57 protein-coding genes (2 of these 57 only partly in view) are annotated in these 54,867 nt (G+C 69.5%); 30 read left to right on the forward strand and 27 right to left on the reverse strand.

Features of this window, described 5'->3' with window-relative positions:
• The 7 genes from JJB11_RS26425 to JJB11_RS19740 form a co-directional block, all read right to left on the reverse strand.
• On the reverse strand, positions 1-1,186 hold the 5' portion of the coding sequence (locus tag JJB11_RS26425) for a methyl-accepting chemotaxis protein (RefSeq protein ID WP_277988857.1). 530 nt of this gene lie to the left of the window's left edge; the window shows 1,186 of its 1,716 coding nt (coding positions 1-1,186); the start codon lies at positions 1,184-1,186; its stop codon lies beyond the left edge, outside the window.
• A gap of 273 nt (positions 1,187-1,459) precedes the next feature.
• Positions 1,460-1,972 carry a chemotaxis protein CheW gene (locus JJB11_RS19715; protein WP_201175438.1) on the reverse strand — a complete coding sequence of 171 codons (513 nt, stop codon included), beginning with the start codon at positions 1,970-1,972 and terminating at the stop codon, positions 1,460-1,462.
• Positions 1,973-2,007: 35 nt separating this feature from the next.
• On the reverse strand, positions 2,008-4,056 hold the full coding sequence (locus tag JJB11_RS19720; RefSeq protein WP_201175440.1) for a chemotaxis protein CheW: 2,049 nt from the start codon (positions 4,054-4,056) through the stop codon (positions 2,008-2,010).
• Positions 4,057-4,072: 16 nt separating this feature from the next.
• Complete coding sequence (locus JJB11_RS19725; protein WP_201175442.1) at positions 4,073-4,435, reverse strand: response regulator; 363 nt, start codon at positions 4,433-4,435, stop codon at positions 4,073-4,075.
• Positions 4,432-5,307, reverse strand: coding sequence for a response regulator (locus tag JJB11_RS19730; protein WP_201175444.1), 876 nt, complete (start codon positions 5,305-5,307; stop codon positions 4,432-4,434). Before JJB11_RS19730 ends, JJB11_RS19725 begins: the two co-directional genes overlap by 4 nt.
• Position 5,308: 1 nt before the next feature.
• Positions 5,309-6,148 (reverse strand): serine/threonine-protein kinase, encoded by an 840-nt coding sequence (locus JJB11_RS19735; protein ID WP_201175446.1) that lies wholly within the window; start codon positions 6,146-6,148, stop codon positions 5,309-5,311.
• A 2-nt stretch (positions 6,149-6,150) separates the two neighbouring features.
• Positions 6,151-7,785 (reverse strand): protein kinase domain-containing protein, encoded by a 1,635-nt coding sequence (locus JJB11_RS19740; RefSeq protein WP_201175452.1) that lies wholly within the window; start codon positions 7,783-7,785, stop codon positions 6,151-6,153.
• Between the two features lie 215 nt (positions 7,786-8,000).
• Here JJB11_RS19740 and JJB11_RS19745 point away from each other — a divergent pair, with 215 nt between their 5' ends.
• The 4 genes from JJB11_RS19745 (at position 8,001) to JJB11_RS19760 (ending at position 15,616) form a co-directional block, all read left to right on the forward strand.
• Positions 8,001-11,480, forward strand: coding sequence for a transglutaminase family protein (locus JJB11_RS19745; protein WP_201175454.1), 3,480 nt, complete (start codon positions 8,001-8,003; stop codon positions 11,478-11,480).
• A 65-nt stretch (positions 11,481-11,545) separates the two neighbouring features.
• Complete coding sequence (locus JJB11_RS19750) at positions 11,546-14,164, forward strand: circularly permuted type 2 ATP-grasp protein (RefSeq protein WP_201175456.1); 2,619 nt, start codon at positions 11,546-11,548, stop codon at positions 14,162-14,164.
• Positions 14,161-15,090 (forward strand): transglutaminase family protein, encoded by a 930-nt coding sequence (locus tag JJB11_RS19755; protein WP_201964961.1) that lies wholly within the window; start codon positions 14,161-14,163, stop codon positions 15,088-15,090. The genes JJB11_RS19750 and JJB11_RS19755 overlap by 4 nt, the downstream gene beginning before the upstream one ends.
• A gap of 73 nt (positions 15,091-15,163) precedes the next feature.
• Entirely contained in the window at positions 15,164-15,616 is a 453-nt protein-coding gene (locus JJB11_RS19760) for a RidA family protein (protein ID WP_201175458.1), read from the forward strand.
• Between the two features lie 40 nt (positions 15,617-15,656).
• Here the strand turns inward: JJB11_RS19760 and JJB11_RS19765 are convergent, their stop codons facing one another.
• From JJB11_RS19765 to JJB11_RS19790, 6 genes are read right to left on the reverse strand one after another with little or no spacing between them, the layout of a single operon-like run.
• Positions 15,657-15,860 carry a hypothetical protein gene (locus tag JJB11_RS19765; protein ID WP_201175460.1) on the reverse strand — a complete coding sequence of 68 codons (204 nt, stop codon included), beginning with the start codon at positions 15,858-15,860 and terminating at the stop codon, positions 15,657-15,659.
• Entirely contained in the window at positions 15,857-18,208 is a 2,352-nt protein-coding gene (gene parC / locus JJB11_RS19770) for a DNA topoisomerase IV subunit A (protein ID WP_201175462.1), read from the reverse strand. Before parC ends, JJB11_RS19765 begins: the two co-directional genes overlap by 4 nt.
• A gap of 15 nt (positions 18,209-18,223) precedes the next feature.
• Positions 18,224-19,387, reverse strand: a complete 1,164-nt coding sequence (locus tag JJB11_RS19775; protein ID WP_201175470.1) for a diguanylate cyclase domain-containing protein — start codon at positions 19,385-19,387, stop codon at positions 18,224-18,226.
• A 53-nt stretch (positions 19,388-19,440) separates the two neighbouring features.
• The gene (locus JJB11_RS19780) at positions 19,441-20,268 is read right to left on the reverse strand and encodes a lytic transglycosylase domain-containing protein (protein WP_201175473.1); all 828 of its coding nucleotides are present in this window, start codon (positions 20,266-20,268) and stop codon (positions 19,441-19,443) included.
• On the reverse strand, positions 20,265-20,819 hold the full coding sequence (locus tag JJB11_RS19785) for a GNAT family N-acetyltransferase (protein WP_201175476.1): 555 nt from the start codon (positions 20,817-20,819) through the stop codon (positions 20,265-20,267). The genes JJB11_RS19780 and JJB11_RS19785 overlap by 4 nt, the downstream gene beginning before the upstream one ends.
• A gap of 1 nt (position 20,820) precedes the next feature.
• Entirely contained in the window at positions 20,821-22,788 is a 1,968-nt protein-coding gene (locus tag JJB11_RS19790; protein ID WP_201175478.1) for a DNA topoisomerase IV subunit B, read from the reverse strand.
• Positions 22,789-22,946: 158 nt separating this feature from the next.
• Between JJB11_RS19790 and JJB11_RS19795 the strand changes: the two genes are divergently transcribed.
• The 7 genes from JJB11_RS19795 to JJB11_RS19820 are packed head-to-tail and all read left to right on the forward strand — an operon-like array spanning position 22,947 to position 28,594.
• On the forward strand, positions 22,947-24,170 hold the full coding sequence (locus tag JJB11_RS19795) for an MFS transporter (protein ID WP_201175479.1): 1,224 nt from the start codon (positions 22,947-22,949) through the stop codon (positions 24,168-24,170).
• Between the two features lies 1 nt (position 24,171).
• Entirely contained in the window at positions 24,172-24,300 is a 129-nt protein-coding gene (locus tag JJB11_RS26435) for a hypothetical protein (protein WP_277988858.1), read from the forward strand.
• Positions 24,301-24,346: 46 nt separating this feature from the next.
• Complete coding sequence (locus JJB11_RS19800; RefSeq protein ID WP_201175481.1) at positions 24,347-25,159, forward strand: SDR family oxidoreductase; 813 nt, start codon at positions 24,347-24,349, stop codon at positions 25,157-25,159.
• A 46-nt stretch (positions 25,160-25,205) separates the two neighbouring features.
• Positions 25,206-25,742 carry a class I SAM-dependent methyltransferase gene (locus tag JJB11_RS19805; protein WP_201175483.1) on the forward strand — a complete coding sequence of 179 codons (537 nt, stop codon included), beginning with the start codon at positions 25,206-25,208 and terminating at the stop codon, positions 25,740-25,742.
• Positions 25,743-25,771: 29 nt separating this feature from the next.
• The gene (gene dapA, locus JJB11_RS19810) at positions 25,772-26,659 is read left to right on the forward strand and encodes a 4-hydroxy-tetrahydrodipicolinate synthase (protein WP_201175485.1); all 888 of its coding nucleotides are present in this window, start codon (positions 25,772-25,774) and stop codon (positions 26,657-26,659) included.
• Between the two features lie 27 nt (positions 26,660-26,686).
• Positions 26,687-27,766, forward strand: a complete 1,080-nt coding sequence (gene bamC, locus JJB11_RS19815) for an outer membrane protein assembly factor BamC (protein WP_201175487.1) — start codon at positions 26,687-26,689, stop codon at positions 27,764-27,766.
• A gap of 51 nt (positions 27,767-27,817) precedes the next feature.
• Positions 27,818-28,594, forward strand: a complete 777-nt coding sequence (locus JJB11_RS19820) for an MBL fold metallo-hydrolase (protein WP_201175489.1) — start codon at positions 27,818-27,820, stop codon at positions 28,592-28,594.
• Positions 28,595-29,066: 472 nt separating this feature from the next.
• On the opposite strand, the gene JJB11_RS19825 is transcribed toward JJB11_RS19820, so the two are convergent.
• On the reverse strand, positions 29,067-29,564 hold the full coding sequence (locus tag JJB11_RS19825; protein ID WP_201175492.1) for a hypothetical protein: 498 nt from the start codon (positions 29,562-29,564) through the stop codon (positions 29,067-29,069).
• The gene (locus JJB11_RS19830; protein ID WP_201175494.1) at positions 29,561-30,694 is read right to left on the reverse strand and encodes a cupin domain-containing protein; all 1,134 of its coding nucleotides are present in this window, start codon (positions 30,692-30,694) and stop codon (positions 29,561-29,563) included. The genes JJB11_RS19825 and JJB11_RS19830 overlap by 4 nt, the downstream gene beginning before the upstream one ends.
• 29 nt (positions 30,695-30,723) lie before the next feature.
• Here JJB11_RS19830 and JJB11_RS19835 point away from each other — a divergent pair, with 29 nt between their 5' ends.
• Positions 30,724-31,218 carry an FKBP-type peptidyl-prolyl cis-trans isomerase gene (locus JJB11_RS19835; RefSeq protein ID WP_201175497.1) on the forward strand — a complete coding sequence of 165 codons (495 nt, stop codon included), beginning with the start codon at positions 30,724-30,726 and terminating at the stop codon, positions 31,216-31,218.
• An 82-nt stretch (positions 31,219-31,300) separates the two neighbouring features.
• Here JJB11_RS19835 and JJB11_RS19840 read toward each other — a convergent pair whose 3' ends face one another.
• From JJB11_RS19840 to coaBC, 3 genes are all read right to left on the reverse strand, one after another.
• Positions 31,301-31,795 (reverse strand): outer membrane lipoprotein, encoded by a 495-nt coding sequence (locus JJB11_RS19840; RefSeq protein ID WP_201175499.1) that lies wholly within the window; start codon positions 31,793-31,795, stop codon positions 31,301-31,303.
• Between the two features lie 166 nt (positions 31,796-31,961).
• Positions 31,962-32,408 (reverse strand): dUTP diphosphatase, encoded by a 447-nt coding sequence (gene dut / locus JJB11_RS19845; RefSeq protein WP_201175501.1) that lies wholly within the window; start codon positions 32,406-32,408, stop codon positions 31,962-31,964.
• An 8-nt stretch (positions 32,409-32,416) separates the two neighbouring features.
• Positions 32,417-33,640: a bifunctional phosphopantothenoylcysteine decarboxylase/phosphopantothenate--cysteine ligase CoaBC gene (coaBC, locus tag JJB11_RS19850; protein WP_201175503.1), complete on the reverse strand. Its 1,224-nt coding sequence runs from the start codon at positions 33,638-33,640 to the stop codon at positions 32,417-32,419.
• 312 nt (positions 33,641-33,952) lie between these two features.
• Between coaBC and JJB11_RS19855 the strand changes: the two genes are divergently transcribed.
• The 6 genes from JJB11_RS19855 to JJB11_RS19880 all read left to right on the forward strand — a co-directional run bounded on the left by JJB11_RS19855 (position 33,953) and on the right by JJB11_RS19880 (position 38,932).
• Positions 33,953-35,638 carry a CTP synthase gene (locus tag JJB11_RS19855; RefSeq protein WP_201175505.1) on the forward strand — a complete coding sequence of 562 codons (1,686 nt, stop codon included), beginning with the start codon at positions 33,953-33,955 and terminating at the stop codon, positions 35,636-35,638.
• Positions 35,638-36,492 (forward strand): 3-deoxy-8-phosphooctulonate synthase, encoded by an 855-nt coding sequence (gene kdsA / locus JJB11_RS19860; protein ID WP_201175513.1) that lies wholly within the window; start codon positions 35,638-35,640, stop codon positions 36,490-36,492. Before JJB11_RS19855 ends, kdsA begins: the two co-directional genes overlap by 1 nt.
• Positions 36,485-36,775, forward strand: coding sequence for a DUF1330 domain-containing protein (locus JJB11_RS19865; protein ID WP_201175515.1), 291 nt, complete (start codon positions 36,485-36,487; stop codon positions 36,773-36,775). Before kdsA ends, JJB11_RS19865 begins: the two co-directional genes overlap by 8 nt.
• A gap of 161 nt (positions 36,776-36,936) precedes the next feature.
• Positions 36,937-38,229: a phosphopyruvate hydratase gene (gene eno / locus JJB11_RS19870; protein ID WP_201175516.1), complete on the forward strand. Its 1,293-nt coding sequence runs from the start codon at positions 36,937-36,939 to the stop codon at positions 38,227-38,229.
• Between the two features lie 2 nt (positions 38,230-38,231).
• Positions 38,232-38,507 carry a septum formation initiator family protein gene (locus JJB11_RS19875; protein WP_201175518.1) on the forward strand — a complete coding sequence of 92 codons (276 nt, stop codon included), beginning with the start codon at positions 38,232-38,234 and terminating at the stop codon, positions 38,505-38,507.
• Positions 38,504-38,932: a P-loop NTPase family protein gene (locus JJB11_RS19880; protein WP_201175520.1), complete on the forward strand. Its 429-nt coding sequence runs from the start codon at positions 38,504-38,506 to the stop codon at positions 38,930-38,932. Before JJB11_RS19875 ends, JJB11_RS19880 begins: the two co-directional genes overlap by 4 nt.
• A 25-nt stretch (positions 38,933-38,957) precedes the next feature.
• Here the strand turns inward: JJB11_RS19880 and JJB11_RS19885 are convergent, their stop codons facing one another.
• The 4 genes from JJB11_RS19885 to JJB11_RS19900 all read right to left on the reverse strand — a co-directional run bounded on the left by JJB11_RS19885 (position 38,958) and on the right by JJB11_RS19900 (position 41,787).
• Positions 38,958-39,194 (reverse strand): hypothetical protein, encoded by a 237-nt coding sequence (locus tag JJB11_RS19885; protein ID WP_201175522.1) that lies wholly within the window; start codon positions 39,192-39,194, stop codon positions 38,958-38,960.
• 107 nt (positions 39,195-39,301) lie between these two features.
• Positions 39,302-40,231, reverse strand: coding sequence for a MerR family transcriptional regulator (locus tag JJB11_RS19890; protein ID WP_201175524.1), 930 nt, complete (start codon positions 40,229-40,231; stop codon positions 39,302-39,304).
• Positions 40,232-40,294: 63 nt separating this feature from the next.
• Positions 40,295-41,263 (reverse strand): Hsp33 family molecular chaperone HslO, encoded by a 969-nt coding sequence (hslO, locus tag JJB11_RS19895; RefSeq protein ID WP_201175526.1) that lies wholly within the window; start codon positions 41,261-41,263, stop codon positions 40,295-40,297.
• The gene (locus tag JJB11_RS19900) at positions 41,263-41,787 is read right to left on the reverse strand and encodes a gamma carbonic anhydrase family protein (protein ID WP_201175528.1); all 525 of its coding nucleotides are present in this window, start codon (positions 41,785-41,787) and stop codon (positions 41,263-41,265) included. The genes hslO and JJB11_RS19900 overlap by 1 nt, the downstream gene beginning before the upstream one ends.
• Positions 41,788-41,824: 37 nt before the next feature.
• Here JJB11_RS19900 and JJB11_RS19905 point away from each other — a divergent pair, with 37 nt between their 5' ends.
• On the forward strand, positions 41,825-42,619 hold the full coding sequence (locus tag JJB11_RS19905; protein WP_201175530.1) for a ferritin-like domain-containing protein: 795 nt from the start codon (positions 41,825-41,827) through the stop codon (positions 42,617-42,619).
• A 210-nt stretch (positions 42,620-42,829) separates the two neighbouring features.
• Here the strand turns inward: JJB11_RS19905 and JJB11_RS19910 are convergent, their stop codons facing one another.
• Together JJB11_RS19910 and JJB11_RS19915 are read right to left on the reverse strand one after the other, a co-directional pair.
• A complete protein-coding gene (locus JJB11_RS19910) occupies positions 42,830-43,210 on the reverse strand; it encodes a hypothetical protein (RefSeq protein WP_201175533.1) in 381 nt (126 codons plus the stop codon).
• Between the two features lie 666 nt (positions 43,211-43,876).
• On the reverse strand, positions 43,877-44,365 hold the full coding sequence (locus tag JJB11_RS19915; protein WP_201175535.1) for a GAF domain-containing protein: 489 nt from the start codon (positions 44,363-44,365) through the stop codon (positions 43,877-43,879).
• A 179-nt stretch (positions 44,366-44,544) separates the two neighbouring features.
• Here JJB11_RS19915 and JJB11_RS19920 point away from each other — a divergent pair, with 179 nt between their 5' ends.
• The 4 genes from JJB11_RS19920 to JJB11_RS19935 are packed head-to-tail and all read left to right on the forward strand — an operon-like array spanning position 44,545 to position 46,054.
• Positions 44,545-44,733 (forward strand): hypothetical protein, encoded by a 189-nt coding sequence (locus tag JJB11_RS19920; protein ID WP_201175542.1) that lies wholly within the window; start codon positions 44,545-44,547, stop codon positions 44,731-44,733.
• Positions 44,734-45,003, forward strand: a complete 270-nt coding sequence (locus tag JJB11_RS19925) for a DUF2158 domain-containing protein (protein WP_207190079.1) — start codon at positions 44,734-44,736, stop codon at positions 45,001-45,003.
• A 49-nt stretch (positions 45,004-45,052) separates the two neighbouring features.
• Positions 45,053-45,646, forward strand: coding sequence for a DUF6134 family protein (locus tag JJB11_RS19930; RefSeq protein WP_201175546.1), 594 nt, complete (start codon positions 45,053-45,055; stop codon positions 45,644-45,646).
• 9 nt (positions 45,647-45,655) lie between these two features.
• Complete coding sequence (locus JJB11_RS19935) at positions 45,656-46,054, forward strand: DUF2177 family protein (RefSeq protein WP_201175548.1); 399 nt, start codon at positions 45,656-45,658, stop codon at positions 46,052-46,054.
• Here the strand turns inward: JJB11_RS19935 and JJB11_RS19940 are convergent.
• Both JJB11_RS19940 and JJB11_RS19945 read right to left on the reverse strand, forming a co-directional pair.
• Positions 46,029-46,694, reverse strand: coding sequence for a ChrR family anti-sigma-E factor (locus JJB11_RS19940; protein WP_201964962.1), 666 nt, complete (start codon positions 46,692-46,694; stop codon positions 46,029-46,031). The genes JJB11_RS19935 and JJB11_RS19940 overlap by 26 nt on opposite strands.
• Positions 46,691-47,257, reverse strand: a complete 567-nt coding sequence (locus tag JJB11_RS19945) for a sigma-70 family RNA polymerase sigma factor (protein WP_201964963.1) — start codon at positions 47,255-47,257, stop codon at positions 46,691-46,693. The genes JJB11_RS19940 and JJB11_RS19945 overlap by 4 nt, the downstream gene beginning before the upstream one ends.
• A 443-nt stretch (positions 47,258-47,700) precedes the next feature.
• On the opposite strand from JJB11_RS19945, the gene JJB11_RS19950 reads away from it, so the two are divergent.
• The 7 genes from JJB11_RS19950 to JJB11_RS19980 are packed head-to-tail and all read left to right on the forward strand — an operon-like array spanning position 47,701 to position 54,290.
• Positions 47,701-48,744, forward strand: coding sequence for a class I SAM-dependent methyltransferase (locus JJB11_RS19950; protein WP_201964964.1), 1,044 nt, complete (start codon positions 47,701-47,703; stop codon positions 48,742-48,744).
• Positions 48,741-49,298 carry a DUF2878 family protein gene (locus JJB11_RS19955; RefSeq protein ID WP_201175555.1) on the forward strand — a complete coding sequence of 186 codons (558 nt, stop codon included), beginning with the start codon at positions 48,741-48,743 and terminating at the stop codon, positions 49,296-49,298. The genes JJB11_RS19950 and JJB11_RS19955 overlap by 4 nt, the downstream gene beginning before the upstream one ends.
• Positions 49,295-50,074 carry a DUF1295 domain-containing protein gene (locus JJB11_RS19960; protein WP_201175557.1) on the forward strand — a complete coding sequence of 260 codons (780 nt, stop codon included), beginning with the start codon at positions 49,295-49,297 and terminating at the stop codon, positions 50,072-50,074. Before JJB11_RS19955 ends, JJB11_RS19960 begins: the two co-directional genes overlap by 4 nt.
• Positions 50,071-50,973, forward strand: coding sequence for an acyl-CoA desaturase (locus JJB11_RS19965; RefSeq protein WP_201175559.1), 903 nt, complete (start codon positions 50,071-50,073; stop codon positions 50,971-50,973). The genes JJB11_RS19960 and JJB11_RS19965 overlap by 4 nt, the downstream gene beginning before the upstream one ends.
• A complete protein-coding gene (locus tag JJB11_RS19970; RefSeq protein ID WP_201175574.1) occupies positions 50,970-52,247 on the forward strand; it encodes an NAD(P)/FAD-dependent oxidoreductase in 1,278 nt (425 codons plus the stop codon). Before JJB11_RS19965 ends, JJB11_RS19970 begins: the two co-directional genes overlap by 4 nt.
• Positions 52,216-52,995, forward strand: a complete 780-nt coding sequence (locus tag JJB11_RS19975) for a DUF1365 domain-containing protein (protein ID WP_201175576.1) — start codon at positions 52,216-52,218, stop codon at positions 52,993-52,995. The genes JJB11_RS19970 and JJB11_RS19975 overlap by 32 nt, the downstream gene beginning before the upstream one ends.
• Positions 52,992-54,290 carry an SAM-dependent methyltransferase gene (locus tag JJB11_RS19980; protein WP_201175577.1) on the forward strand — a complete coding sequence of 433 codons (1,299 nt, stop codon included), beginning with the start codon at positions 52,992-52,994 and terminating at the stop codon, positions 54,288-54,290. Before JJB11_RS19975 ends, JJB11_RS19980 begins: the two co-directional genes overlap by 4 nt.
• A gap of 177 nt (positions 54,291-54,467) precedes the next feature.
• Here JJB11_RS19980 and JJB11_RS19985 read toward each other — a convergent pair whose 3' ends face one another.
• Positions 54,468-54,867, reverse strand: partial view of a Bug family tripartite tricarboxylate transporter substrate binding protein gene (locus JJB11_RS19985; RefSeq protein WP_201175579.1) — the end only. The gene runs 581 nt beyond the window's last position; only the last 400 of its 981 coding nucleotides appear in the window; its start codon lies off the right edge, out of view; the stop codon is at positions 54,468-54,470.

The raw sequence follows: 54,867 nt of genomic DNA on the forward strand, positions 1-54,867 counted from the left end.
CTTCGGCAGCCACGACGGCGAAGCCGCGGCCCTGCTCGCCCGCGCGCGCGGCCTCGACGGCCGCATTGAGCGCGAGGATGTTGGTCTGGAACGCGATGCCGTCGATGACGCCGATGATGTCGCCTATCCTGCGCGAGGACTCGGAGATCCCGGCCATCGTGCTGACCACCTGGGCCACGACCCGGCCACCCTGGCGGGCCAGTTCGGAGGCGCCCATCGCGACCTGGCTCGCCTGCCGCGCGTTCTGGGCGTTGAGCGAGACGGTGGAAGTCAGTTCCTGCATGGAGCTGGCCGTCTGCTCCAGCGTGCTCGCCTGCTCCTCGGTGCGTTGCGAGAGGTCCTGGTTGCCCTGCGCGATCTGCGCGCTCGTGTCGGCCACCATGTGCGCGCCGCCGGCCACTTCCCCCAGCAGCTCGCGCAGGCTGTGCGTCATTTCGGCGAGCGCGCGCAGCAGTTCGCCCGTCTCGTCCTTGCCGCGCACCTGCACGTCCTGCGCAAGGTTGCCGGCGGCGATGCGCTGTGCGGAGCCGATCGCCACCTGCAGCGGCCGCACGATGGCGCGGCTCATGAGCAACGCCGCGGCCAGTGCTGCGGCGGTTGCGAGCACCAGGATGCTTACGAGCAGGACGGGCGCGCTGGCCGCGGCGGCGGACGCCTTCTCGTATTCCTGCTGCGCGAGCTTCTTGTGCAGCGCGGCCACTTCGTCGAGGTTGCGCGCCACTTGTGCGTAGTGCCCGTCGGCGGCCTGCATCAGCGCCGCCCCGCCGGCCACGTCGGTGCCACTGAGGTCCAGGGCGGCCTGCGCCGCCTTGCCGTAGCTCGCGAGCAGGAGCGGCGCGGCGTCGAGCAGCCTGCGCTCGGCCGCGGTCAGGTGCGGCTGGCCGCCGAGTTTCGCGAGCACGGTGCCGACGCCCTCCAGTTTCACGCGCTGGTCCGCTCGGGCTTTCCGGATGCCGGTCTCGTCGGCCCGGCCGATCCAGGTGAAGGTGCGGTACACGTCGGAGTGGAGTTCCGCGAGCGCGGTCTTCGCGTCCATCACCATGGCCACGCCCTCGAGCCGCGTCTTCTCGAGGTCGTCGAGGGCCTGGGTCTGCTGGCGCACCACCCCGAAGGCGATCGCCCCGAAGCCGAGCAAAAACAGGATGGCGAGGATGGGAGCGATCAGGAGCTTGTGCCAGATTCTCATGGTGCTTGCCGCGGTAGGCGCAGCGCTTGGTCGCTGCGGCCGGTCAGATGAGGAAACGCAGGGGGCGGCTGCGCCGCCCGCCGGGTCACGCGCCCGGCTCGACGTCCTCCTGCAGGCAGGTGCTGGCCTGGACTCCCATCGACGTTCTCCGATGCCCAATTGTGTCAATAAGTATTCAAGGAGCGCAGCCCACCCACAAGGCCGTTGAGGACAGGGGAACGGCCGCTCGTCCAGCACCGCGGCCCGATGCGCAGGCGCGCGAAGGTGCAGCGCTCATTGCGCCGGGCCGTCCACCAGCGCCATGTCCGCGCTCGTCATCAGCCGTTCGATGTCGAGCAGGATGATCATCTGTTCGTCCACCGTGCCGAGCCCGGTGATGTACTTCGTGTCCACCGCCGCGGAGGCGAACTCCGGCGTCGGGCGGATCGCAGCGGCGGGCAGCGTCAGCACGTCGGAGACAGAGTCCACGACGACACCGACCACGCGGCCGGCCACGTTCAGGATGATCACGACCGTGAATTCGTCGTAGCGCGCCTCGCCCAGCCCGAAGCGGATGCGCAGGTCGAGGATGGGAACGATCACGCCGCGCAGGTTGATCACGCCCTTGATGAACGCAGGCGCGTTGGCGATGGCCGTCGGCGTTTCGTGGCTGCGGATTTCCTGCACCTTCAGGATGTCGATCCCGTAGCTCTCGGCGCCGAGCCGGAAGGTGAGGAACTCGCTTGCCGCCGCGTCGTCGGGCGCAGGCGCCTTGCTCGGGGCTATGGGCGTGGCGGATGGCGTCATGGTCTGCTCCTGGTCCCTGGCCGATGGTGTGGCAGTCACTGCGGCATCGCCCGTTCGCGGCCGGACCGCCGCACGAGGTGGCCGACATCCAGGATCAGCGCCACCGCGCCGTCTCCCATCACGGTGGCGCCGGACAGTCCCGGCACCTTGCGGAAATTGGCCTCGAGGCTCTTGACCACCACCTGCTGCTGGCCCACGAGTTCGTCGACCAGCAGGGCCGCCTTCGCACCCTCCGCCTCCACGATCACCGCGATGGCGGCCGCGTGCTCGCGCGGCTTGCGCGGGGGAAACAGCCTGGCCAGGTGCAGCACCGGCAGGTACTCGTCGCGCACGCGCAGGGTTTCGCCGTCTCCCGGCAGGGTGTGCAATTCGCCCGGCGCGACACTCAGCGACTCGACGACGCCCGCCAGCGGCAGCACGTAGGTCTCGCTGCCGATGGCGATCGTCATCGCCTCCATGATCGCGAGCGTGAGCGGCACGCTCACCGTCACCCGGGTGCCCTGCGCTGCGACCGAGACGAGGTCCACCTTGCCGCCGAGGGCCCGGATGTTGCGCTTCACGACATCCATGCCCACACCGCGGCCGGACAGCTCGGTCACCCGTTCCGCCGTGGAGAAGCCGGCCTCGAACACCAGCCGGAACACCTCGGCGTCCGGCGCGTCCGGCGCGATCGGCATGCCGCGTTCCGCTGCGCACTGCAGGATGCGTTCGCGGTCCAGGCCGCGTCCGTCGTCGGCCACCTCGATGACGATGTGGCCCCCGCGCTGGGCGGCACGCAGCGTCACCGTGCCCACGGGCGGCTTGCCGCAGGCGACGCGCACGTCCGGCGGCTCCAGCCCATGGTCGATCGCATTGCGAACGAGATGCGTGAGCGGGTCGGAGATCTGCTCGATGAGGCCCCGATCGAGTTCCGTGGCCTCGCCGGACAGCTTCAGCTCGGCGCGCTTGCCCAGCCGCGCCGACAACTCGTGCACCAGGCGCGGGAAGCGCTGGAACACGTTGGCGATCGGCAGCATGCGGATGGCGAGCACCGCCTCCTGCAGCTTGCGCGTGTGGCGCGAGAGATCGGCCAGCGCGCTGCTCCCTGCGTAGTGGCCGTCGCCGCCGGCCTGCGCCAGCGCGCCGGTGCGCGCCAGCATGGTCTCGGTGATCACCAGTTCGCCCACCAGGTTCACCAGCAGGTCGATCTTCGCCGTGGCCACGCGGATGAACGTGGTCTCGTGCGCCGGCTCGGGCGCGTGCTCCTGCGCGGCGAACTCCGCCGCTTGCGGATCCGCTGCACGCGCGCGGCTGCGGCGGAACTCCACCGGGTCCACGAAGAATTCGTCCAGGCCGCCGGAGGCGGTGAGCGCACGCGCGACCTGGCGCTGCGGCGCTGCCTGCGCGGCGCCAGCCTGCGGCTGCACCGCGTCCACCATCTCCATGGCGATCTGCTCCGGCGCGACGAGCAGCGACAGCACACCCCGCAGCTCCGCGGCTGCGCCCTGCAGCCGCACGTCGAAGCGCACGTCGCCGCCGGCGCGGTTGTCGATCTCCGTGTTGCTCACCGCGCCCATCCCGGCCAGGCCCGTGAGCATCATGTCGAGCTCCAGGGCATCGATCGCCTGCACCAGGGGCCCGAGCCGCACACGGAAGCTGCGCGTGACGGGCCCGTGCTGTCCGGGGCCCGCATCCGACGCCGGCTGCTCCACCCGCTCCCGCAACCAGGCCTCGACGGCGGACGCGTCCGGCGCCTGGGGCAGCAAGCCGCGTCGGTGCTGGACCTGCAGGCGCAGCACGTCGCCGGCCTGCAGCATCGCGTTCACGTCGTCCTGGGCGATGGGGCGCTCGTCCTTGCGCAGCAGGTCCAGCAGGTTCTCCTGCAGGTGCGTGAGCGCGGCGATCTCGCTGCATCCCAGCATGGCGGCGCTGCCCTTGATCGAGTGCACGGCGCGGAAGATCGCATGCACGTCGTCCCGCTGCGGCGCATCCAGGTCCATGCGCAGCAGGATGGCCTCGACGTTCGCCAGGTGCTCCTGCGCCTCCTCGAAGAAGATGGTGCGGAAGGCGACCGGGTCGCTGAAGCTGTTCGCGGGCTCGAACACGCGCTCTCCCGTGGATTCAGATGAACTGGCCGACGATCTCCAGCATGCGCTGGGGATCGAAGGGCTTGGCCATCCAGCCGGTCGCACCGGCTTCGCGGCCTTTCTGTTTCAGCTCGGGACTGGATTCGGTGGACAGCACGATGAGGGCCACGGGGTCGTAGTCCCGCAGCATGCGCAGCTCGCGCACCAGCGTCACGCCGTCCATGCGCGGCATGTTGTGGTCGGTCACGACCAGGTCGAACAGGCGCTGGCGCGCGAGTTCCAGGGCCTCCACGCCGTCGCGCGCCTGCGCCACTTCGTAGCCCGCACCCTGCAGCACGGCCGACACCATCGCGCGCATGGAGCGGGTGTCGTCCACCACGAGGATGGATTTGCTCATGGCTGCCTGCTCCCGGACTTGTGGCGCTTCCTGCGGCTGGAGGGGAGGAACTGGGCGATCACCTCCAGCAGCCGGTCTTCGTCGAGCGGCTTGGTGAGGTACTCGTCGCAGCCGGCGAGCGAGCCGCGCAGCTTGTCGAACGGCGAACTGCGGCTGGTGAGCATCACCACGGCCGTCTTCTTCATCGCCTGCCGGTTCGCCTTCACCAGCTTGCAGACGTGGTAGCCGTCGATGCCGGGCAGCACCACGTCCAGGAACACGCAGGTGTACTCGCGCGAGCCGGTGAGGGCCACGGCTTCCTCGCCGGTCTCGGCAAAGTCGACCTCGAAGTGGAACGGCGCCAGCTTGGCCTTCATGAACATGCGCACCGAGGCGTTGTCGTCGACGACGAGCACGGTGTCGCCGAGCGCGCGCTTCTTGGCGACCGGGTCGTCCAGCGCCGGCGGGTTGGCCGTGCCGCCGTGCGCGCGGCCGGCCCCCGTGGCCGTGAGCGACTTCGACGCCGACAGCGGCATGCTGTCGTCCTCGCGCGTGGCGCCGCCGCCGGCCTTCGCGACCGTCTCCTCGAGGGCCTGCAGCAGCCGGGCCCATTGCAGCGGGCGCGGCAGCAGCACGAAGCCCTCCGCGGCGGAGCCGACCATGACCGCGGGCAGGCTGGAGCGCTTGGACAGGGTCCTGAACTCCTCCATCGCCTCGGGACTGTCGGCGTCCACGAGATAGAGGTCCGCCGACCCGCTGACGGTCGTCGCGGGGTCGTACTGCAGGAAGCCGGGATCGCGGCGGGCCGCGAGCGCGAAGATGCTGGAAAGCATCGACCGCTCCACCGGGTTGAAGCCGATCACATCGACCAGGTATTGTTCGTTCAAGGTCACGTCAGGTCCTTGGGCCCAGCAGGCCAAGCACGGCATCCGCATCCGCAAGCCGCCCGCGCGGGTCCTTGCACAGCATGCGATCCAGCAGCGGCTGCACGGCCGCGGCGGACGCGGGCAGGCGCGCGGGTTCGGCGATCAGCTGCTGCGCGAGCAGCTCGGTCAGGGTTTCGCCGGCGAACGCAGGCCGGCCGCACAGCATTTCGTGCAGCAGCAATCCGAGGCTGTACACATCCGCACTGGGCGCGGCGGGCGCGCCTTGCAGCTGCTCCGGGGCGATGTAGCGCGCCGTGCCGAGCAGCGTGCCTGGCGTCGCGCCCGCGGAGCCGGCCTGCGTGACCAGCCCGAAGTCGGTGAGCACCAGGCTGCCGTCGGCGCGCAGCAGGAAGTTGGCGGGCTTCACGTCGCGATGCACGAGGCCGAGCCGGTGCAGTTGCGCCAGGCCTTCGGCAGCCTGGGCCAGCAGCGACATGGCGCGGGTTGGCAGCATGGGCTGACCCAGCTGCGCCGCCAGGTCGCCGCCGGCGACGTGCTCCATCGCCAGGTAGTTCCATTCGGCGGTGTGGCCCTGGCCGAGCACCCGCACCAGGTGCGGGCCTTGCACGCGCGCAGCCACCGCACCATCGTGCAGCACGGAGGCGCCGGGCGCGGCTTCGAGCTTCAGCACCACGTGGGCGCGCCGGTTCAGGTCGAACACGAGCCAGGCGCAGGTCCGGCGTCCCCGCCCGATGGCGCGCAGGAAGCGGTAGCCCGGCACGCGCGGCGGCGCGTCGAAGCCGCCGGCGTCGCGCGCGAACGGACGCGGCGGCGACCCGGCCAGGCTGGTGTGAAGAGGATGCGCCATCGTCAGAATCCCCTTTGCGCGAGGTCGTCCAGGAGCGCCCGGGCCGAGGGGTAGCGCTGCTCCCTGTCCTTGGCCATCATGCGCTCGACCACGGGCTGCAGCCGCGCGTGTTCCGCCGGCAGCATGGGCACGGCGTCGCTCACGTGCATGCGCAGCAGCTCCTGCGCGGAGCTCGCGTGATAGGGCTTGCGGCCGGCGAGCAGCTCGAAGGCGAGCACGCCGAGGCTGTAGATGTCGCAGCGCGCGTCCACGCCCTGCCCCAGCGCCTGCTCCGGACTGAGGTAGTAGGGCGTGCCGACGATGTCGCCGTCGCCGGTGTCGGTGATCTTCATGGCGGTCTGCTTGGCCACGCCGAAGTCCGCCAGCGCCAGGCTGCCGTCCTGCCGCAGCATCAGGTTCTCCGGCTTCAGGTCACGGTGCACGATGCCGACGTCGTGCGTCGCCTGCAGGCCGGCGGCCGCCTGCTTGAGGTAGGACAGGGCGGTCCCGGGCGGGACCGGTCCGGCCTTCATCCGTGCGCGCAGGTCGCCTTGCGGGAAGTACTCCATCGCGATGTAGGCATGGGCAACGGAGAAGTCCTGGCGGAAGATGCGCGCGACGTTCGGGTGCTGGATCTGCGCGACCAGCGCGTATTCCTGGATGAAGCGCTGCAGCCCGTCGGCTTCGACCGCGCGATCGAGCTGCATCACCTTCAGCACCTGCGGCGGGCCGCCTTCGGCGGCTTGCGCGAGGAAGATGGACGCCATGCCGCCCTCCCCGATCTTGCGCAGGATGCGGTAGCCCTCCACCAGGAACTGCGCGGCGGCCACGGGCACGCCGGCCGCGACGGCGGCGGGCAGGCTGCGCTTGCGGCCATGGCTGTTCGCGAGCAGCGACTCGCGCAGCATGTCGAACACGCGCTGCGGCGTCCGGGAACCCTGGCGCGGGGTGAGGCCCGTGATTTCGACGATGTCGATGAAGCTGCTGTCCGGCAGGCCCACGGAGCCGATGCGCCCGGCCTCGGCGCGACCCGACGCCGCGAGGCGCGTGCCCGCCGAAGTGGCGACGCTCCAGTTCAGGTCGGTCGCCGCGACTTCGAGCAGGCGCGCAACTTCGACGGCGTCGCCCAGCGCCCGCACCCTGCTCTTGCCGCCCTCGTCGCGGCGCGAGAGTTCGGCTTCCCCAAGGTGCACGCCCGCGGACAACACCAGCGGCGGCAAGTGCGCGAGCTGCGGCCGCGTGGCCACGATCTGCGCCAGGTGCACGGCTTCGTGCACCGCGAGGATGGCCGCGTGCACGCCGCGTTGCGCATGGTTGGGCCTGCGCTCGTCCGGCGGGTTGCTGAACACCGCGAGGATGGAGTCCCTGCGGCGCTGGGCGATCTCGCCTCCCAGCCTCAGCACCGGGTCGGTCAGCATGCGGCGCACTTCGTGGACGAAGGCAGCCGCCTCGTCCGCTCCCAGTGCATTCGCGACTGCGGCGAAGTTGTGCAGCCGGGCATACAGGAAGGTGGCGACCGTCAGGCCTTCGACACCGCCGTCCGGCGGCAGCGTTTCACCAGGCTGCGTGTCAACTGGCTGCGAGTCGCCGGCGAACTCCCCCGTCCGCGGCGCCTGGGGCACTTCGGCGGGCGATCGGGCTTCGAGCGGTTGTCGCATTTGGTTACATGCTAGTACTTTGTACATCCTGTCACAAGACGCGCGCGCCGCAGTTTGACTCGCGCTCGCAACGAAACCGGCGCGCACCAGCGCACACTGCGCCGCACTGTTACAGGCACGCCGAAGAACGGTCGGCGGGTGCCGCCAGCCGGTCGCTCGCGCCGACGCAGCCGCTGCGCGCATTCCTGGCGCGCTCGTTGCTACGATGGTCAGATATGTCCATCCACGCTGCGCTGAACCACGTCACCCACTACCGCTACGACCGCGCAGTGAACCTGGGACCGCAGATGGTGCGGCTGCGCCCGGCCCCGCACTGCCGCAGCAAGGTGGTCTCGTACTCGCTGCGGGTCGAGCCGGCGACCCACTTCATCAACTGGCAGCAGGACCCGTTCGCCAACTTCCAGGCGCGGCTCGTGTTCCCCGAGCCGACGACGGAGTTCCGCGTGACCGTCGACCTCGTGGTCGAGATGGCGGTCTACAACCCCTTCGACTTCTTCCTGGAGCCCAGCGCCGAGAAGTTCCCGTTCCGGTACGCGCCCGAACTCGCCGAGGAACTCGTGCCCTACCTCGCGTGCGAGCCGCTGACGCCGCTGGTGGCCGATTACCTGGAACGGACCGATCGCAAGCCGCGCGCGACCATCGACTTCCTCGTGGAGCTGAACCAGCGGCTGCACCGCGACGTGCGCTACCTCATTCGCATGGAGCCCGGCGTGCAGTCGCCCGAGGACACGCTGCGCCTGGCGAGCGGCTCCTGCCGTGACAGCGGCTGGCTGCTGGTGCAACTGCTGCGCCGGCTCGGTCTGGCCGCGCGCTTCGTGTCGGGCTACCTCATCCAGCTCGCGCCCGACGTGAAGTCCCTCGACGGGCCCAGCGGAACGGAGGTCGACTTCACCGACCTGCACGCGTGGTGCGAGGTCTACCTGCCCGGCGCCGGCTGGATCGGGCTGGACCCGACCTCGGGACTGCTCGCGGGCGAAGGCCACATCCCGCTCGCCTGCACGCCGCAGCCTTCCGGGGCCGCCCCCATCGAAGGCGTCGTCGACGAGAGCGAAGTCGCGTTCAGCCACCACATGCAGGTCACGCGCATCCACGAGTCGCCGCGGGTGACCAAGCCCTACACCGAGGAGCAATGGGCCGAGGTGCTCGCGCTCGGGGCCGATGTCGATCGTGCACTGCAGGCCGGCGACGTGCGCCTCACCATGGGCGGCGAGCCGACCTTCGTGGCCGTGAACGACCGCGATGCGCCGGAGTGGAACACCGATGCGCTCGGCCCGACGAAGCGCGGCCTCGCGACGGAGCTGGTGCACAAGCTGCGCTCGGAGTACGGCCAGGGCGGCTTCCTGCATTTCGGCCAGGGCAAGTGGTACCCCGGGGAACAGTTGCCGCGCTGGGCCCTCTCCATCTGCTGGCGTGCCGACGGCCAGGCCTGCTGGAAGAATCCCGCGCTGTTCGCCGACGAGCGCAACCCGAAGCGCCATACGAGCGCGGATGCGGAGCGCTTCATCCGCGCGGTCACCAGGCGGCTGGGCATCACGGACCAATACGTCAGGGCCGCGTACGAGGACGCCTACTATTACCTCTGGCGCGAGCGCAAGCTGCCGGTCAACGTCGATCCCTTCGACTCCCGCCTCGACGACGAACTGGAGCGCGCGCGCCTGCGCCGCGTATTCGAGCAGAAGCTCGACGCCGTGGTGGGCTACGTGGTGCCGCTGCAGGCGAAGGACGAAGAGCCGCAGCGCGCCGCAACGACGTGGCAGACCGGGCCCTGGTTCCTGCGCGACGACCGCCTGTACCTGCTGCCCGGCGATTCGCCCATGGGCTATCGCCTGCCGCTGGACTCGCTGCCCTGGGTGCGGCGCGCGGACTATCCGCACCTGGTCCCGCGCGATCCCTTCGAGCAGGCGGCGCCGCTGCCCGTGGCCGCGCCATGGCGCACGCAACTGCCCGAGAATGCGCGCCTCGCCGAAGGCGGCATCGTCGCTCGCGCGGAGCGGCTGGCGCCACGCCCCCTGGACGACGCGGAACTGGCCAACCTGCGCGGCGAGGCGGAGCCCTCGCACGCGCGCACCGTGGATGCGCGCACGCCGGGCCGGCACGAGTCGGCGCACTGGATCACGCGCACGGCCCTGTGCGTGGAAGTGCGCGATCCGCAGCGCGCCAACGGCCCGAAGGCAGAGCGCGAGCACGGCGGCAAGGGCGGCGTGCTCTACGTGTTCATGCCGCCGCTCGCCCGCCTGGAGGACTACCTCGAACTGGTGGCCGCGATCGAGGCGACCACCGAGGAGCTGGGCCTGCAGGTCGTGCTGGAGGGCTACCCGCCGCCGCGCGATCCGCGCCTGAAGCTGCTGCAGGTGACGCCCGACCCTGGCGTCATCGAGGTGAACATCCACCCCGCGCACGACTGGAACGAGCTGGTGCAGCACACCGAGTTCCTGTACCAGGCCGCTTTCGAGTGCCGGCTCTCGGCCGAGAAGTTCATGACCGATGGCCGCCATACCGGCACGGGCGGCGGCAACCACTTCGTGCTGGGCGGCGCGACGCCTGCCGACTCGCCGTTCCTGCGCAAGCCGGAGCTGCTGGCGAGCCTGCTGCTGTTCTGGCACAACCACCCGAGCCTCAGCTACCTGTTCAGCGGGCTCTTCATCGGGCCGACCAGCCAGGCGCCCCGCGTGGACGAAGCGCGCAACGACCAGCTCTACGAACTGGAGATCGCGCTGCGCGAGATCGAGCGCAACCGGCAACTGCACGGCGAGGCGATGCCGCCCTGGATGGTGGACCGCACCCTGCGCAACATCCTGGTCGACGTCACGGGCAACACGCACCGCAGCGAGTTCTGCATCGACAAGATGTACTCGCCCGACGGCCCGACGGGGCGGCTCGGCCTGCTGGAGCTGCGCGCCTTCGAGATGCCGCCGCACGCGCGCATGAGCGTGGTGCAGCAGTTGCTGATCCGCGCGCTGGTGGCGCGCTTCTGGCGCGAGCCCTATCGCGCCCCGCTCACGCGCTGGGGCACCGAACTGCACGACCGCTGGCTGCTGCCCACCTTCATCTGGATGGACCTGCTGGATGTGCTCGAGGAGATGAAGGAAGCGGGCTACGCGTTCGACGCGTCCTGGTTCGCGCCGCACTTCGAGTTCCGCTTCCCGGTCGCCGGCGACCTGCAGGCCCTGGGCATGCAGCTCACGCTGCGCAATGCGCTGGAGCCCTGGCACGTGATGGGCGAGGAAGGCGCGGCCGGCGGCACGGTGCGCTACGTGGACTCGTCGCTCGAGCGCATCGAGGTGAAGGTGACGGGCCTGAACGCCAGCCGGCACGTGGTGACCGTGAACGGCCGCGCCCTGCCCCTGCAGCCGACGGGCACCGTGGGCGAGTTCGTGGCGGGCGTGCGCTATCGAGCCTGGCAGGCGCATTCGGCCCTGCACCCCACGATCGGCGTGCACGCGCCGCTCACCTTCGACATCGTGGACACCTGGATGAACCGCGCCATCGCGGGTTGCCAGTACCACGTCGCGCATCCGGGCGGCCGCAACTACGTGAGCTTCCCGGTGAACGCCTATGAGGCCGAGAGCCGGCGGCTCGCGCGCTTCTTCCGCATGGGCCACACGCCCGGTCGCCTCGAGGTTCCCCCCGCCACGATAGACGTGCCGGCGAGCCGCGAGTTTCCCTGGACGCTCGACCTGCGCCGCCCGGCCTAGGAGCGTCGGGCGATCACAACAAGCCGGTGGCCCGCACCCGGGCCGGATGGGAGAATCCCGGCGAAGTGGACTCCACCATCGACTCGCTGTTCGGTGCGCAGGCCGGCGAGACGCCGGCCGCGCTTGCCGCTGCACTGGCGCCGCCCGCCGCGCCGGGCCACTACGACGAACTGCGCGGCGGCGTCGCCGTGGCCGCGGGCCTCGCGCAGGACGGCAAGGGCATCGTCGGCGCCGACGCCCCCCCGGTCGCGCCCTGGGCGGGCTTCTTCGACCACCTCGGCACCGAAGGCTTCGCCGACCTGAACCGGCGCACCGCCGACCTGCAGCGCCAGGTGCGCGACAACGGCATCACCTACAACGTCTATGCCGACACCGGCGGCCCGCAGCGTCCGTGGTCGCTGGACCTGTTCCCGCTGATCCTCACGCCGCAAAGCTGGCAGCAGGTCGAACGCGGCGTGCTGCAGCGCGTGCGCCTGCTCGAGCGCATCCTCGAGGACGTGTACGGTCCGCAGCAGCTGCTCGCCCGCAACCTGCTGCCGCCCGCGCTGGTGCAGGGCCATCCCGGCTACCTGCGCGCCCTGCACGGCGCGTCGCCGGCCGGCGGCCGCAGGCTGCACATCGCGGCCTTCGATCTGGCGCGCGACCCGTCCGGGGCGTGGTGGGTGCTGGGCCAGCGCACGCAGGCGCCGTCCGGCCTGGGCTACCTGCTGGAGAACCGGCTGATCATCTCGCGGCTGTTCCCCGAGGCCTTCAGTGAACTGAAGGTGCAGCGGCTCGCGGCCACCTACCGCTCGCTGCTGGAAAGCCTCATCGCCCTGTGCCCTGCGCGTGGCGAGGAGCCGCGCATCGTGCTGCTCACGCCCGGCCCGTACAACGAGACCTACTTCGAGCACGCCTATCTCGCGCGCTACCTGGGCCTGACGCTGGTCGAGGGCAGCGACCTCACCGTGCGCAACGAGCGCCTGTACCTCAAGACGCTCAACGGCCTGGAGCCGGTGCACGGCGTGCTGCGCCGGCTCGACGACGAGTTCCTGGATCCGCTGGAGCTGCGCGCCGATTCGCACCTGGGCGTGCCCGGCCTGCTGCAGGCGATCCGCGCCGGCAACGTGCTGGTCGCCAACAGCCCGGGCTCGGGCTTCCTCGAATCCACCGCCCTGCTCGGCTTCCTGCCCGCGCTCGCGCGCGAACTGCTGGGCGAGGAGTTGCAACTGCCCTCGCTCGCGACGTGGTGGTGCGGCGAGCGCGCGGCCATGCTGTCGGTGCTGCCGCAACTTGCCAGCAGCGTGATCAAGCCCACCTACGGCGGTCCCGGGCCGGGCACGGTCGTAGGCCGCCACCTCTCGCGCGCCCGCGTGGACGAGTGGGCCGGCCGCATCATGCGGCACCCCGAGCAGTACACCGTGCAGGCCTACCTGCCGCTGTCGCAGATGCCCACCTGGAACAGCGGTCCGTCGGGCGACCGCATCCGCCCGCTGTCGCTGGTGCTGCGCGTGTTCGCGGTCTCCGACGGCGCGCAGGGCTGGCGCGTGCTGCCCGGTGGCCTGACGCGGATCGCGTCGCGCGACTTCGAGATCACGTCCATGCAGCGCGGCGGCAGCAGCGCCGACACCTGGGTGCTCACCGAAGGCGAGGTGGACCGCACCAGCCTGCTGCGGCACGCGCACCCGGCGGCCGACACGCCGCACCGCAGCCGCACCGTGACCAGCCGCGCGGCGGAGAACCTGTTCTGGCTGGGCCGCTACACCGAGCGCACGGAGAACACCTCGCGGCTGGCCCGCCTGGCGATCCAGGCGCTCACGGGCGAGGACCAGTCCTCGCTGCCGCTGCTGGCGTGGATGAGCGAGGCTGCGGTCGCCAACGGCCTGGTGCTGCCGGCCGTGCCGACGGCGACCCAGGCGCGGCGGGTTTTCGAGCGCTCGCTGGTCGCGGGCCTGAGCGCAACGCCCAAGGTCGCGAGCGTGGGCTACAACCTCGCCGCGCTGCGCGATGCCGCCGCCGCCGTGCGCGAGCGGCTGTCGCAGGAGCAGTGGAACCTGATCGTGCGGGCGGAACAGGAGTTCCGGCTCGCCTGCGCCTCCTGCACCGGCGAGGGTGACTACTCGCCGGTCGAAGCCGTGCGCGTGCTGGAGATGCTCTCGAGCCACACCGCGGCGATGACCGGCGCGCAGACCGACCGCATGACGCGCGACGACGGCTGGCGGCTGCTCTCGATCGGCCGCCACCTGGAGCGCCTGGGCTTCCTCGCGCAGGCGCTGGCGAGCGCCGTGCAGACGGGCGCCGTCTACGACGAGGCCGGCTACGAAGCCGTGGTGGCGCTGTTCGACAGCACCATCACTTTTCACGCGCAATACCAGCAGCGCCATGACATGCCGGCGCTGGTCGACCTGCTGGTGCTCGATCGCGACAACCCGCGCTCGCTGGGCTGGGTGGCGCAAACGCTGCGCGGCCGGCTGGCGCGCCAGGCCAACTCTCCGGCGGGCGTCGTGCCGGTACTGGCGATGACGGTACCCGACCCGCAGCACTGGAGCCTCGAGTCGCTGTGCGAGCGCGACGAGGACGGCCGGCATGCGCGCCTGCTGGAGTTGCTGCAGCACTGCGTCGACGCCTCGTTCCGGCTGTCCGACGACCTGAGCGCGCGCTACTTCGCGCATTCGTCGGACGCGCGCTACTCCGTGGGTGCATGACCATGCTGCTGCGCGTGGAGCACGAAACCAGCTACGAGTACGTACCCATGGTGCGCACGGCGCAGCACATGGCGCACCTGAAGCCGGCCGACCGCGACGGGCAGAAGCTGCTGCGGCACGAACTCGCGATCGCGCCGGAGCCCGCGCAGTGCACGGAGTCGATCGACGTCTTCGGCAACACGCGCAGTTTCTTCAGCCTCGAGTACGCGCACGACTTCCTGCAGGTCCGCGCCGAAAGCCTGGTGGCGACCGCCGCACGGGCGCAGCCGGCCGACAGCCTGCCCTGGGAGGACGCGGCAGAGAGCATGCGGTACCACCGCACCGCGCTCTACGATCCGGCCGCCGAATTCGCCTTCGCCTCGCCCTACGTGCCGCGCGACGATGCGTTCGCCGAATACGCGCGGGCCAGTTTCGCACCCGGGCGGCCGCTGCTGGATGCCGCGCGCGCGCTGATGCATCGCATCCACGCGGACTTCGAGTACGAGACCACCGCCACCGACGTCAACACGCCCGCGCTCGAGGCGCTCGCGCTGCGCAAGGGCGTGTGCCAGGACCTGGCGCACGTGATGCTGGGCTGCCTGCGCAGCCTGGGCCTGCCCGCGCGCTACGTCAGCGGCTACCTGCTGACGGAGCCGGCGCCCGGCCGGCCGCGGCTGCTCGGCTCCGACGCCTCGCATGCCTGGGTGGGCGTGTACCTTCCCACGCCGCAGGGCCGCGGCAGCTGGGTCGACCTGGATCCGACCAACGAGCGGCTCGCCGGGGAAGACTACGTGACGCTGGCGATCGGGCGCGACTACTCGGACGTCTCGCCCATGCGCGGCGTGATCCACGGCGGCGCCAACCACTCGCTGCGCGTCGCCGTCACGGTCGCGCCTGCCGAGCAGGTCGCGGCCCCTGGCACGCCGCGGAAGACCCGCGACGAATGACACAATGCTTCGTCATCGGCGAAGCGTGTCATGGCGCGCGTCGCCCGGGATCCTTCGTCACCAGGAGCAGAACATGAGCGTCTACGACAAGCTGAAAGAACTGAACATCACCCTGCCGCCGGTAGCGACACCGGCCGCGGCCTACGTGCCCTTCGTGCGCACCGGCAACCTGGTGTTCCTGTCCGGGCACATCGCGAAGAAGGACGGCAAGGCCTGGGTCGGCCAGCTGGGCCGCAACCTGCAGACCGAGGAAGGCAAGCAGGCAGCCCGCGCGATCGCGATCGACCTGATGGGCACGCTGCATGCGGCCGTCGGCGACCTGGACAAGGTCAAGCGCATCGTGAAGGTCATGAGCCTGGTGAACTCCACGCCGGACTTCACCGAGCAGCACCTGGTCACCAACGGCGCGAGCGAGCTGTTCGCGCAGGTCTTCGGCGACAAGGGCTCGCACGCGCGCAGCGCCTTCGGCGTCGCGCAGATCCCCATGGGCGCCTGCGTGGAGATCGAGCTGATCGCGGAAGTCTGACCGTCCTGCTCCCTCCCCCGGAGGGGAGGGAATGGGGCAACTACTCGTCCAGCAGCCCGCCGCGATAGAAGCTGTACGCCGTGCCGTCGTGCAGGTAGAAGAAACCGTCGGCGCAGCCGTCCTTGCCGGGGAAGAACTCGCGGTACTTCTTCGGCACGAGCCGTTCCAGTTCCTCGTCCGACAGCTCGTCGAACTCCTGTGGCGTGATCGGCCGGCCGGCCCGCAGGGAGCGGCGCTCCATCATTCGACGCGAATCACCGCCAGCGGCTTGAAGCCGAGGTCCGCGACCTTGCCCTTGCGGCCGCGCGGGCCCTTCGCGTTGTTCAGCGAGCGGATCTCCAGCACTTCCTCGCGCTCCTTGTCGCCGCGACCCAGGCCTACGATGCGGACGGAGCGCGTGTAGGCGGCCGCTCCCGCGAGTTCCTCCTTCGGCTCCAGGTCCATCAGCATGAGGCCGCGGCCGCCGTTCGTCATCGGCTTGAGCTCGGAGATCTCGAAGGTGAGGATGCGCTTGCCCGTGGATGCGCAGCACACGTGCGTGGCGAAGGCCGCCGTGCCGGTCGCGCCCGCCGCACCCGCCGGCGGGACACCCACCAGCGAGGGGCGGCACACGGTCTCGCCGGCCCCCAACGAGATGAACGACTTGCCGCCCTTCTGGCGCGACACCATGTTGTCCACCGCGGCGACGAAACCGTAGCCGCCCGAGTTGGACAGCAGCAGCCAGACGTTGCCGGCCCCGGCGAAGTAGTGCACGAGCTGCGTGCCCGCGTCCAGCTCGATGAAGGTCGTGAGCGGCTGGCCGTCGCCGCGCGCGCCCGGCAGCAGCGCCACCGGCACCGAGTACACGCGGCCGTTGCTGCCGAACGCGAGCAAGGTATCCACCGTGCGGCATTCGAAGGTGGAGTAGAGGCCGTCGCCCGCCTTGAAGGCGAAGCTTGCCGCGTCGTGCCCATGGCCCTGGCGCGCACGCACCCAGCCCTTCTGCGACACGACCACCGTCACCGGTTCGTCCACCACCTTCACTTCAGCCACGGCCTTCTTCTCGGCCTGGATCAGCGTGCGGCGGGCATCGCCGAAGGTCTTGGTGTCGGCCTCGATCTCCTTGATCATCAGGCGGCGCAGCGCCGCGGGCGAGCCGAGGATCTCCTCCAGCTTGCCCTGCTCGGTGCGCAGTTCCTTCAGCTCCTGCTCGATCTTGATCGCCTCCAGCCGCGCGAGCTGGCGCAGCCGGATTTCCAGGATGTCCTCCGCCTGCCGCTCGCTCAGGTTGAAGCGCGCGATCAGCGCCTGCTTCGGCTCGTCGGCGTTGCGGATGATGCGGATCACCTCGTCGATGTTCAGCAGCACGAGCTGCCGGCCCTCGAGGATGTGGATGCGATCGAGCACCTTGCCGAGGCGATGCCGCGAGCGGCGCTCGATGGTGCGCTGGCGGAACTCGATCCACTCCATCAGCATCTGGCGCATGGACTTCTGCACCGGCCTGCCGTCCAGCCCCACCATCGTGAGGTTGATCGGCGCCGAGGTCTCCAGCGAGGTGTGCGCCAGCAGCGTGGTGGTGAGTTCCTGCTGGGCTATCTTGCTGGTCTTGGGCTCGAACACCAGGCGCACCGCCGCGTCCTTGCTGGACTCGTCGCGCACCGCGTCCAGCACCGACAGCACGGTCTGCTTCAGCTGCACCTGGTCCTGCGACAAGGCCTTCTTGCCGGCCTTCACCTTCGGATTGGTGAGCTCCTCGATCTCCTCCAGCACCCTCTGCGAGCTCACGCCGGGCGGCAGCTCCGTCACCACCAGCTGCCACTGGCCGCGCGCGAGCTCCTCGATCTTCCAGCGCGCCCGCACCTTCAGCGAGCCACGCCCGGTGGAATAGGCCTCGGCGATGTCGGCCGCACCGGAGATGATCTGGCCGCCGCCCGGATAGTCCGGACCGGGCAGCAGCGCGAACAGGTCCTCGTCGGACAGCTTCGGGTTCTTCACCAGCGCGACGCAGGCCTCCGCCACTTCGCGCAGGTTGTGCGACGGGATTTCCGTCGCCAGCCCCACGGCGATGCCGCTGGCGCCATTGAGCAGGGCGAAGGGCAGGCGCGCGGGCAGCACCACCGGCTCCTGCGTGCTGCCGTCGTAATTGAGGACGAACTCCACCGTGCCTTCGTCGATCTCGTCGAGCAGCAGGTTGGAGATCTTCGCCAGCCGCGCTTCCGTGTAGCGCATCGCCGCCGCGCCGTCGCCGTCGCGGCTGCCGAAGTTGCCCTGGCCGTCGATCAGCGGATAGCGCTGCGCGAAGTCCTGCGCCATGCGCACCAGCGCGTCGTACGCGGCCTGGTCACCGTGCGGGTGGAAGCGGCCCAGCACGTCGCCGACCACGCGCGCGCTCTTGACGGGCTTGGCGCCGGCGCCGCCGCCGAAGCCCAGTCCCATGCGCCACATCGAGTAGAGGATGCGGCGCTGCACCGGCTTCTGGCCGTCGGCCACGTCGGGCAGCGCGCGGCCCTTGACGACGCTCAGCGCGTATTCGAGATAGGCGCGCTGCGCGTAGGTCGCCAGGTCGAGTCCGGTGTCGTCGTCGCCGGCGAGGGTGATGAGGTCCTGCTCCATGGTCTGTCGTCGTTCTCAGGGGGTCGGGTTCAATAGGTCGGGTACCGTCGGGAGTTCGTCCTGGGCCACGGTGACGATGCGCCGCTCGGACCCGGCGCGCAGCTCCTGGTCCATGCGCAGGTTCAGCTTGTACAGCAACTCCCTGGGCGGGGTGTCGTCCACGGGGATGGTGCCCAGCACGATGCGAAAGCGCAGGTACTCCGCGCGCGCCGCTTCCAGCGGCTCCTTCAGGCCGGCCACGAGGATGCGCGTCGCCACCGTCGCCGCCGCCTCGCCGGGCGCGGCGCCCTCGGCGAGCACGCCGATGCGCGAGTGCGCCAGGCGCGCGGCGACGTCGCCGTCGCGCATCAGCGACTCGCGCACGCGGCTCGCCGCCGCCAGCACGGCGGACTCCGCCGCCTCGAGGCCGAACTCCGTGGCGATGGCGGGCAGGTTCTCGATGTGCACCACCATCAGCACGCTGGGATGGCCGTAGCGGCGCGTGAGGTAGCGCGCGGCCAGCATGCGCTGCGCCAGCACCAGCGGCGTCGCCAGCCCCGTGAGCGGGTCCACCGTGTTGCTGCCCTGCACCCGCGCACGCGTCTCGCCGAAGATGCGCCCGCGCCAGCCGGTGCCGACGTAGGTGCACGTCGCCCAGACGGTGAGCAGCGCCGCCAGCCGCACTGCGTCGTCGATGTCGTACGGCGGCTTGTCGACGACGACCGCGAGGCCGGCGAGCGCCAGCGCGGCGAGGCCGGGCAGCAGCCACCACACCCACGGCTGGCTTTGGCGCCACGCGCGCAGCAGCACCAGGATCACGAGCGCGATCCACAGCACCATGCCGCCCGCCAGCGCCCACGGGCTGTACACCGCCCCGATGGCCAGCAACGGCAGCACCAGCGCGCTCACGGCGAGCAGCCAGCGCCGCAACTGCCGCAGGCCGCCGCCGTGGCTCACCAGGTCCATGAGCTGCAGGCCCGCGAGCGCGGGAACCAGCAGCAGCACGGCCGGCGGCAGCAGCGGATGGTTGCCGATCACCGCCTGGACGGCCACGACGGCCATCAGCGTCGCCGCCGCGTGCAGCAGCAGCGCGCGCTCGCGGTGGACGTTGGCGTTGATCACGCACAGCACCACGAGCAGCACCTGCGCACCGACGCAGGCGCCCAGCCAGAGCTGCTCGGGATCGATGCGGTCGGTCATGGGCGCCACGGAACGTCCCGGCCGGGCGCGGTCGGGGTCTGCACGTCCATCGCTCAGTTTTCGAGCACGGGCTGCGCGTCGCCGGCTGCTATCGGGGCGACAGCAGCGGCGGGCATGCCGGCCGGGACGTTGCGGCGGGCGGCGGGGCCCGGGATCTCCATCTGCACCCGCTGCGGCGCGTGGCCGCCGGCCTCCATCGCAGGCGGCTTGAGCATCGCGTACAGCTGCATCACGGTCTTCACGTAGTTCTGCGTCTCGCGGAAGTTCGGGACGCGGTTGCCTGCCCGCTGCACGGCGCCCTCGCCGGCGTTGTACGCCGCCACCGCGAGCTCCAGCCGGCCGGGGAACATGCGGATCAGGTCGCGCAGGTAGCGCGCGCCCGCGCGGATGTTGGTGCGCGGGTCGGTGAGCTTCGTGGCGATCGAGTTCTTGCGGTCGCCCGTCACGCCGTACCGTTCCGCCGTGGCCGGCATCACCTGCATCAGGCCTACCGCGCCCTTGGGCGAAACGGCCAGCGGGTCGAAGCCGGACTCGGTGGCGATCAGCGCCTGCAGGAGTTCCATGTCGATGCCCTGCTCGCGCGAAGCCTCGCGCAGGTGGTGCTTCACCTGCTTGTAGCCCGGGGAGATGTCGAAGAACGCGAGCAGCTTGCTCGTGGACGTGGTGGGCACGCCGACCGCGCGCGGCGTCTGAACGCCATCGCGCGTATCGAAGCTTTCGCCGCCGCGGAAGAACAGCTGGTAGCGTTCGTCGAGCTGCTCCGCGGCGAAGTGCGCCACGCCGTGGTCGTCCACGTAGCCCCAGATGGCCGCGTGCGCCGGCGCGAGCCAGCCGGCGGCGAGCACGAGGGCCACGGTGGCGACGGCGGCGCGCAGCTTCATGCGGGCAATTCCAGCGCGCGGCCGCGGCGCTGGGTGAATTCGCCCAGCAGCATGGACATGACGACCAGCGCGTCGTAGCCGCCCCGGTCCAGCTTCACCGCATCGCGCAGCTCGCCCTCGAACACGAAGCCTTCGCTCTCGTACAGGCCGCGGGCGCGCGCATTGCGCTTCTTGATGTCCAGCCAGAAGCGGTGTGCGCCCAGGTCGTCAAAGGCGATCTTCTTCGCCACGCGCAACGCGGACCGGCCGAAGCCCTGGTCCTTGTCGCGCACGACCATGCGCTTGAGCTCGATGGAGGCATGCGGGTTGCGGCAACCGATCAGGATCAGGAAGCCGCCCGGCTCCAGCCCGGCGCCCGTCTCGATAATGAAGTGGCGGAAGTCCGGAAAGCGGATCGCGGCTTCGTGCTGGATCCGCTCCCACGGCGTGATGTAGGGCAGGTTCTCCGGGTCGCGCTCCAGCGAGAGCACGAATTCCAGGTCGCTCTGCATGGTGGGACGCAGTCGCACGCGGGCGGCATGCAGGCTGTCGGCGGCGACTGCGTTGGTCATGCTAAATGTCCACTTCGACGGCGTCGCCGTGCAGTTCCATGAGCTCGCGGCGGGCGGCGGCTTCGCCCTTGCCCATGAGCTTGGTGATCAGGGATTCGGTCCCCGAGAAATCGAACTTCCCGAGTTGTACCGGCAACAGGCGCCGGGTGTCCGGGTTGAGCGTCGTTTCCCACAATTGTTCCGCGCTCATTTCGCCCAGGCCCTTGAAGCGGCTGATGGTCCACTTGCCCTCGCCCACGCCTTCCTTGCGCAGCTTGTCGAGGATGGCGGTGAGCTCGCCCTCGTCCAGCGCGTAGAGCTTGGACGCCGGCTTCTTGCCGCGCGCCGGTGCGTCGACGCGGAACAGCGGCGGCCGGGCCACGTAGACGTTGCCGGACTCGATGAGCTTGGGGAAGTGGCGGAAGAACAAGGTCAGCAGCAGCACCTGGATGTGCGAGCCGTCCACGTCGGCGTCGGACAGGATGCAGATCTTGCCGTATCGCAGGCCGGAGAGGTCGACATTCGTGTCGGTCGCACCGTGCGGGTCGACGCCGATCGCCACCGCGATGTCGTGGATCTCGTTGTTGGCGAACAGGCGGTCGCGCTCGACCTCCCAGGTGTTGAGCACCTTGCCGCGCAGCGGCAGGATGGCCTGGCACTCCTTGTCGCGGCCCATCTTGGCGCTGCCGCCGGCGGAGTCGCCCTCCACCAGGAAGATCTCGTTGTGCGAGAGGTCCTTGCTTTCACAGTCGGTGAGTTTGCCGGGCAGCACGGCCACGCCGGAGCCCTTGCGCTTCTCCACCTTCTGGCCGGCCTTCTGGCGCGACTGGGCGGCGCGGATCGCCAACTCCGCCAGCTTCTTGCCGTACTCCACGTGCTGGTTGAGCCACAGCTCCAGCGCCGGCCGCACGAAGCTGGACACCAGCCGCACGGCGTCGCGTGAATTGAGGCGTTCCTTGATCTGGCCCTGGAACTGCGGGTCCAGCACCTTCGCCGAGAGCACGTACGAGGCGCGCGCGAACACGTCTTCGGGCAGCAGCTTCACGCCCTTGGGCTGCAGGTTGTGCAGCTCGATGAAGCTCTTCACGGCATTGAACAGGCCGTCGCGCAAGCCGCTTTCATGCGTGCCGCCGGCCGTGGTCGGGATCAGGTTGACGTAGCTCTCGCGCACCGGCTGGCCGTCTTCGGTGAAGGCCACGCACCACGAGGCGCCCTCGCCCTCGGCAAAGTTGTCGTTGCTTTCCGCGAACCCCTCGCCCTCGAACAGCGGGATCACCGGGTCGCCGGTGAGCGTCTGCATCAGGTAGTCGCGCAGGCCGCCCTTGTACTGCCAGCTCTGTGTTTCCTTCTTCTTCTCGTCGACCAGCTGCACGGTGACGCCGGGCATGAGCACGGCCTTGCTGCGCAGCAGGTGGGCCAGCTCGTTCATCGGCACGGCGACCGAGTCGAAGTACTTGCCGTCCGGCCACACGCGCACGGTGGTGCCCTGCTTGCGGTCGTCGGGGCCGGCCTTGCGCTTCTTCAGCTTTTCCTCGACGTCGCCGCCGGCGAACACGATGGTCGCGACCTCGCCGTCGCGGTAGCTGGTGGCTTCCAGGCGCTTGGCCAGCGCGTTGGTGACGGACACGCCCACGCCGTGCAGGCCGCCGGAGAAGGAGTAGGCGCCTCCCTTGCCCTTGTCGAACTTGCCGCCCGCGTGCAGGCGCGTGAACACCAGCTCGATCACGGGCGCCTTCTCCTCCGGGTGCAGGCCGAAGGGGATGCCGCGGCCGTCGTCCTCCACGCTGACCGACCCGTCGGTGTGCAGGAGGACCCGGATGCGCTTGCCGTGGCCGGCGAGCGCTTCGTCGGCGGCGTTGTCCAGCACCTCCTGCAATACATGCAGGGGGTTGTCGGTGCGCGTGTACATGCCGGGCCGTTGCTTCACGGGCTCGAGGCCCTTGAGCACGCGGATGGAACCTTCGGAGTACTCGGACGGTTTGGTGGCCATAGGGGTGGGGATTCTAGTCGGCAGGACGGACGTCACTGGATGAACATCCAGCGAAGCCTACATTCATGCGCGGCGACCATCAATCCCAACCGCACATTTCATCGGGGTTGTCAGGGCCCGGGCAAGCCCGGATGAGGCCTTCCCGCTACATTGCCGCGATGCAGAACGCGGACCGCAAGCTTTCGATGGTGCAGGTGCTGACCTGCGGCGCCCTCATCGTCACCCTCTCCATGGGCATCCGGCACGGCTTCGGACTGTGGCTGCAGCCGATCACGCAGGCGCAGCACTGGACGCGCGAAACCTTCGCCTTCGCCATCGCGATCCAGAACCTCGCGTGGGGCGTCATCGGCGTCTTCGCCGGCATGCTGGCCGACCGCTTCGGCGCCTTCAAGGTGCTGGTCGCCGGCTGCGTGCTCTATGCGCTGGGACTCGCCGGCATGGCGCTGTCGCCCACGGCGCTGTCCTTTTCGCTCACGGCGGGCGTGATGATCGGCGCCGCCCAGGCGGGCACCACGTATGCCGTGGTGTACGGGATCATCGGCCGCCAGATCGATCCGGCCCGGCGCTCGTGGGCCATGGGCGTCGCCGCGGCGGCAGGCTCCTTCGGGCAGTTCCTGATGGTCCCGGTGGAAGGCTTGCTGATCTCCGGCCTGGGCTGGCAACAGGCGCTGCTGGTGCTGGCCGTTTCCGTGCTGCTGGTCGTGCCGCTCGCCTTCGGATTGCGCGAGCCCGACTTCCGCGGCGGCGCAGTGCCCGCCGCGCGCGAGCAGTCCATCCTCGCCGCGCTGGCCGAGGCGTTCCGCTACCCGAGCTTCCAGCTGTTGATGGCGGGCTACTTCGTGTGCGGCTTCCAGGTGGTGTTCATCGGAGTGCACATGCCCAGCTACCTGAAGGACAAGGGCCTGTCGCCGCAGGTCGCGAGCTACGCGCTGGCCCTGATCGGGCTGTTCAACGTGTTCGGCACCTACATCGCGGGCACGCTGGGCCAGCGGCTGGCCAAGCGCAAGATCCTCGCCGCGATCTACTTCGGACGCGCGCTCGCGATCGCGGCCTTCCTGTGGGCGCCGATCTCGCCCACCTCGGTGTACCTGTTCGCCTGCGTGATGGGCTTCCTGTGGCTCTCCACGGTGCCGGCCACCAACGCCACGATCGCGCAGATCTTCGGCGTGGCGCACCTGTCGATGCTGGGCGGCTTCGCGTTCTTCAGCCACCAGATCGGCTCCTTCCTGGGCGTGTGGCTGGGCGGCCTTCTCTATGACCGCACCGGCAGCTACGACATCGTCTGGTACCTGTCGATCGCGCTCGGCGTGTTCGCCGCGCTCGTGAACCTGCCGGTGCGCGAAGCGCCGATCGCACGCGGCCCCGCGCCGCAGGCCGCCTGACATGGGACGCGCGGGAAAGCTCGCCGTGTGGACCGCGGTCGCGGCGGCGCTGGCCGGCGTGTTCGCGCTCTACACGCGCCCGCAGATGATGGTCGCCCTGGGCGACATGATCTGGGCGTGCTTCCGCTGACCACCGGACGGCGACGCGGGCCGCCGTTCCACTAAAGTTCGCGCCCATGAACGTCATCCTCATCACCGGCGGCTCCGACGGCATCGGCGCGGAAATGGCGTGCCAGCTCGCGGCGCGCCACAAGGCGGGCCTGGCCCTCGTGCTGGCGGGCCGCAGCCAGGAGAAGCTCGATGCGGTCGCAGCGCAATGCCGCGCGCTGGGCAGCGAGGTGCTCACGGTCGCCATGGACATGGCCGTCGAAGCGCAGTGCCGCGGCCTCGTCGCGCAAGCGGTCCAGCGCTTTGGCCGCATCGACGCGCTGGTGAACAACGCCGGCATCTCGGCCCAGGCCAACTTCGCCGACGTCAAGGCGCAGGACCTGCACTGGTACATGGACCTGATGCAGGTGAACCTGTGGGGCTCGGTGTGGTGCACGCATGAAGCCCTGCCCCACCTGAAGCAGGCACGCGGGCGCATCGTCGCGGTGGGCTCGCTCGCGGGCCTCATCGGCGTGCCTGGCCGCACGGCGTACAGCGCGACCAAGTTCGCCATGACCGGCTTCTTCGAGGCGCTGCGCGCGGAGCTCAAGCCCGCGGGCGTCAGCGTGACCATCGCCTATCCCGGCGCGGTCGACACGCGCATCCGCTACCGGGGCTACGCCGCGAACGGGCAACCCGCCGGCGCCAGCGGCTTGAAGGAAGACGACATGATGTCCGTCGAGGAATGCGCGCGGCTGATCGTGGACGGCATGGAGCACCGCCAGCGCGAGGTGGTCATGACCGCCAAGGGCAAGGTGGGCCGCTTCATCAAGCTGTTCGCACCGGGGATCGTGGAGGACATGGCGCTGAAGGCCTTGAAGGAAGAGGTGCGGCCGCACTAGCCCCCACCCCGGCCCTCCCCCGGAAGGGAGGGAGAAAGACAAACCCATGCACGGAAGTGAAGCCCCCTCGTCCTGGATCGTCCGGTTCGGCCCGCTGGTGCGCGCCGGCGGCAGCGTGCTGGACCTCGCCTGCGGGCGCGGGCGGCACCTGCGCTGGTTCGCGGCGCGCGGCCACCCGGTGCTCGGCGTGGACCGCGACGGCGATGCGCTCGCGACGCTGCAAGGCGTGGGCGAGACGCTGCAGGCCGACATCGAGAACGGGCCGTGGCCGCTGGCCGGCCGGCAGTTCGACGCGGTCGTCGTCACCAACTATCTCTGGCGGCCGCTCCTGCCGCACATCCTCGACGCGCTCGCGCCGGGCGGCCTCCTGCTGTACGAGACTTTCGCCGAAGGCAACGAGACGGTCGGCAAACCCTCGCGGCCTGATTTCCTGCTGAAGCACGGAGAACTCCTGCAGGCCTGCGCGACTCTGAGGGTGATCGCCTATGAAGACGGCTTCCTCGACCCCCCGCCCCGGTTCGTGCAGCGCATCGCCGCGGTGCGCGAGCCGGCCGGTGCCCGGCAGGCGCGTTACGCGCTCTAGTTAGAATCGCCTATTCCCGGGAAAGACACATGACACCGATTACTGGCAGCATCGTTGCGCTCGTGACGCCGATGCACGAGGACGGCAGCGTCGATTACCCCGCGCTGCGCAAGCTCGTGGACTGGCACATCCAGGAAGGCACGGACTGCATCGGCGTGGTCGGCACCACGGGCGAATCGCCCACCGTCGACGTCGAAGAGCACCAGGAGATCATCCGCGTCTCCGTGGAGCAGGCGCGCGGCCGCGTGCCGATCATGGCCGGCTGCGGCGCCAACTCCACGCTCGAAGCCATCGCGCTGGCGAAGTACGCCCAGAAGGTCGGCGCCGACTGCCAGCTGCAGGTCGTCCCCTACTACAACAAGCCCACGCAGGAAGGGCAGTACCGGCACTTCAAGGCGATCGCCGAGGAGACCGGCGACCTGCCCATGGTGCTTTACAACGTCCCCGGCCGCACGGTGGCCGACCTGCAGCACGAGACCGTGCTGCGCCTGGCGCAGGTGCCCGGCATCGTCGGCATCAAGGAAGCGACCGCGAACATCGAGCGCGCGCAGTGGCTGATCCGCGAGGCCCCCAAGGGCTTCGCGATCTACTCCGGCGACGACCCGACCGCCGTGGCCTTGATGCTGTGCGGCGGCCAGGGCAACGTCAGCGTGACGGCGAACGTCGCGCCGCGCGCGATGCACGAGCTGTGCATGGCCGCGATCGCGGGCGATGCGAAGCGCGCGATGGAGATCCAGATGCGGCTGCTGCCGCTGCACAAGCACCTGTTCGTGGAAGCCAACCCGATCCCCGTGAAGTGGGCGATGGCACGCATGGGATTGATGGGCGGCGCGCTGCGCCTGCCGATGACGCCGCTGGCGCAAGCCAACGAAGCGGTGGTGGAAGGCGCATTGCGCGCCGCGGGCCTGCTCTCCTGAGCGGCCGCTACAAGCGAGAGGAATTCGATGAGGTTGTCCGTGAAGTGTGGCCTGCTGGCCGTGGTCGTTGCGCTCGCCGGTTGTTCGATGCTGGAAGGCGACAAGATCGACTACAAGAGCGCGCAGAAGGGGCCCTCGCTGGAGGTGCCGCCCGACCTGACGCAGCTCAATCGCGAGTCGCGCTACGTGGTGCCCGGCGGCCCGGTCTCCGCCAACAGCTACAGCCTGGGCCAATCCGTTCCGACGCTGCCGACCGCCGCCACGGCGGTGGGTGACGTGCGCATCGAGCGCGCGGGCAACCAGCGCTGGCTGGTGGTGAACCGTCCGGCCGACCAGCTGTGGGGCCCCGTCCGCGACTTCTGGCAGGAGAACGGTTTCCTGCTCGAACTCGACCAGCCCAACCTCGGCATCATGGAAACCGACTGGGCCGAGAACCGCGCGAAGATCCCGCAGGACATCATCCGCAGCACCATCGGCAAGGTGTTCGACTCGCTCTACTCCACCTCCGAGCGCGACAAGTTCCGCACGCGGCTGGAACGCTCGCCCAATGGCGGCACCGAGATCTACATCAGCCACCGCGGCATGCAGGAGGTGTACAGCAACACGCAGAAGGACCAGACCGTCTGGCAGCCGCGCCCCTCGGACCCGGAGCTGGAAGCCGAATTCCTGCGCCGCCTGATGGTGAAGCTGGGCGCGCCGGCCACGCAGGCCGCCGACGCGGCCAACGTGGCTCCCGACAAGCCGACCTCGCGCGTCGCTTCCGTCGACCACCATCCCGTCGTCGTGATCGACGAAGGCTTCGACCGCGCCTGGCGCCGGGTGGGCCTGGCCCTGGACCGCACCGGCTTCACGGTGGAAGACCGCGACCGCAGCCAGGGGACCTACTTCGTGCGCTACGTGCCGCCGAACGCCGACAAGAAGGAGCCCGGCTTCTTCGGCAAGCTGTTCAGCCGCAGCGGGCCCACCGAGCAGCCGCTCAAGTACCGCATCAACCTCAAGACCGAGGGCCAGACCACGACCGTGTCGGTGCTCAATGCCAATGGAGCGCCCGAGGCATCGGACAACGCGCAGCGCATCGTCCAGGTCATCGCGGACGACCTCAAGTAAGTCCACGACGCGGCCTGTCTCGCACTGGCCGCGTCCCTTGCCCTCCAGCCGGTGATCCGTTTCAAATCCCTCGGCAGTGGCAGCACCGGCAATGCCACCGTCATCCAGGCGCGCGACGGCAGCGCCCTGCACCACCTGCTGGTCGACTGCGGCCTCGGCATTCGCGAGCTGGACAAGCGCCTGGCCGCGGCCGGCATGCTGGCCGACCAGGTCGACGCCATCTTCATCACGCACGAGCACGCGGACCACATCGGCTGCGCACTGCGCCTGTCCGCGCGCGAACGCCTGCCGGTCTACATGAGCGAAGGCACGTACGCAGCACTCGGCCAGCCGGAGCTGAACGGGCTGCTGCGGGTGGTCGCCGACGGGCATGAGTTCTCGGTCGGGGCGCTGCAGGTGCGGCCCTTCACGGTGCCGCACGATGCCCGCGAGCCGCTGCAGCTCACCTGCACGGACGGAGCAGTGCGGCTGGGGCTGCTCACCGACCTCGGCCATGTGAGCGCCCATGTGCAGGAGCAGCTGGCCGACTGCGCGACGCTGCTGCTGGAGTGCAACCACGACGAGGACATGCTGCGTGACGGACCCTATCCGCCGTTCCTGAAGCGGCGCGTCGGCGGCGGCTGGGGACACCTCGCCAACACCGCCGCCGCAGCGCTCGCGCAGTCGCTCGTCATCGGTGGTCGGCTGCGGCGCATTGTGGCCGCGCACCTGAGCGAGCAGAACAACACGCCCGAGCTGGCGTGCGCCGCGCTGGACCACGCGGTGGGCTCTGCCGCGGAGATCCACGTCGCAGACGGGCGCAGCGGCAGCGGCTGGCTCATCGCCTGAGCTTCAACGCGTGGCCGCAGCGCACGTGAAAAAGCCGCCCGCAGGCGGCTCTTCGTGCAAGCCGGGGAAGGCTTACTTGGACGCGGCGCCCGAAGCAGCAGCGGCAGAGCCGGAAGCGGCAGCAGCGGCCTCGGAAGCGGCACCGGCGGACGCGGAAGCGGCGCCAGCAGAGGTGTCGGCAGCGGGAGCCGGGGCGGGGGCAGCAGCCGGGGCCGGGGCGGGAGCAGGAGCCGGCTCTTCCTTCTTGCCGCAAGCGGCGAGGGCAGCGGCGGCGATCAGCGTGGCCAGAACGAGTGATTTTTTCATTTCAGGTTTCCTTCTAGGGATGGGACAAGCAATTCCGGAATATGCGTCCTGGCGGTTCGTCGCCGCAGGGACCGAGTGGAGAGGCTCGAGCCCTTTCCAGCTCAGCCAAATATTATAGCCTTAATGAAATCTTGACTGGGGATTACCAGTAGGTCGGGAACTTCTCCTACAACCCGAGGGTGGTTGCGGGGAAGGAAGGCGTGGACTTCTGCAGCCACTCCTGCAACGCCTCGCGCAGCGCCACGCGCCGCTCCGGCTCGCTGCCGCAATAGCCGATGGAACGCTCGGGCTCGCGCCGCTCCAGCACCCACTGGGGCGTCCAGATCGCGCTCGGCAGGTCGAGCGGGTCCGCGGCGGGGCAGGCTCGCGCCTCGACGATGTGGGACCAGCGCGCACGCCATTGCACGAAGCGCGCGTGCTCGCGCAGCACGGTGTCGTAGCGGCGTGCGAGCAGCACCATGCGCCGGCCGGCCTGCGACCAGGCCTGCAGCGCGTCGATCACCGATCGTTCGCCCAGCGGCCAGTCCTCGAAACTCCCGTCGCTCAGGATCAGCTCGCGCCAGCCTTCCCGCGCCGCTGCCGCGAGCGCGTCGCGCACCAGTTGCCGGAACTCCTCGCGTCCCTGGAAGCGGCCGTCGGGCAGCGCCTGCGCAGCTTCGCTCATGTCGCACCTCCATTCGCGTGCAGCCAGCCGGCCTCGCACCAGGACCGCAGCAGGTCCAGCGCACCATCGCTGGCGCCTTGCAGCGCCTTCGCATCGAGGCTGCGGCGATCGGCCAGTTCGCGCATCAGCGCGGCGTCGCGGCCGGCCGCGCGCCACGCCTCGCCGTTGATGAAGACGTGGCGGCGGTCATGCAGCATGCGCGTGCGCGCATCGAGCACGACCGAGCGCAGGCGCTTCGGCACGCGGGCCGCCTCGAACCACACGTTGGACTTGGGCTCGGTGAGGTATTCGCCGAGCGCGCGCTCCACCGCGAGGGGATCCTTCAAGGCGGTTGCGACCGCATCGCGCGCGAAGTCGGCCATCGCATCCGGCACGGCGCCGGGACTGCCGGTCGCCTCCTGGGCAGCATCGCGGTACAGGCGCGGCTCGCCCTCGCCTTCCGCGGCGGCGTCGGCGATGCGCTGCAAGAGCTCGCGCGCGAGCTCGGCCTGCGCGGGCGCGCGAAAGCCGATCGAGTAGGTCTGGCACTCGCCTTCGGCGATGCCGTCGTGGGCGTAGCGCGGCGGCAGGTAGAGCATGTCGCCGGGCTCGAGCACGAATTCCTGCTCCGGCGCGAAGTTCGCCAGGATCTTCAGCGGCACGTCCGGCTGCAGCGAGAGGTCCTGCTGGCGGCCGATGCGCCAGCGTCGCCGGCCCTGCGCCTGCAGCAGGAACACGTCGTAGCTGTCGAAGTGCGCCCCGACCCCGCCGCCGTCGGTGGCGTAGCTGATCATCAGGTCGTCCAGACGCGCCGCGGGCAGGAACGAGAACGCATGCAGCAGCGCGTGCGCGGCGGGCACGTGCAGGTCCACGCCCTGCACCAGCAGCGTCCAGTCCGCACGGCGCGTGGAGGGCAGCGCGCGCGGCGCGAACGGTCCGCGCTGCAGGCGCCAGGCGCCGCGGTCGCGCTGCACCAGCCGCGACTCGACGTCTTCCTGCCCGGCCAGCGCGAACAGCTCGCGCACGCCGAGCACGGGCTGGAAGCCGGGCAGCGCCTGGCGCACCAGCAACGGCTTCTTCTGCCAATGGCGTTTCATGAAGCGGGCGGGCGTGAGGCCGCCCAGCAGGGGCGTAGCTTGGTCGATGTCCATGCGCAGGAGTGAGCTGCGACAATTCTCCTATGGAAATCACACCCCACTGCGTGGTCGCGCTGACCTGGACCCTGAAGGACACCCTGGGCGAGGAACTCGATCGCCTGGAGGAGCCGGTGGAGTTCCTCGTGGGCGGCCGCGACCTGCTCGCCCGGATCGAGGAGGCCTTGCAAGGCCACGAGCCGGGCGACCAGGTGGACCTGCACCTGGAGCCCGAGGACGCCTTCGGCGACTACGACGAAGAGCGGGTGTTCCTGGAGCCGCGCTCGGCCTTCCCCACCGAACTGGAAGAAGGCATGACGTTCGAGGGCCTGCCCGCGGGCACGACCAGCCAGGACGCGCCGCGCGACCTGCTCTACACCGTGACGGAGATCTATCCGGAACACGTGGTGCTGGATGGCAACCACCCGCTCGCCGGCATCGCGCTGCGCCTGCACCTGAAGGTCGAGGGCGTGCGCGAGGCGACCGAGGAAGAGATCGGCAACGGCACGCTGGGCACCGGCTTCTTCCGCATCGGCGAGTGAGGCCGCTGCGCGCCGGGTGGCGTCGCCCGGACGAAAAAACGCCCGGCAAGCCGGGCGTTTCGCAAGGCAAGGGCGCAGACCCTTACGCGCGATAGATCACACCGTTGTCCACGCGCACGCGGTCGCCCACGCGCAGGTCGCCGGTCGCCGGCACTTCGTACGTGCGCATGACGCCCTGGTCCGACTGCATGGTGATCCGGTAGCCGGCCTGCGTCGTCGCGCCGCTCTGGTTGCGCGCCAGGTGCTGGCCCACGGCCGCGCCGCCCACCGCACCCAGCACCGTCGCGGCCGCCCGGCCGGAGCCCGCACCGATCGTGCTGCCCAGCAGGCCACCGGCCACGCCGCCGACCACCGCGCCCAGGATGCTCGCGTTCGGCGATGCATTGGTGCCAACCGGCATGTACTCGATGTTCACGATGCGGCCGTACTCGGTGCCCGCGGCGGGATACGCGGCCGGGCTGTTGTACGTGGGGGCGTTGCTGTACGACGGGGTGGTCGGTCCATAGGACGAGCACGCAGCGAGCGTCGCGGCTGCGATGCCACCGACGACGACGGAACTGAAGCGGGTGAGGTTCATGGAAATCTCCTTGGTTCGATGATTGTTCAGCGGCGCCATCCCACTTCGGGGGCCCCTGTACAGCTCATTGAAGCGGGGAGATCGCCCGGCGCACGACCGCCTTTCCCGCAGCTTCCTGTAGGCAGGCGATGGACACGTCGTCAGCCGTGGCCCACGCCGGGCCGCATCAGCTCTTCCCTGTCGAGCCGTAGCCACCCGCGCCGCGGCCGGTCGGCGGGAACTCATCCACCACACGGAACGAAGCCTGCACCACCGGCACGATCACCATCTGCGCGAGGCGCTCCATGGGCTGCAGCGTGAAGGCGGTGTCGCTGCGGTTCCAGGCGCTGACCATGAGCTGGCCCTGGTAGTCGCTGTCGATCAGCCCGACCAGGTTGCCCAGCACGATGCCGTGCTTGTGGCCCAGGCCCGAGCGCGGCAGGATCATCGCGGCGTAGCCCGGATCCCTGAGCCATACGGCGATGCCGGTCGGCACGAGCTTCCAGGCATTCGGTTCGAGCTCGAGCGGGCCATCGATGCAGGCGCGCAGGTCCAGGCCGGCGCTGCCGGGCGTCGCGTAAGCAGGCAGCTGGTCCGCCATGCGCGGATCGAGGATCTTGAGGTCGACTTGCATTGCTTTCTTCAGGGGCGGACGGCGGGCAGGCGGCGGGCGATCTCGGCGACGAGCTGGCGCGCGCACGCGAGCTTGGGCGCGCGCGGCAGCTCCGTCGCGCCCTGCTCGTCGACCAGCAGCATCTGGTTGTCGTCCTGGCCGAAGGTCAGCGGGCCGATGTTGCCCACCAGCAGGGGGATGCCCTTGCGCTCGCGCTTGGCACGCGCGTGCTTCGCGAGGTCGTGGCTCTCGGCCGCGAAACCGACGCAGAACAGCGCGCGGCTTCTCGCCCGCTCGGTCTTCGCGACCGTCGCGAGGATGTCGGGGTTCTCGGTGAAGGACACGGTGGGCGCGCCGCCGCTGCCGTCCTTCTTGATCTTCTGCGCCGACTCGCTCACCGGACGCCAGTCCGCCACCGCCGCGGCGGCGATGAAGATGTCGGCCTGCGGCGTCTCCGCCTGCGTTGCCGCCAGCATGTCGCGCCCGGACTTCACGTCGATGCGGCGCACCCCGCGCGGCGTGGGCACGCCCACGGGTCCCGCGATGAGCGCGACGTCCGCACCGGCCTCGCGCGCTGCCCGCGCGATGGCGAAACCCATCTTGCCCGACGAGTGATTGGTGATGCCGCGGATCGGGTCGAGCGCCTCGAACGTGGGCCCGGCCGTGATGACGACCTTGCGGCCGGCCAGCAGCTTGGGCTGGAAGAAGGCGATCAGGTCCTCCAGCAGTTCCTGCGGCTCCAGCATGCGGCCATCGCCGGTCTCGCCGCAGGCCTGGAAGCCGCTGCCGACACCGAGGATGGTCGCGCCATCGGCCGCGAGCTGCGCCATGTTGCGCTGCGTGGCGGGGTGCGCCCACATTTCGCGGTTCATGGCCGGCGCGATCAGCAGCGGCACGCGATCGATCGGACGAGCGAGGCACATCAGCGACAGCAATTCGTCGGCCCGCCCGTGCACCAGCCTCGCCATGAAGTCGGCGCTGCAAGGGGCGATGAGGATCGCATCGGACTGCCGCGACAGGTTGATGTGCGGCATGTTGTTCGGCTCGCGGTGGTCCCACTGCGAGGTGAACACCGGCCGGTTCGACAGCGCCTGCATGGTGACCGGCGTGATGAACTGCTCGCTCGCCTCGGTCATCACCACCTGCACGGTGGCGCCCTCCTTCACCAGCGCGCGGCACAACTCCGCCGCCTTGTAGCAGGCGATCCCGCCCGTGAGGCCCAGGACGATGTGCTTGCCGGCGAGGTCGTTCATGGGACGGGAGTGTACTGAGCCGGGAGGGAACAGCGGAAAAACGGACTACCGGACGCGGAGGTCGCAAAGGAAAGAAAGGACGCAGAAAAGAACGAAGGAATATTCAAGGATTCTTCTGCGTCCTCTGCGAAACCTCTGCGCCCTCTGCGTCCGGTCGTTGGTCTTTTCTTCCGCTGTGCTCCCTGGCATGCCTGCCTTCCCCCCGGCAGGCGTCGTATTTCGGCACCGCATTCACCCGGGCCTGCGGCAGGCTTTGGGCACCTCCCTATAATCTCGCTTTACCACCTCCCGGGACTGACCTCCCGACCTGACATGACCAAATTCGTCTTCGTCACCGGCGGTGTGGTGTCCTCCCTCGGCAAGGGAATCGCCTCAGCCTCCCTCGCAGCGATCCTGGAGTCGCGGGGCCTCAAAGTCACCCTCATCAAACTCGATCCCTACATCAACGTGGATCCGGGCACGATGTCCCCCTTCCAGCATGGCGAGGTGTTCGTGACCGACGACGGCGCGGAAACCGACCTGGACCTCGGCCATTACGAGCGCTTCGTGACGACGCGCATGCGCAAGGCCAACAACTTCACGACGGGCCAGATCTACAAGAGCGTGCTGGAGAAGGAACGCCGCGGCGACTACCTCGGCAAGACCGTGCAGGTCATTCCCCACGTCACCAACGAGATCCAGGAATTCGTGCGCCGCGGCGCTGCCGTCGGCACGCCCAACGAGGTGGACGTCGCCATCGTGGAGATCGGCGGCACCGTGGGCGACATCGAGTCGCTGCCCTTCCTGGAAGCCGTGCGCCAGATGGCGCTCAAGCTGGGCCCCAACAACTCCGCCTTCGTCCACCTCACCTACGTGCCCTTCATCAAGGCCGCCGGCGAGCTCAAGACCAAGCCGACGCAGCACACGGTGCAGAAGATGCGCGAGATCGGCATCCAGCCCGACGCGCTGCTGTGTCGCGCCGACCGCATCATCCCGGAGGACGAGGCCGAGAAGATCAGCCTGTTCACCAACGTGCCGAAGTGGGGCGTGATCTCCATGCCGGACGTGGACACCATCTACAAGGTGCCGCGCGTGCTGCACGAGCAGGGCCTGGACGGCCTGATCTGCGACAAGCTGCGCCTGAACACGCCGCCGGCCAACCTGAAGCGCTGGGACGACCTCGTGTACGAGGTGGAGCATCCCAAGGGCGAGGTCAACATCGCCATGGTCGGCAAGTACGTCGACCTGTCGGACAGCTACAAGTCGCTCAACGAAGCGCTGCGCCACGCCGGCCTGAAGAACCACGTGCACGTGAAGATCGACTACGTCGATTCCGAGACGATCACGCCCGACACGGTGGGCCAGCTCGCCAAGTACGACGCCATCCTGGTGCCGGGCGGCTTCGGCAAGCGCGGCATCGAAGGCAAGATCGGCGCGGCCCGCTTCGCGCGCGAACACAAGGTGCCGTACCTGGGCATCTGCCTGGGCATGCAGGTCGCCACCATCGAGTACGCGCGCGACATCGCCGGCCTCGCGGGCGCCAACAGCACCGAGTTCGATCCGCACACGCCGCATCCGGTGATCGCGCTGATCACCGAATGGCAGGACGCCGACGGCACGATCAAGACGCGCACCGAGACCTCGGACCTGGGCGGCACGATGCGCCTGGGCGCGCAGAGCTCCGACGTCGCACCCGGCACGCTGGCGCACAAGATCTACGGCGACGTGGTGACGGAACGGCATCGCCACCGCTACGAGGCCAACGTGAAGTACCTGGACACCCTGCGCAAGTCGGGCCTGGTGATCTCGGCGCTCACGCAGCGCGAGCACCTCACCGAGATCGTCGAACTGCCGCAGGACGTGCATCCCTGGTTCATGGGCGTGCAGTTCCACCCCGAGTTCAAGTCCACGCCCTGGGACGGGCACCCGCTCTTCAACTCGTTCATCCACGCCGCCTGCGAGCACCAGGCCAACGCGCAAAAGAGCGCGAGCGGCAAGCCGCTGAAGGCGGTCGCCTGATGAAGCTGTGCGGTTTCGAAGTGGGGCTGCAGCAGCCCTTCTTCCTCATTTCCGGCCCCTGCGTCGTCGAATCCGAGCAGCTGCAGATGGACGTGGCCGGCCAGCTGAGGGAAATCACCTCCGCGCTGGGCATCCCGTTCATCTTCAAGAGCAGCTACGACAAGGCCAATCGCTCCTCGGGCGCGAGCTTCCGCGGCCCCGGCATGGACCGCGGCCTGGAGATCCTGGCCAAGGTCAAGCGCGAGCTGCAGGTGCCCATCCTCACCGACGTGCACACCGAGGCCGAAGTGCCGCGCGTGGCCGAAGTGGTGGACGTGCTGCAGACGCCGGCGTTCCTGTGCCGGCAGACCGATTTCATCCGCGCCGTCGCCCAGAGCGGCAAGCCGGTGAACATCAAGAAGGGCCAGTTCCTCGCGCCCGGCGACATGAAGAACGTCATCCAGAAGGCCCGCGACGCCGCCCGCGAGAAGGGCCTGCCCGAAGACAGCTTCCTGGCCTGCGAGCGCGGCGCCAGCTTCGGCTACAACAACCTGGTGAGCGACATGCGCTCGCTGGCGATCATGCGCGAGACCGGCGCGCCGGTGGTGTTCGACGCGACGCACTCCGTGCAGTTGCCCGGCGGCCAGGGCACGAGCTCGGGCGGCCAGCGCGAGTTCGTGCCGGTGCTCTCACGCGCCGCCATCGCGGTGGGCGTGGCCGGCGTGTTCATGGAGACGCACCCCAATCCCGCGCAAGCGCTGTCGGACGGCCCCAACGCCGTGCCGCTCAAGCACATGCGCGCCCTGCTCGAGACCTTGGTCGCGCTCGATCGCGTCACCAAGAAGAACGGTTTCCTGGAGAACGACTTTGCCTAAGTACTACGTGCTCGCCAACGTGAAGGTCACCGATCCGCAGCAGTACGAGCAATACAAGAAGCTGTCGTCGCAGGCCTTCCAGGCCGCCGGCGTGCAGCCGCTCGTGCGCGGCGGCGCGGTGGAAGTGCTGGAAGGCGACTGGACGCCGGACCGCACCGTGCTGCTGGAATTCCCCTCGAAGGAAGCCGCCCTCGCCTGGTACAACTCCCCCGAGTACCAGGCCGCCAAGCAATCGCGCCAGGGCGCGGCCATCATGCGAATGGTGCTGATCGAGGGTGCTTGAAGAAGAAAATCCAACATCCGGACGCAGAGGACGCAAAGGATTCGCAGAAGACGCAAAAGAAGTCATGAAAGCCTTGAAGGTCTTCTTCTGCGCCCTCTGCGTGACCTCTGCGTCCTCTGCGTCCGGTTGTTTGTCGTTTTGAAACTTGAGAAGACCAAAGAATGAGCGCTATCGTTGACATCGTCGGCCGCGAGATCCTGGACTCGCGGGGGAATCCCACCGTGGAGTGCGACGTCCTGCTGGAATCCGGCACCATGGGCCGGGCGGCCGTGCCGTCGGGCGCGTCCACGGGGTCGCGCGAGGCGATCGAGCTGCGCGACGGCGATCCGGCGCGCTACCTGGGCAAGGGCGTGCTCAAGGCGGTGGAGCACATCAACACCGAGATCTCCGAGTCCGTGCTGGGCCTCGACGCCAGCGAGCAGAACTTCCTGGACAAGACGCTGATCGACCTGGACGGCACCGACAACAAGAGCCGCCTGGGCGCCAACGCGACGCTGGCCGTCTCGATGGCGGTCGCGCGCGCGGCGGCGGAGGAATCCGGGCTGCCCCTGTACCGCTACTTCGGCGGAATGAACGGCTGCCTGCTGCCCGTGCCGATGATGAACGTCGTCAACGGCGGCGCGCACGCGAACAACAACCTGGACCTGCAGGAGCTGATGATCATCCCCGTGGGGGCGCCCAGCTTCCGCGAGGCGCTGCGCTACGGCGCCGAGGTGTTCCACGCCCTGAAGAAGATCCTCAACGACAAGGGCATGAGCGTCGCCGTCGGCGACGAAGGCGGCTTCGCGCCCAACGTGGAGAACCACGAGGCGGCGATCTCCCTGATCCTGCAGGCCATCGAGAAGGCCGGCTACCGCCCGGGCGAGCAGATCGCCCTCGGCCTGGACTGCGCCTCCAGCGAGTTCTACAAGGACGGCGTGTACGACCTGTCCGCCTCCGAAGGCAAAAAGCTCGGGGCGACCGAGTGGATCGACACGCTGGAGAGCTGGGTCGGCAAGTACCCGATCATCAGCATCGAGGACGGCATGGCCGAAGGCGACTGGGACGGCTGGAAGCTGATCACCGAGCGCCTCGGCCAGCGCGTGCAGCTGGTGGGCGACGACATCTTCGTCACCAACACGAAGATCCTGAAGGAAGCGATCGAGAAGAAGATCGCCAACTCGATCCTCATCAAGATCAACCAGATCGGCACGCTGAGCGAAACGTTTGCCGCCATCGAGATGGCCAAGCGCGCGAACTACACCGCCGTGATCTCGCACCGCTCCGGCGAGACCGAAGACTCCACCATCGCCGACATCGCGGTGGGCACCAACGCGGGCCAGATCAAGACCGGCTCGCTTTCGCGCTCGGACCGCATGGCCAAGTACAACCAGCTGCTGCGCATCGAGGAAGACCTGGGCGACGTGGCCCAGTACCCCGGTCGCGCCGCCTTCTACAACCTGAGGAACGTCTAGCGGTGGATTCCCGGCTCGTCGCGGCACTGCTGATCGGCCTGCTGGCCGTGGTGCAGGCCCAGCTCTGGCTGGGCCGCGGCAGCGTCGGCGACGTCGCCCACCTGCAGAAGAAGCTCGACGAGCAGAAGGCGCACAACGCGCTCGCGCAGCAGGCGAACGCGCAGCTCTCCGCGGAAGTGCGCGACCTGCAGGAAGGCCTGGACATGGTCGAGGAGAAGGCGCGCAGCGAGCTGGGCATGGTCAAGCCCAACGAAGTGCTCGTGCAGATCGTGAAGTGACGCGCGTCGCCGTCGTCGGGGCGGGCGGCACGGGCAGGAGCAGCCTGGTCGCCGAACTCGCGCGCTTCTTCAGCGACCGCGGCCTGGACATCGCCGTACTCGAGGACGACGCCGGCGCCGACGTCGTCCTGCTCGCAGGCCTCGACCTGCCTTCGGCGCGCGGCGCGGAGGCCGAGGACGCAAGCATCCGCACCCGCCTGCAATCGGCGGGCGTGGCCTTCCACGTCGTGTATGGAACGGGGCCCGAGCGCTTGCGCTCGGCCCTGCAGGCGCTGGCTTCAGCCGGCGTGCTGGCCGCCGGCCTCGTCCAGCGCGAAGACGATGGCGCGGAGGAACGCCGGCCGTGGACCTGGAGCTGCGAGAAGTGCAGCGACCCGGACTGCGAGCACCGGCTGTTCACGCGGCTGCGCGAAGCGCGCGGCTAGCCGCGCGCCTCGCGGCGCGGGGATCTCAGTTCCGCTCGGCCTTCTTGGTCTTGGACGAGGTCTTGTGCGTGGACTTCTTGCTGCTCTTGTGCGAGCTGGAAGTCTTCTTCTTGGTGGCGGTGGAAGCGGCACCGGTGTCGGTGGAGCCGGCGGTGGCGCCCGCGGTGGCCGGCGCGGCGGGGGTGGCCGGTGCGGCCGGCGTCTGCGCGACAGCGAAGGAAACGGCCAGCGAGGCGGCCAGGGCGGCGAGGAGCTTGTTCATGGTTGGTGATTTCCTGATGTGCGTTGGGTGTCGGCCTCAAGGGCCTCTGCCGCAACGCGCGGACCCGCGATTGCGCTGACAGCGCGAACGCGAGGCGAGGCAGCCGCCTACACGCCGTCCCCGGGCTGGCGCCAGAGCGCGACCGCCTCGGGGATGTCGCCGATCTGCGGCATGGGGCGCACGCCGGCGATGCGATGCCGCGCCAGCACCTGCGAACGCCCGCCCGCCCACAGCTCCACCTCCGGGGCGAGCCCGGTGCGCAGCAGCTCGAGTCCGCGCAACACGTGCGCCGGATTCATGCTGGCGGTGAAGCTGAGGCCCACGATGTCGGCGCGGAAGGCCTTGCTCGCGCTCACGATCTGCTGCACGGGCACGCGCACGCCCAGCGAGGTGCAGGGGCAGCCCTCGATCGCCAGCAGCACCTGCGCCATCAGCAGGCCCAGGCCGTGCGACTCCTCCGGGAAGGTCGCGAGCAGCACGCGCGGCGCCTCGGCGGACGGCCGCGGCAGGCGCGCCAGGTGCGCGCGCACCACGTGCTGCACGCATTCCGTGTACAGGTGCTCCTCGAACACCTCGATCTCCCCGCGTGACCAGGCCAGGCCCACCTTGACGTTCAGCGGCGCCATGTGTTGCACCACGAAGCCGGCGAGGCCCCGCTGGCGAATGCCTTCTTCCAGCAGGCGCACGACCGTGCTCGCCTCGTGCTCGCGCAGCGCGGACAGAATAGGGTCGTCCAGCATCGGCACCCGGCCGGCAACGGGAACCGCACTGGCTTCCGGGCCCGCGAGCGACATCAGCTGCGGCGCGGTCAGCTGCACCAGCCGGCCGGGCCGGTGGCCTTGCGCCATCAGGTCGGCGATCAGCCGGAGCTTGCGCACCTGCTCGTCCGGGTAAGTGCGTTCGCCGCGCACGTCGCGCCCGGGTTGCGGAAAGCCGTAGCGGCGCTCCCAGATGCGCAGGGTCGCCCGCGCGATGCCCGTCGCCTGCTCCACCGAGGCGATGGGCAGGCCCTCCTGGGTTTCGATCTGGGCAGACATGTACCCGATTGTGCCTTCTGCGGGACTGCGGCTGGGCCGGGGACGTCCCGTAGAGCCAGCTTCTTACTGCACCGCGGACGAGGTCGGCGGCTGGTCGCCTGGCGCCATGAAGATCTGCGCCGCGTCCACGGCGTCGAAGCGGTAATGCTGGCCGCAGAAGTCGCAGGCGACGTCGATCTCGCCCCGCTCGGCGATGATGCTCTCGGCTTCCTCGGCGCCCAGGCCGCGGATCATGCCGCTCACGCGCTCGCGGCTGCAGGTGCAGGCGAAGCGCGGGGTCTGCGGGTCGAAGCGCAGGATCTTCTCCTGCCAGAACAGCCGCCGCAGCACGGTCTCGACATCGAGCTGCAGCAGTTCGTCCGGCGTGATGCTGCCCGCCAGCGTCGCGATGCGGTTGAAGTGCTCCATCTGCTCTTCCGCCTCCATCGCCTGTCCACCCGCCAGGTTGGCCTGTCCTTCCGCGGGCAGGCGCTGGATCAGCAGCCCGGCGGCGACCTGGTGGTCGGCCGCCAGCACCAGGCGCGTATCGAGCTGTTCCGACTGGCGCATGTAGTGCTCCAGCACGTCGGCCATGCCGGGCTGGCCGCCACCGGCGAGGCTCGCATTCAGCGGCACGACGCCCTGGTAGGGCTGCTGGCCGGGCAGGCGGTCCTTGGGGTCCAGCGTGATCGCGCAACGCCCCCGGCCATGTGCGTTCACCAGCTGCTGCAGGTGCGCATCGGGCGCGACCTCGCCCACCACCTTGGCGGTCACGCGCAGCGACAGGTCGTGCTGCACCTCGGCGACCGCGACCTTCACCGGCCCTTCGCCGAAGATCTGCATCACGAGCGCGCCGTTGAACTTGATGTTGGCCTGCATGAGCGTGCCCGCGGCGGCCATTTCGCCGAGCATGCGGGTCACCGGCCAGGGCCATGGCGACTGCGCGTCGTCGGCGCGCCGCCGCGCCTGGATCTCCTGCCAGGCATCGGTGAGGCGGACAATCTGCCCGCGCACCGGCAAGCCGTCGAACAGGAACTTGTGGAGTTCGGACATCAACCGATCTTCTTCATCTTCCTGCCGTGGCGCAGCGCGTTGTCGACGTAGTGTTGCGGGATGGTCTGGAATTTCGCGATCTGCTCCGCGTCCAGCGTCCGGATGGCCTTGGCGGGCGAGCCGACGATCAGCGAGTTGTCGGGGAACTCCTTGCCCTCGGTGACGACGCTGCCGGCGCCGACGATGGAGTTCTTGCCGATCTTCGCGTTGTTGAGGACCACGGCCTGGATGCCGATCAGCGAACCGTCGCCGATCGTGCAGCCATGCAGCATCACCTGGTGGCCGACCGTGACGTTGTCGCCGATGGTGAGCGGCACGCCGAAGTCCGCGTGCAGCACCGACAGGTCCTGCACGTTGCTGTTCTTGCCGATGCGGATCTTCTCCGTGTCGCCGCGCACCACGCAGCCGTACCACACGCTCGCGTTCTCGGCCATTTCCACCTGCCCGATCACTTCCGCGCTGTCGGCGACCCATGCGCCTTCCGCCAGTTTGGGCGCCATGCCGTCCAGTTCGTAGATCGCCATATCGGTTGTCTTTCGAGCAAAAACTACAATTGTAGGGATGGAGCTTCGCCACCAGGCTCTGCAGGCCCTCTGCGCGGCCGAGCCGCGTGAGAAGGTCGCGCTGGCGCGGGCGCTGCACGAGCAGGTCGCGCAGTGCACCCTCTCCCCTGCCGCGCCTGCCAGCCCGCCCTCGCTTCCCGGCCGCCCGGTGCTGCCGCGCCTGGTCCATCCGGCCCGCGTGCCGCGCCGCTCGCCGGCCAGGCCCGAGGGGCTGGCGGCGCTGCTGCATGCGATCGCGCACATCGAATTCAACGCCATCAACCTCGCGCTCGACGCTGCGTGGCGCTTCGAAGGCATGCCGCGCGCCTTCCACGAGGACTGGCTGCGCGTCGCCGCCGAAGAGGCCTTCCACTTCACGCTGCTGGCCGATCACCTCGCCACGCTCGGCCATGCGTATGGCGACTTCGAGGCGCACGACGGGCTCTGGTCCATGTGCGAGAAGACCGCCGGCGACATCGTCGCCCGCATGGCGCTCGTCCCGCGCACGCTGGAGGCGCGCGGGCTCGATGCGACGCCGCTGATCCAGCAGAAGCTGCGGCAAGCCGGCACGCCCGCGGCGCTGCGCGCCGTCGAGATCCTGGACGTGATCCTGCGCGACGAAGTGGGGCACGTCGCGATCGGCAACCACTGGTACCGCGTGCTGTGCGAACGCGACGCGCTCGACCCGGTGGCGCACTATGCCGTGCTGGTCGAGCGTTACGCTGCGCCGCGCCTGCATCCGCCGTTCAACACCGAAGCGCGGCGCCGCGCTGGCTTTTCGGAGGCCGAGCTCGCCTGGCTGGCCGGCCCGTAGCGGGTCACCTGCGCCTCGTCGGCCCGCGAAGGCCGCACCGTCCCGCTCGGGTGGTTTGGTGCAGGACCACGGCCGCGGCATTGTGCGAGTGGGTAGGCGTCGGAGCCTCGGCGCTTTCGAGTTGCCGGGCTCGCCCTCCGCGGGGAGCCGCGCCTCAAGCGCGATGTAGGTAGCGGCTCTCCAGCCGTTCCCCGCCTCTCACGGGCTGTCCTACGCAGGCCGTTCTCCCACTCCATCATCAGCACGGGGCGGCTTGTGCCACTTGGCCTTAGCGGCCTCGTTGAGCTGGCTGATGGCCTGCAGGACCCAGCCGACGTCAGTAGCGACGAACAGCTTTCCTGCCTTCCGGTACTCAATGAAGACGCCGACAACGACGAAGCCCTGCGTCTGCTTCTCCGTTGCGCCAAGCCATGCGTACACGGGCGATCCGCTCATCCCCTCGGGCCAGGGGAAAGCGTTAGGGCGGCCATCAAATGCGCGTCCTTGCCTCAAGTCCTGCTGCAGGAGCACATGGTCGGCGCTGCTGAAGCCAAACTTCTCATAGTCGCCGTCAGGCACCGGAGGGCAGCCAGTCAAGATGCTGGGAATCACGAACGCCGTCTTCTCGGCGTGGCTGTACTTTTGATTCTTACTTTTTGTTAGCCGATCATCACGTAGTCTCGACCCGCGCGAGGCAAGCAGCTCGAAATCAAATGAGCCAAGTTGATGACGTGAGGGTACGGAGGCCCGCCTTCATCCGCGAGACGTATCACGCCTACATCGATGCGGTCGTCGTCTCGTGTGGGCGCTCGTGGGGTTGACGCTCCTCCGACACCTTCGAGCTTGCGCCGAGTCGTCGGAGACGAGAAGTAGTAGATGCCAGCGGCGTATCGGTCTAAGACATGCGCAGCGCTGACGAGGAAGTACGTGCCCTCAGCGAGCACGAAGAATCCCGTGCCAAACGGCAGCAGCCGGTCATTGTGATCCACGTAGTACAGCGGGACGGAGTAGGCCGATAGGCCAACCATCATCTTCTCGGCCTGCAATGGTACCAATCGACCTCTGTCCACGGCCTCTCCAAGAATGGATCCAGCTACCAGCACCTGCTCGTCGCAAATGCGTTCAAGTGCTCCGCCAGCTGCGAGACCTCAATGATCAGGTCGCCGCAACCGTCAGCGTCGTACTTTCTTGCCCTGGCTCTTTGCAGCTCCGGCGGCACGAACATCGGATCAGCGAGCTTCCCACGCTGATCGGCGGCGTGACCGCCAAACAAGCTTGTCACGCAGCCGCAACCGCGTCCTGGTAAATCATCCTTGCCGCAGCAACGAGCAAAGGCTTGTCGCTGTTCTTGGAGTCACACCGCGCCACATCGAAGTGGCACAGGGCGCCCCAATGCTGCCCGTGCAAATCGAGGATCACTGCCCCGCAATAGGAAACGATGGGGCTTGCGGACATCCAGGGCACGCGAGCATCCGTGGCGACGTCCTCCACCTCCAAGGGCTCGCCCGTGGCGTGGAGGTGGGCGCAGTAAGCCGCCGCAAGTGGCACATCGTCTCCTTGTTCGACAACGGCGTCCCATTTGTCCACCAGCGCAACGTTGCGCAGCATGTCTCCATCGAAACGGAACACGCCGGTGTAGCGATGTGAGGTGCGCGTGTTGAGGAGTAGGAGCGCTCCGCGCAGCCCGGCACGTTCAAGGGCTGTGGCAAACCCTTGAAGGTCCGTCTCCCGGGGAAGGAGACTGTCCGAGTGCGAACGCATTGTCATCTCGCATTATGACCTTCGCCTTGTTCCCGGCGCCGGCGGTGGAAAACCGTTCGCGAAGGGAAAGGCCTGCAAGATGCCATTCCCCTGCTTCGAGTTCGCACCCATAGAACGAACTTCTTATCTCGTAACTCTTCATCACCTCTCGTTCCGCGACGCACATCAAGTGATAATCGCGCCTCGTGACGACGAACGAAATCAGGCCCGGGGACAGGGTTCAGTACAAGGGCACGGGGCCGGTCATGATCGTTCTGTCCGTATCGCAGGACCTTTGCTACTGCACTTGGGGAGACGACGCATCGAACCTGCAGCACTCCACCTTTCGCAAGGAGAACCTGGTGCCCGCGAGAGAAGACAAGCCACGCGACTGAATGGCCCGCGTCCAGGATGCTCTCGTGACTGAAGCAGTACCGCGCTTTGGCGAGGGAGATCTCGTGCGCTTGAAGACCGGCGGCCCCGTGATGGTCGTCTGCTTTGCCGTCGAACCGATCCTGCTTTGCAAGTGGATGGATGCCGCGGGCCGCGATCGGAGGGGGACATTCTCCCCTCGACAGCTCCAGCTCGTCGAACATGCCTATCCCGTGTGGATGCGCGCTGTCGAACGCCTGAGCCGTCGGTATTCCATCGTCACCCTCTGCTGAGCGGCATCGCCCTCGAGATCCAATTCGCCGCGGGCTGCGTACAAGGGGCATGACGACGCCCCTGCGCCAGCCTCTTGCCGCCTTCCTGGTCGCGTGCACTGCCGGCGCCAGCGCTGGCGCCTCCGCCGCGCAATGGGATTTCACCGTGCTGCTCGATGGCCAGCCTATCGGAGAGCATCGCTTCGTGGTCGGCGGCACGCGCGATCGCACCGTGGAGATCGAGGCGGCCTTCCAGGTGAAGCTGCTCGGATGGACCGCCTACCGTTATCGCCACGAGGCGCGCGAGCGCTGGCGCGGCGACTGCCTCGCATCCGTGCAGGCCAGCACCGACGACAACGGCAGCGACACCGAGGTGAGCCAGTCCTTCCCGCCGGCGCCCTGCACCATGAGCTTCGCGTACTGGAATCCCGCGATCGCCTCGCAAGAGCAGTTGTTCGACGCCGGCACGGGCAAGCTGCGGCCCGTGCAGGTCACCGCCTTGCCTCCGACCACGATCACCGTGCGCGGCGCGCCGGTGGCCGCTCGCGGGCTGCGCATCGCGGGCCTGCCGCAGCCGATCGACGTCTGGTACGACGGCGACACGTGGATCGGCCTCGACACATTCGTGCGCGGCCAGCGCCGCCTCTCCTACCGACTCCGCTGAAAGACGCCGATGAAACGCTTCGTGGCCTGCTGGCTCGCCATCGCCCTGCCCTTCCTGGCGCTCGACGCCGTGTGGCTGACCCTCATGGCGCAGCGGCTGTACCGGCCTGCGCTCGGCTCGATCATGCGACCGGACTTCGACCTGCCGGCGGCGGGCGCGTTCTACCTGCTGTACTTCACGGGCGTGCTCGTGTTCGCCGTGCGCGCCGCGGCCAGCACTCGCGAGGCGCTCTGGCGCGGAGCGCTGTTCGGGCTGGTGGCCTACGGCACCTACGACCTCACGAACCAGGCGACGCTGGTCGGCTGGCCGTGGCACATCACGTTCGCCGACCTGGCCTGGGGCACATTCGCGACGGCCGTGGCCGCCGCGATCGCGCAGCGCATCACATCCCGATCCAGCCGCCGATGAGGCCGGCGATCCGGCCTTCGAAGCGCAGGTTGCCTTCGACATAGGCGAGGCACACGCACTGCGTTCCCTCCTGCACCACCGGCTGGTGGCGCACGTCGGAGTCCGTCGCGTCGAAGTCGCCGGGACCGAAGACGGAACGGCCGTCATCGAAGGCGCCGCGCAGCACCTGCGTGAGCTCGAGCCCGGTGTGCGTGTGGCGCGCCAGGCTGCGGCCGGGGGCGATCTGCAGCGCCCACAGCGTGCCGTCCTTTTCCTGCGGCAAGGCGATGCGCGCGTAGCGCATGCCGGGGCCCATCCAGTGCCAGTCCGAGATGGCGCAGCCGCGCAGGCTTGCGGGCCAGGACGTTCCGGCGGGAAGGGAGGGCCGGGGAGTAGCGGTGGCGGCTGCCACGGGCGCCGCAGGCGCCGCAGGCGCCGGCATGTCGATGCGCTCCAGCGTTCGGGCCAGCGCTTCGGGGGCCAGCAGTTCGGGGGCGGCCTGCTCCAGCAGCGCTCCGCCCACGGCCTGCAGCGCGTGCAGGCGTTCGCGGCAGGCGACGCAGCTTTCGAGGTGCACCGAGACGAGCAGCGCGGGGCCGGCGGCGAGCCGCCCGGCCGCGAGCGCCAGCAGGAAATCGTCGGTGGGATGGTGGTTGATCATGATCCGAAGGCGTCCAGTTTGAGCCGCAACTGGGCGACGGCCAGGCGGATGCGCGATTTCACGGTGCCGAGCGGGATGCCCAGGTCGCGCGCGATGATCGCGTGCGGCCGCTCCTCGAAGAAGGAGAGCTGCAGCACCAGCGATTGTTCCGGCGGCAACTGCGCCATGGCGCGCCGGACGCCCTGCTCGCGCTGGGTGGCGAGCAGCAGGTCTTCGGGCGGCAGGTGCGCGTCGGCCGGTTGCTGGTCGGCGTCCCAGGGCTCTTCGCCCTCGCAGGGGTCGCCGCCGGTGCGGCGGAAGTGGTCGATGCGCAGGTTGCGCGCGATGGTGTAGAGCCAGGTCGAGAGCGAGGCGCGCGCCGGGTCGAAGGTCGAGGCCCGGCGCCACAGCTGCACCATGGTCTCCTGCGCCAGCTCTTCGGCGAGCTCCGGGGCCGTGCCCGCGCGCATCAGGAAGGACTTGATGCGCGGCGCGAAATGCTTGAACAGCGCGGCGAACGCCTGCCGGTCCCCTGCCTGCGCGACGGCCGCCATCCAGGCATTGAACTCTTCAGGGCTGGGCATCGATGCGGGTGTCCTCAGGGGTGGCACCACGGCCACGCTGGGCGTACGGGCCCGGGCAGGCCGGCCGGCCTCGACCCGGGACGGATGCGGGAGCACGTTCATGCCGTGTGTACGCGGTGCGGAGGCGATTGGATCACAACCCGAAAGCGGGGGCGGAGCGGGAGCGGACAGCCGGAACGCAGAGGACGCAAAGGTTTCGCAGAGGACGCAAAAGAACAGCCATGGAAGGAAGGGGTCAGGGAGCTACAAGCCTGGATCCCCAAAGATGGGCAAAGAAACCTCTTCGTCTGTCTTCTCTGCGTCCTCTGCGAAACCTTTGCGCCCTCTGCGTTCACCTGTCCGCATTCACCTTTGCCCTTCCAACGGCCACGAGTGATCCAAACGAAGCCCAGCCGCGTATGAGTGGCGGGTCGCAGGAAGCGCGGCCGCGATGGAGAGATGCAGTGAGCGTGTCCGACCTGGCGATCGCCTTTACCGAACGGGGCGTGGTGCCCGACCTGCTGGTGCGCAGCGGCATCCGCCGGCTGCTGCAGGAGCGCCTGTCCGAGATCCACGCGCGCAGCGCCGAGGAGGGGGCGCAGGCGGCCGAATCCTTCGTCGCCGGCATGCGCCGGGCGCCGATCGCCCTGCTGCCGCACAAGGCCAACGAGCAGCACTACGAAGTGCCGCCCGAGTTCTTCGCGCAGGTGCTCGGTCCTCGGCGCAAGTACAGCTCCGCCTGGTGGGGCCCCGGCGTCACGACGCTGGCGCAGGCCGAGGATGCCGCGCTGCAGGCCACCTGCGAACGCGCCTTCCTGGCGGACGGCCAGCAGATCCTGGAGCTCGGCTGCGGCTGGGGCTCGCTCACGCTGTGGATGGCCGAACGCTATCCCGCCAGCAGCATCACCGCCTTGTCCAACTCGCGGCCGCAACGCGAGTGGATCGAGTCGGAGGCCCTGCGGCGCGGGCTGCGCAACATCACCGTCGTCACCGGCGACGTCACGCACTTCCATCCGCAGGCGCGCTTCGATCGCGTGGTGTCGGTGGAGATGTTCGAGCACCTGCGCAACTGGCCCGAGATGTTCCGCCGCGTCGCTTCCTGGCTGGAGCCGGGCGGCCGCTTCTTCATGCACGTGTTCGTGCATCGCGCGTCGCCCTATGCCTTCGAGGAGCGCGACGCCGGCGACTGGATGTCGCGCTACTTCTTCTCGGGCGGCATGATGCCCAGCGACGACCTCGCGCTGCGCTTCCAGGACGACCTCGCGCTGGTGGCGCGCTGGCGCTGGGACGGCACCCACTACGCGCGCACCGCCGAAGCCTGGCTGGCGAACATGGATACGCGCCGCACGGAAGTCTGGCCCGTGCTGGAGCGCACCTACGGCGCGGGGCAGGCAGCCCTGTGGTGGACGCGCTGGCGGCTGTTCTTCCTCTCGTGCGCCGAGACCTTCGGCTACCAGCGCGGCCAGCAATGGTGGGTCGGCCACTACCTGTTCGAGCCACGTTCGTGAACCGCCTCACGCTCGGCCTCGTGCGCGCGCCGGCACTGCGCCTGCTGGTCAACTTCGCGGCTTTCCAGGCGGCGTGGTTCGCCTGCGTGCATTTCGCCGCGCGCGGCGAAGCGCTCGCCGCGTGCGCCAGCGTCCTGGCCGCCGTCGTGCTGCACTTTGCCTGGAGCGACCATCGCAGCGCGGACCTGCGCCTGGTCGCGGTGGCTCTGGGGGTTGGGTTGGTCTGGGACACGGCGATGGTCCAGGGCGGCCTGATCGCCTACGCCGCGTCAGGCTGGTCGGCCGCTTGGGCGCCGCCGTGGATCCTGGCGCTGTGGGTGCTGTTCGCGACGACGCTGCGCAGCCCCTTGCGCTGGCTGCACGGGCGGCCCCTGCTGGCCGCCGGCTTCGGCGGCATCGGCGGGCCGCTCTCCTACTTGGCCGCTGCCCGGCTGGGCGCTTGCGTGTTCCCGGACGTGCAGGTCGCCCTGGTGGTGCTCGCAGAAGGTTGGGCCGTGCTGACCCCGGTGCTCGTGCAGCTCGCGAGCCGGTTCGATCACGAGGCGAGGGCATGACCGCCGCCCTCCTCCCCGCGCTCCTCGCCGGCCTGGTCGCCGCGCTCGCACTCGCCACTTGCGTGTGGCTGGCCAGCCTGCCGCTGCGCGACGTGAGCATCGTGGACATCGCCTGGGGCTGGCTGGTGATGACGCCGGCCTTCGCCGCCGCCGCCTGGCTGCCTGCCACCGGGCCGCGTGCCGCACTCGTGCTGGCGCTGGGCTCGCTGTGGGCCTTGCGGCTGTCCGGCCACATCGCGTGGCGGCACCGCGGCCAGCCCGAGGACCGGCGCTACGGCGCGATGCGCGAGCGCCATGGGCCGGACTTCGCGGTGAAGAGCCTGGTCATCGTCTTTGCATTGCAGGCCGTGCTGGGCACGGTGGTCGCCTTGCCGCTGGCCGCTGCCGTCGCGAGTCCGCTGCCCTGGAACGCGCTCGATGCGATCGCCGTCGCCGTGTTCGCGGTGGGCTTCGCCTTCGAGGCCGTGGCTGACGCGCAGCTCGCGCGCTTCAAGTCCAACCCGGCGCAGGCCGGCCGCGTGCTGGACTGGGGCCTGTGGCGCTACTCGCGCCATCCCAACTACTTCGGCGAGTGCGTGCTGTGGTGGGGGCTGTGGCTCGTGGCCGCCGCCGCGGGCGCGTGGTGGACCGTCGTGTCGCCGCTGCTCATGACCGTGCTGCTGCTGCGCGTCTCGGGCGTGAGCCTGCTCGAGCAGGACATCGGGCAGCGCCGGCCGTCCTATGCCGCCTATATCCGGCGCACCAACGCCTTCGTTCCGGGGAGGCCACGGGCATGAACCGGAGCCTCGCCCGCGCCGCCGTGCTGGTGGCCGCCTGGTTCGACAGCCAGGCCACTGTCTCGCCCACGAGCGACTCGCGCCGCATCGAGTGGCTGCGCCAGGTTCCCTTCCTCGCGATCCACGCCGGCTGCCTGCTGCTGCCGTGGGTGGGGACGAGCCGCGTTGCCGTCGCCGTGTGCATCGCGCTGTATGTGCTGCGCATGTTTGCGATCACGGCGTTCTACCACCGCTACTTCTCCCATTGCGCCTTCCGCGCGGGGCGCCCGACGCAGTTCGTGTTCGCGCTGCTCGGCGCGTCGGCCGCGCAGCGGGGCCCGCTGTGGTGGGCCTCGCACCACCGCCATCACCACGTGCACTCGGACCAGCCGCAGGACAGCCATTCCGCCTTGCGTCACGGCCTCGCGTGGAGCCACTTCGGCTGGTTCATGGCGCGCGGCAACTTCCGCCCGCGGCTGGAGCTGGTCAAGTCGTTCGCGCGCTACCCCGAGCTGCGCTTCCTCGACCGCTTCGATGCGCTGGTGCCGCTGGCCTTGGCCGTCGGGCTGTACCTCGCAGGCGGGCTGCAGCTGCTCGTGTGGGGCTTCTGCATCTCCACGGTGCTGGTGTACCACGCGACCTTCAGCATCAACTCGCTGGCGCACCGCATCGGCTCGCGCCGCTATGCCACGCGCGACGCATCGCGCAACAACTTCTGGCTCGCCCTGCTCACCTTCGGCGAGGGCTGGCACAACAACCACCACCACTATCCTGCCGCCGCCCGGCAAGGCTTCTTCTGGTGGGAGATCGACCTCACCTGGTGGGGGCTGAAGCTGCTGGAGAAGGTGGGCATCGTCCACGACCTGCGTCCCGTGCCGCTCGCGGTGCGGGATGCCGGCATGCGCAAGGAGCAAGCATGAAGATCGCGATCGTCGGCGCGGGCATCGCCGGCAACGTCGTCGCCCGCCGCCTGCACGAGGCCGGCCACGCCATCACGGTGTTCGAGGCGGGCGACCACGTCGGCGGCCACACGCACACGCACAGCATCGCGCTCGGCGGCGAGACGCACGAGATCGACACGGGCTTCATCGTCTACAACGACCGCACCTACCCGAACTTCATCGCCCTGCTCCAGGAGCTGGGGGTGCAGGGTCAGGAAAGCGCGATGAGCTTCTCCGTGCGCAACACGCGCTCGGGGCTCGAATACAACGGCACCTCGATCAACGGCCTCTTCGCCCAGCGGCGCAACCTGCTGCGGCCGGACTTCCACCGCATGGTGCTGGAGATCCTGCGCTTCCACCGCGAGGCGCCCGCGCTGCTCGCGCGCGACGCGCCGCGCATGACGCTGGGCGAGTACCTCGCCGAGCACCGGCACGGCCGCGGCTTCATCGACGACTACCTCGTTCCCATGGGCGCGGCGATCTGGTCCACGGATCCGGTGCGCATGCTCGGCTTCCCGGCGCAGTTCTTCGTGCGCTTCCTGCACAACCACGGCATGCTGTCGGTGAACGACCGGCCGGTGTGGCGCGTCGTGCGTGGCGGCTCGGCCCGCTACGTGGAGCGGCTGGTGGCGCCGTTTCGCGACCGCATCCTGCTGCGCTCGCCGGTGGAGCAGGTGCTGCGCTTCCACGATGGCGTGCTGGTCAAGGCGCGCGGTCGCCCCGGCGAGCGCTTCGACCACGTGTTCCTCGCCTGCCACGCGGACCAGGCGCTGCGCATGCTGCTGGATCCCTCGCAGCAGGAGCGCGAGATCCTCGCCGCCCTGCCCTGCCAGCCGAACGAGGCGGTGCTGCACACCGACACCTCGCTGCTGCCGCGCGCGCGCCGCGCCTGGGCGGCCTGGAACTACCATGTGCTGCCGGGCGCGCGCGCAGGCGCCGCGCTGACGTACAACATGAACATCCTGCAGGGACTGCAATCGCGCCATACCTTCTGCGTGACCCTGAACGCCACCGAACACATAGCTCCGAGCAAGGTGATCCGCCGCCTCGAGTACGACCATCCGCTCTTCACGCCCGAAGGCGTGGCGGCGCAGCAGCGGCACCACGAGATCAGCGGCGTGCGCCGCACGCATTACTGCGGCGCCTGGTGGCGCTGGGGTTTCCACGAAGACGGGGTGGTGAGCGCGCTGGCCGCGCTGCGCCGCTTCGAGGCCACGCAAGATGAAGAGCGCCCTGTACTGCGGGTGGCTTAGCCACCGCCGGCACCAGCCGCGGCCCCATGCATTCCGCTACGGGCTGTTCATGGCGTGGCTGGACCTGGGCGAGCTCGACGAGGTGTTCCGCGGCCGCTGGCTGTGGTCCACGCGGCGCGCGGCGCTGGTGCGCTTCGAACGGCGCGACCACCTGGGCGACCCGTCGCTGCCGCTGGACGAGAGCGTGCGCCGGCTGGTCGCCGAGCGCACCGGCACGCGGCCGGCCGGTGCTATCCGCCTGCTGACGCACCTGCGCTGGTTCGGCTACCTGTTCAACCCGGTGAGCTTCTACTACTGCTACGACGCGCAGGACCGCGCCGTGCAGGCCGTGGTCGCCGAAGTGAACAACACGCCCTGGGGCGAGCGGCACTGCTACGTGCTGCAGCCGGCGGCGACCGGTGGACGCTGGCTGCAGGCGCGCAGCGCGAAGGCGATGCACGTCTCGCCTTTCCATCCGATGCAGCTCGATTACGTGTGGCGCTTCGGCGTGCCCGGTGACGACCTCGCCATCGCCATGGCGCTGCTGCCGCAGGACGGCGGGCGGCTGCCCGTGTTCCACGCGCACCTGGCGCTGCAGCGTGTCCCGATCCGCGCCGCCTCGCTCGCCTGGACGCTGCTGCGCTTCCCCTTCATGACCGCGCAGGTGATCGCGGGCATCCATTGGCAGGCGCTCAAGCTCTGGCTCAAGCGCGTACCCGTCCACGACCATCCCACCGTGCCGCCCCTGGCCAGCAAACCCGACGCATGAAAACCGCCACTCCCACCCTGGCCCACCGCGTGGGCGCCCTCCGCACCTCCGCCGCAAGCGCCAATCCGATCGAGCGCGCGATGGAGGGCTTTGCCGCGCGCGTGCTGCGCTCGCGTCTCGCCCTGCTGCAGCACGGACAGGTCACGCTGGTCGAAGGCGGCCGGCACGAGACCTTCGGCCGCGCCAGCGAGCGCTGCGCCCTGCACTGCACGGTGCACGTGCGCGACCGCCGCTTCTTCGCCGAAGTCGCGTTCGGCGGCTCGGTGGGCGCGGGCGAGTCCTTTATGGCCGGCGACTGGTGGACCGACGACCTCACGGCCCTGGTGCGCATCCTTCTGGTCAACCGCGAGGTGCTCGAGGGCCTGGACAGCGGCTTCTCGCGCCTGTCCGAAATCGCACGCCGCCTGCTCCACGCCACCGCCCGCAACACGCGCACGGGCAGCCGCCGCAACATCGCGGCGCACTACGACATCGGCAACGATTTCTTCGAACGCATGCTCGATCCGTCCATGATGTATTCGTGCGCGTTCTTCGAACGGGCCGACATGGACCTGCAGCAGGCGCAGATCGCCAAGCTGGATCGCCTGTGCTGCAAGCTGGACCTGCAGCCCGGCGACCACCTGCTGGAGATCGGCACCGGCTGGGGCGCGCTGGCGATCCATGCCGCGAGCCGCTACGGCTGCCGCGTGACCACCACCACCATCTCGCGCGAGCAGCATGCGCTGGCCACCGAGCGCGTGCGGGCGGCCGGTTTGCAGGACCGCATCACCGTGCTCGAGCGCGACTACCGCGACCTGGAGGGCCGCTACGACAAGCTGGTGTCGGTGGAGATGATCGAGGCCGTGGGCCACCAGTACTTCGACGCCTTCTTCCGCCGTTGCGGCGAGCTGCTGGCGCCCGGCGGCACGATGGTGCTGCAGTCCATCACGATCGCGGACGCACAGTACGAAGCGGCGCGCGACTCGGTGGACTTCATCAAGCGCCACATCTTTCCCGGCTGCTGCATCCCCTCGGTCGGCGCACTGGTCAGCTCGGCCGCGCGTGCCTCCGCGCTGCGCGTGGTGGACCTGGAAGACATCGGCCCGCACTACGCGCGCACGCTGGCGCTCTGGCGCGAGAACCTGTTCGCCAATGCCGACGCCCTGCGCGCGCGAGGCTACCCCGACGCGCTGCTGCGCATGTTCGACTTCTACCTGAGCTACTGCGAGGGCGGCTTCGCCGAGCGGGCGCTGGGCGACGTGCAGTTCGTGCTGCAGGACGCGAGCCGCGCGGTGGCCCCGACGCCGCGGGTCTGAGCGGCGCGGCAGCGCTCCTCTTCCCTCACGCCCGCCGTCCGTAGGCTGGGGTGAGCGAGAGCGAACCCCAGCGATCCAGCGTCGCGCAGCAAGCTGGGGTTCGCCTGCGGCTCACCGCCAGCCTACGAAGCCGGGCACACCAGCGGCCCGCGAGGGCTGCCCTTGCCGCCACGGTTCCTAGTCGGCCTTGATGCCCACCGCGCGCACGATCTGCGCCGTGGACTGCGCCTCCGCCGCGACGGTGCGGGCGAAGTCGCTTGCGCTGCCGCCGGTGGGCTGGTTCTCGCTCGCCACCAGCCGCTTGCGCACGTCCGGCGCCTGCAAGGCCTTCTCGATCTCCGCGTTCAGGCGCTCCAGGATAGTTGCGGGCAGCTTCGCAGGCGCGAAGAAGCCGAACTGCGAGGACAGGTTGGCGGCCGGGTAGCCCAGCTCCGCGAGCGTGGGCACGCCCGGCAGCGTGTCGAGCCGGTGCGGCGCGCCGACGGCGAGCGCGCGCAGCTTGCCGGCCTGGATGTGCGCGTTCAGCGCCGGCGAGGCGTTCACCGAGAGCACCTCGAACTGCCCGCTCAAGGCGTCC

Origin of the sequence: Ramlibacter ginsenosidimutans (assembly GCF_016654015.1) — a bacterium.
Taxonomy (GTDB): Bacteria; Pseudomonadota; Gammaproteobacteria; order Burkholderiales; family Burkholderiaceae_C; genus Ramlibacter; species Ramlibacter ginsenosidimutans.

Excerpts from the sequence above, each read along its gene's own strand:
- dut (WP_201175501.1), bottom strand. The coding sequence starts at position 32,408 with ATGCAAGTCGACCTCAAGATCCTCGATCCGCGCATGGCGGACCAGCTG.
- JJB11_RS19940 (WP_201964962.1), bottom strand. The coding sequence starts at position 46,694 with ATGATCAACCACCATCCCACCGACGATTTCCTGCTGGCGCTCGCGGCC.
- JJB11_RS19960 (WP_201175557.1), top strand. The coding sequence starts at position 49,295 with ATGACCGCCGCCCTCCTCCCCGCGCTCCTCGCCGGCCTGGTCGCCGCG.
- eno (WP_201175516.1), top strand. The coding sequence starts at position 36,937 with ATGAGCGCTATCGTTGACATCGTCGGCCGCGAGATCCTGGACTCGCGG.
- JJB11_RS19885 (WP_201175522.1), bottom strand. The coding sequence starts at position 39,194 with ATGAACAAGCTCCTCGCCGCCCTGGCCGCCTCGCTGGCCGTTTCCTTC.
- JJB11_RS19970 (WP_201175574.1), top strand. The coding sequence starts at position 50,970 with ATGAAGATCGCGATCGTCGGCGCGGGCATCGCCGGCAACGTCGTCGCC.
- JJB11_RS19980 (WP_201175577.1), top strand. The coding sequence starts at position 52,992 with ATGAAAACCGCCACTCCCACCCTGGCCCACCGCGTGGGCGCCCTCCGC.
- JJB11_RS19790 (WP_201175478.1), bottom strand. The coding sequence starts at position 22,788 with ATGGCCACCAAACCGTCCGAGTACTCCGAAGGTTCCATCCGCGTGCTC.
- JJB11_RS19785 (WP_201175476.1), bottom strand. The coding sequence starts at position 20,819 with ATGACCAACGCAGTCGCCGCCGACAGCCTGCATGCCGCCCGCGTGCGA.
- JJB11_RS19765 (WP_201175460.1), bottom strand. The coding sequence starts at position 15,860 with ATGATGGAGCGCCGCTCCCTGCGGGCCGGCCGGCCGATCACGCCACAG.
- JJB11_RS19780 (WP_201175473.1), bottom strand. The coding sequence starts at position 20,268 with ATGAAGCTGCGCGCCGCCGTCGCCACCGTGGCCCTCGTGCTCGCCGCC.
- JJB11_RS19965 (WP_201175559.1), top strand. The coding sequence starts at position 50,071 with ATGAACCGGAGCCTCGCCCGCGCCGCCGTGCTGGTGGCCGCCTGGTTC.
- hslO (WP_201175526.1), bottom strand. The coding sequence starts at position 41,263 with ATGTCCGAACTCCACAAGTTCCTGTTCGACGGCTTGCCGGTGCGCGGG.
- dapA (WP_201175485.1), top strand. The coding sequence starts at position 25,772 with ATGACACCGATTACTGGCAGCATCGTTGCGCTCGTGACGCCGATGCAC.
- JJB11_RS19775 (WP_201175470.1), bottom strand. The coding sequence starts at position 19,387 with ATGACCGACCGCATCGATCCCGAGCAGCTCTGGCTGGGCGCCTGCGTC.
- JJB11_RS19915 (WP_201175535.1), bottom strand. The coding sequence starts at position 44,365 with ATGACAATGCGTTCGCACTCGGACAGTCTCCTTCCCCGGGAGACGGAC.
- JJB11_RS19805 (WP_201175483.1), top strand. The coding sequence starts at position 25,206 with ATGCACGGAAGTGAAGCCCCCTCGTCCTGGATCGTCCGGTTCGGCCCG.
- JJB11_RS19900 (WP_201175528.1), bottom strand. The coding sequence starts at position 41,787 with ATGGCGATCTACGAACTGGACGGCATGGCGCCCAAACTGGCGGAAGGC.
- JJB11_RS19830 (WP_201175494.1), bottom strand. The coding sequence starts at position 30,694 with ATGGACATCGACCAAGCTACGCCCCTGCTGGGCGGCCTCACGCCCGCC.
- JJB11_RS19855 (WP_201175505.1), top strand. The coding sequence starts at position 33,953 with ATGACCAAATTCGTCTTCGTCACCGGCGGTGTGGTGTCCTCCCTCGGC.
- JJB11_RS19760 (WP_201175458.1), top strand. The coding sequence starts at position 15,164 with ATGAGCGTCTACGACAAGCTGAAAGAACTGAACATCACCCTGCCGCCG.
- JJB11_RS19905 (WP_201175530.1), top strand. The coding sequence starts at position 41,825 with ATGGAGCTTCGCCACCAGGCTCTGCAGGCCCTCTGCGCGGCCGAGCCG.
- JJB11_RS19740 (WP_201175452.1), bottom strand. The coding sequence starts at position 7,785 with ATGCGACAACCGCTCGAAGCCCGATCGCCCGCCGAAGTGCCCCAGGCG.
- JJB11_RS19835 (WP_201175497.1), top strand. The coding sequence starts at position 30,724 with ATGGAAATCACACCCCACTGCGTGGTCGCGCTGACCTGGACCCTGAAG.
- kdsA (WP_201175513.1), top strand. The coding sequence starts at position 35,638 with ATGAAGCTGTGCGGTTTCGAAGTGGGGCTGCAGCAGCCCTTCTTCCTC.
- parC (WP_201175462.1), bottom strand. The coding sequence starts at position 18,208 with ATGGAGCAGGACCTCATCACCCTCGCCGGCGACGACGACACCGGACTC.
- JJB11_RS19935 (WP_201175548.1), top strand. The coding sequence starts at position 45,656 with ATGAAACGCTTCGTGGCCTGCTGGCTCGCCATCGCCCTGCCCTTCCTG.
- JJB11_RS19930 (WP_201175546.1), top strand. The coding sequence starts at position 45,053 with ATGACGACGCCCCTGCGCCAGCCTCTTGCCGCCTTCCTGGTCGCGTGC.
- JJB11_RS19800 (WP_201175481.1), top strand. The coding sequence starts at position 24,347 with ATGAACGTCATCCTCATCACCGGCGGCTCCGACGGCATCGGCGCGGAA.
- JJB11_RS19745 (WP_201175454.1), top strand. The coding sequence starts at position 8,001 with ATGTCCATCCACGCTGCGCTGAACCACGTCACCCACTACCGCTACGAC.
- JJB11_RS19725 (WP_201175442.1), bottom strand. The coding sequence starts at position 4,435 with ATGAGCAAATCCATCCTCGTGGTGGACGACACCCGCTCCATGCGCGCG.
- coaBC (WP_201175503.1), bottom strand. The coding sequence starts at position 33,640 with ATGAACGACCTCGCCGGCAAGCACATCGTCCTGGGCCTCACGGGCGGG.
- JJB11_RS19795 (WP_201175479.1), top strand. The coding sequence starts at position 22,947 with ATGCAGAACGCGGACCGCAAGCTTTCGATGGTGCAGGTGCTGACCTGC.
- JJB11_RS19755 (WP_201964961.1), top strand. The coding sequence starts at position 14,161 with ATGACCATGCTGCTGCGCGTGGAGCACGAAACCAGCTACGAGTACGTA.
- JJB11_RS19840 (WP_201175499.1), bottom strand. The coding sequence starts at position 31,795 with ATGAACCTCACCCGCTTCAGTTCCGTCGTCGTCGGTGGCATCGCAGCC.
- JJB11_RS19890 (WP_201175524.1), bottom strand. The coding sequence starts at position 40,231 with ATGTCTGCCCAGATCGAAACCCAGGAGGGCCTGCCCATCGCCTCGGTG.
- JJB11_RS19825 (WP_201175492.1), bottom strand. The coding sequence starts at position 29,564 with ATGAGCGAAGCTGCGCAGGCGCTGCCCGACGGCCGCTTCCAGGGACGC.
- bamC (WP_201175487.1), top strand. The coding sequence starts at position 26,687 with ATGAGGTTGTCCGTGAAGTGTGGCCTGCTGGCCGTGGTCGTTGCGCTC.
- JJB11_RS19945 (WP_201964963.1), bottom strand. The coding sequence starts at position 47,257 with ATGCCCAGCCCTGAAGAGTTCAATGCCTGGATGGCGGCCGTCGCGCAG.
- JJB11_RS19925 (WP_207190079.1), top strand. The coding sequence starts at position 44,734 with ATGGCCCGCGTCCAGGATGCTCTCGTGACTGAAGCAGTACCGCGCTTT.
- JJB11_RS19715 (WP_201175438.1), bottom strand. The coding sequence starts at position 1,972 with ATGACGCCATCCGCCACGCCCATAGCCCCGAGCAAGGCGCCTGCGCCC.
- JJB11_RS19975 (WP_201175576.1), top strand. The coding sequence starts at position 52,216 with ATGAAGAGCGCCCTGTACTGCGGGTGGCTTAGCCACCGCCGGCACCAG.
- JJB11_RS19735 (WP_201175446.1), bottom strand. The coding sequence starts at position 6,148 with ATGGCGCATCCTCTTCACACCAGCCTGGCCGGGTCGCCGCCGCGTCCG.
- JJB11_RS26435 (WP_277988858.1), top strand. The coding sequence starts at position 24,172 with ATGGGACGCGCGGGAAAGCTCGCCGTGTGGACCGCGGTCGCGGCGGCG.